The organism is Sphaerospermopsis sp. FACHB-1194 (assembly GCF_014696235.1).
In the GTDB taxonomy this organism is placed as follows: domain Bacteria; phylum Cyanobacteriota; class Cyanobacteriia; order Cyanobacteriales; family Nostocaceae; genus Sphaerospermopsis; species Sphaerospermopsis kisseleviana.
On record NZ_JACJPU010000001.1, the window covers coordinates 1 to 57,671 of the forward strand.

The following is a 57,671-nucleotide window of genomic DNA, read 5'->3' on the forward strand; positions in this document are numbered from 1 at the left end:
AATACCAAGGATGGGTAGATTTAATGGCTGCTACTAACCATTTGTGTAAATCTATGGCTGTGGGAAATTTGATTTTTTCTTCTGGTTGCAGTTTGTTATGTAATAATACCTGTTGACACAGTGCTAAACCTTGATTCCAAGCGTGTCTGGCTACTCTTGCGTGTTGCGCCAGTAGTAGTCGTTGTTGCTTGTTAACTTTGAGTTGGGTTTTGAATCCTAGTAGCATACAGTGATTTTACTGTAATTCTGTCACAAAGCAAAAGATGACAGGAAATTTTCAGTAAATGTGAGTATTTGTTAGTATTGGTTAAGAAAACAGTAACTAGCTACTAACCCTAGTGTAAAGATTTTATGACACTGGTTTTGTGGGCTGGTAATCTTCTAGATCATCCAATGCGGGTAAAATCTGGGAGTCAGCAAAAGACAACAAATAACCGTAAACTTTCTCATCTCCGAGTGTCATCGCCGGATATCCCATTGGTAAAGCATATATTTTACCGAACGCGATCGCTTTTTTTGATGTTAATACTTTATGTTCACACAGGTGATAATTAGCTTGAACTGGTTTTAGAGTACCGTATACAAAAACATTCATTACTGTGTTTGCTTAGTTAGGGCTTGCCGAAAAAGTGATCGTTAGAGGCTAGGGAACAGGAAACAGGGAACAGTTTCCAGAATTGAATTTTTAATCACATTTTTACCCCCTTGTCCACCGTCCTTCCTTGTCTTGCCCTCACGATAAAGTAAAATACCTACCTCTGTTACCCATCCCGCACCCCGCTTCTATTTTTTCAAGTTCCCGTAGTTGCGGAAACATCAATTAACCAGCGAACAGTTTGGGGGAAATTAATCACAATTAACAAAACAATAAACTGTAAAATCATAAAAGGAATTGCACTTTTATGAATATCAAATGTACTCACCTCTTTAGGGGCAACACTTTGTAAATAAAACAAAGAAAATCCTACTGGTGGCGAAATAAAAGCAGTTTGTAAATTAATTGCCATTACCACACCAAACCAGACCATATCAATATCTAAAGCTTGGGCAGCAGGTACAAATAAAGGCATAGCAATAAAGCATATTTCCATAAACTCTAGAAAAACACCCAGAGCGAAAATTGCTAAATTACTAACAATTATAAACCCCCAATATCCTCCTGGTAAACCAGTTAATAATTCAGTAATCAGAGTTTTTCCGCCCAAAGCATCAAACACCAAACTAAACATTGAAGAAGAAAATAAAATCATTACCACTAAAGCAGTAATTACCGCTGTAGAATGAGCCGCATCACGAATTAATTGGGGAGTCAAACGTTTATTAAAAGCTGCGAGGATAGTAGCTCCAACTGCACCTACTGCCCCTGCTTCCGTGGGAGTAGCAACACCAAAGAAAATACTTCCTAATACTGCAAGAATTAAGAAAATAGGGGGAATAACTGCTTTAAAAACTTTTTTAATTAATTGACTACCTTGAGGAATTTCCACATCCGCAGGAATCAAGGGAACTTTTTCTGGATTAAAAACAGCTAATCCTAATATATAAAGAATATAAGAACCAGATAACATTAAACCAGGAATTAATGCCCCTAAAAATAAATCTCCTACAGAAACACCAATTTGATCACTGAGAATTACTAATACCAAACTTGGAGGAATTAACTGGGCTAAAGTACCAGAAGCAACTATCACCCCAGCAGCTAATTTTTTATCATAGCCATAGCGAATCATTACAGGTAAAGATAACATTCCCATAACAATTACCGTAGCTGCTACAACTCCAGTTGTGGCGGCTAAAACAGTTCCTACTAAAACGACTGCTAAGGCTAAACCACCCCTGACACGACTAAAAAGAATGCCAATAGTTTCTAATAATTCTTCCGCTAATCCTGATTTTTCTAATACTGCACCCAGAAACACAAAAAACGGAATAGCTAGTAGAGTAAAATTGGACATTGTTCCAAACCAACTATTGGGTAATAGTAGGAGACGGGCAGGATTAAAAGCCCCTAATGCTGTACCAATGATTCCAAAAACAATGGCTGTACCGGCAAAGGAAAAAGCTACAGGATAGCCACTCATTAAGATAACGAAAAAGCCAACAAACATGAAAATGGATAACCATTGAAAACCCATAATTTTACCTACTCAATATTGATATTTTCTGAAGTTTCTAAACGAATTTTTTCTGCTACTTCTTCATAGCCTAATAGTACGGCTACATATTTAATTGTTTGAGAAATACTTTGTAAAAGCAGAAATAATAAACCTATGGGAACCATTGTTTTAATGGGAGCGCGGGGTAAACCATTAGCATCAGAAGATACTTCCCAATTTCCCCAAGTACCATCACTTAGTCTTCCCCAAGACTGTAAAACTGGGTTAAATGTCACCCAAATACCAATTAAACAAAAGGGAATTAAAAATAAAATTGTTCCTAAAAAATCAACTAAGGCGCGTCTTTTTTCACTCATATTAGTATAGAGAAAATCAACCCGCACATTTTCGCCATGACGTAAAATGTACGCAAAGCCTAGTAAGAAAGTGAGAGAAAATAGATACCATTGTAGCTCTAATAAGGCATTAGAAGATAATTGCACTCCGATGAAGCGCCCTAGATAACGGGCGACAACATTAAAGAAACCAACGCCAATGGTGAGTAAAACTAGCCAATTGGATAACCATCCCAATTTATCAGCACATTTGTCAATAAACTGGGATACTTTTAACAGCTTGCTGATGAAGGTGAATCTTCTTGAGTTACGCATAGAACATAATAAATTCAGGGTAAGAATTGAGAATGCAGGATTAAGTCTCAATAATAACCCAAGTTGCTAGTTATAACTATAAGCATAAGCCTTCTAGATCCCCCTAAATCCCCTTAAAAAGGGGGACTTTGATTAATTTCCCCCTTTCTAAGGGGGGTGAGGGGTGATCTAATCGAGAAATAAACCTGAATATTTGTAACTAGCAACTTACGTTAATACTTTAACTGCCCTATGGCTAACGCCACGCTGCGCTATCGGGCGAGGCAGAAGGCAGAGGGCAGGAGGCAGAAGGAAAATTTTTGAATTAAGAATAAAGCCTTTTTGACTCGCCCATTTGGGTTTAAGTCCACCGCCATAATCTGGTGATTTGGTGAGCCAGCTCTGCAAGAAGGTTTTCTTCTGTAGGTGACTAGCGAACCCGCAAGGGCGGTCTACGATTAGAGGTGGGTTTAAATCCCCCACTAAGACAGCCTCCTGCCTCCTGCCTTTCAACTCCTGCCTCCTTTAAATATTGTTCAAAATTCAGTTATAAAAAATTTTTTACAAGATGATATTTCACAATATTTAATCTATTTATCAGTCCTGTAGGGGTCTAGCACTGCTAAACCCCTACTATTTAATTAATCAATCTTTCCACATCGAAAATATCCAAATTTGTTAACTGTGCTACTTGTTCTACAGACATTCCATTCTGTAATAAATTCATCGCAACTTTTCTTAATTGCAGTTCAGCTTGTTCTGCACGTTGTTTTTCTTGTTCTGCACGTTGTTTTTCTTGTTCTGCACGTTGTTTTTCTTGTTCTGCACGTTGTTTTTCTTGTTCTGCAATTTGTTCTACTTCATCTGCTTTTTGTTTTGCAATTTCTGCGATTTCCTGAGAAGTAGGAAATAACTCACCATCCAAAGTTGCCCAGCGTAACCATGTTGTTTCAACACCTCTATACTTACCTTGCCAACGCACTAAAGCCAAATTTAAGACTTTACTTACCAGTTGCTTTTGATCATTTAATGGTATTTGTTGATATACACCACTATTTAGATCAAAACCTGCAAAATCATCTGGTTTAAAAGGGTCATACCAAAAATATTCAGATACCCGCATTTGATTTTGATAAATCAATTTTTTCGCATTTTTATCATTATTAGCTGTACTTTCTGACAGTAATTCAATTACAACATCTGGCGGTTTTCCCTCTTCCCAAACCACCCAAGATAATCTTTCTGTTTTCGGCACACCTAAAACAGCAAAGAAATCTGGACCGCGAAAATCTTGATTTTTTAATTGTGCTAAACTGTAGTAGACAAACATATTGCCTCCTACATATCCATCAGCCCTTTGATCTAACCAAGGCTGAATCGTATCAATTAAAATATCCATTTGTAATTTATGTCTTTGTGTCTCCATCGGGATACCATCATCACAAGGAAGTTCTGCCTGGGTGGGTGGCAGTTTAATGCTAGGCTTGGCCAAAACAGTTTCTAACATAGCTGTTAAATATTAGTTAGAAATTACTTAATATTTTTATACTAATATGAAATGATGGGAAATTGACAAAATTATCAGAAATAATAAATCTCATCGGAATTTCTGAATTGTTGCATCATTATGATATTGTGGGAATATCTTAATTTTAGGTCAATAGTATTAACTGTTATGAAACGTCGAGCTATTGTTAACAGATTATCTCAAAGTGCGATCGCTGCTACAGGAGTGGCAATAGTTGGTGGTTGTCAAAAAGCCACAAACCCAGCTACAAAAGGACAAGCAGACACTAGCAACCTACCCACCATTAGATGGCAAATGGCCACCAGTTGGCCAGTATCCTTAGAAACAATTTTTGGCGGAGCGCAGGTTTTGGCAGAACGGGTCAAAGCCCTAACCAATGGTAAATTTATCATCGAACCCCGTGCAGCAGGAGAAATAGCCCCTGGTTTAGAAGTTCTGAATGTGGTTTCTCAAGGTGCAGTCCAAGCAGGACACACAGCAGCTTATTACTACATTGGGAAAAGTCAGGCTTTAGCTTTTGGAACATCCGTACCATTTGGATTGAATGCCCAACAGCAAAACGCTTGGTTATATGAAGGAGGCGGTTTAGCCAAACTTCAGGAAATTTACGCCCGTAAATTTAATGTGATTCAATTTCCTGCGGGAAATACGGGTACACAGATGGGGGGATGGTTTCGCAAGGAAGTGAAAACACTGAATGACCTCAAGGGACTAAAAATGCGTATTCCCGGTTTAGGCGGACAAGTCATGTCCAAACTAGGGGTAACAGTACAGACACTTCCAGGGGGAGAGATATTCCAAGCTTTACAAACCGGCGCTATTGATGCTGCTGAGTGGGTAGGACCCTACGACGATGAGAAATTAGGCTTAAATAAAGTTGCTAAATATTACTATTATCCTGGTTGGTGGGAACCGGGTCCAACCTTAGAAGTACAAATTAATTTAGATGAGTGGAAAAAGCTACCTCCTCAATATCAAGCAGCTTTAGAAACAGCCGCCTATCAATCAAATACAACAATGTTAGCCCGTTATGATGCACGTAATAGTGAAGCTTTAGATAAACTATTAAAAGCAGGGGTACAAGTGCGTGCTTACAGTCAGGAAATATTAGAAGCAGCGGAAAAAGAATCTTTTGCTTTGTATGATGAGTTTGCGGCGAAGGATGCAGATTTTAAAGCGGTTTATGAAATTTGGAAACCCTTTAGAGATGGTATCTATGCGTGGAATAATCTGAATGAGGGTAGTTTAACTCGTTATGCCTATGGGAAATTGAAGTAGGTGACAGGTGACAGTTTCAGCTATCAAATCATTTACAAGCACAGGTAGATGAGGGACTAAGAAAATTTTTATACATTTAGCACTTCAGCCAAAAAGTCACTATGCTGTAGTATAAAAATAATTGCTGTAGTGTAAAGTTCATTTTGTCTGTAAAGAAAGACATTCACAGCCGAGAGATCAGACCAGAGATGTATGATCGTGTTTTGGAGAAGGAAGACTTAATCAAAAGTCTAGAACAACTATAACTACTGCATAAATTAGCCGGACTTGATATCTAGGATTATGCCACAATAGCGAAACTAGGAAAAATATTAGGAGTTTTTAATTGTGGAGTCCACCCCAAAAGCATCATACACCCCGGCCGCAATTGAAGAAAAATGGCAGCAAACATGGTTAGAATTGGGATTAGATAAAACCAATCAAGACCCAAACAAACCTAAATTTTACGCGCTTTCCATGTTTCCCTACCCATCTGGTAGCTTACACATGGGTCACGTCCGTAACTACACCATTACAGATGTAATCGCCCGCCTCAAAAAAATGCAAGGGTATAGAGTATTACATCCTATGGGTTGGGATGCCTTTGGATTACCCGCAGAAAACGCCGCCATTGATAGAGGTGTACCTCCTGCCCAATGGACATATAAAAATATAGACCAGATGAAACAGCAATTAAAGCGTCTGGGTTTATCCTTAGATTGGGATGCAGAATTGGCTACCTGTTCCCCCGATTATTATAAGTGGACACAGTGGATTTTTCTGCAATTTTTAGAAGCAGGTTTAGCTTATCAAAAAGAAGCGGCTGTAAATTGGGACCCCATTGATCAAACGGTATTAGCAAACGAGCAAGTAGACAGTGAAGGACGTTCTTGGCGTAGCGGAGCAATTGTAGAACGTAAATTATTGCGGCAGTGGTTTTTAAAGATTACCGATTATGCCGAAGAATTATTAAATGATTTGGATAAATTACCTGGTTGGCCAGAACGAGTTAAAGTAATGCAAGCTAACTGGATCGGAAAATCCACTGGTGCATATTTAGAATTTCCCATAGTCGGTTTAGATGAAAAAATCGCTGTTTATACTACCCGTCCCGACACCGTTTATGGCGTTAGCTACGTCGTATTAGCTCCAGAACACCCTTTAACTCAACTTGTCACCACTTCAGACCAAAAAACAGCGGTAGAAGCTTTTATCAAAGAAGTAAGCAACCAAAGCGAATTAGAAAGAACCGCAGAAGACAAACCAAAACGGGGTATTCCTACCGGGGGGAAAGCTATCAACCCCTTCACTGGGGAAGAAGTACCGATTTGGATTGCAGATTATGTACTCTATGAATATGGTACAGGTGCGGTGATGGGAGTACCCGCCCATGATGTGCGAGATTTCAAATTTGCCAAAGAGCAGAATTTAGCAATTAAAGTGGTAATTGTTCCCGAAATTAGAGCAGATGAAAATATAAAATCAGCTTACACAGAACCGGGAATTTTAGTTAATTCTGGTGACTTTAATGGCATTAATTCTGTAGATGGAAAAAAAGCCATTACTGAATATGCAGAAAAACAAGGTTTTGGTAAAGAAAGAGTACAATATCGCTTGCGAGATTGGTTAATTTCTCGTCAACGTTATTGGGGCGCACCTATCCCTGTTATTCATTGTCCTAATTGTGGAATTGTACCCGTACCAGAAAAAGATTTACCTGTACAATTGCCAGAAGAAATTGAATTAAGTGGCCGTGGTGGTTCACCTTTAGCACATTTAGAAAGTTGGGTAAATGTTCCTTGTCCAAGTTGCGGTACTCCAGCAAAAAGAGAAACCGACACAATGGATACTTTTATTGATTCTTCTTGGTATTTCTTGCGGTTTACTGATGCCACAAATGCAGAAAAAATTTTTGATGGTGGTAGAGTAAATGATTGGATGCCAGTTGATCAATATGTGGGCGGTATTGAACACGCGATTTTACATTTGTTGTATTCTCGTTTCTTTACCAAAGTATTAAGAGATAGAGGTTTGTTGAATTTTGATGAACCATTTCAAAAGTTATTAACTCAGGGAATGGTACAGGGTTTAACATACATGAACCCGAAAAAAAGCGGTAAGGATAAATGGATTCCTTCAAATTTAGTTGATGCTAATAATCCTGTAGATCCGCAAACTGGAGAACCTTTAGAAAAGGTTTATGCTACCATGTCTAAATCTAAGGGAAATGGTGTAGCACCGGAGGATGTGATTAATAAATATGGCATTGATACAGCGCGGATGTTCATTTTATTTAAAGCACCTCCAGAGAAAGATTTAGAATGGGATGAAGCTGATGTTGAGGGACAATTTAGATTTTTAAACCGTGTTTGGCGGTTGGTTACAGATTACGCTGCGGCGGGATTTTGTAAGAAACAAGCTGATTTGGAGAAGTTAAGTAAAGAGGAAAAAGATTTAAGGAGAGCGATTCATTTAGCAATTCAAGCAATTACGGAAGATGTGGAGGAAGAATATCAATTTAATACCGCAATTTCTGAGTTGATGAAGTTAAGTAATGCGTTAACTGATGCTAAGTGTAATAATTCGCCAATTTATGCGGAAGGTATTCTAACTTTGGTGATTATGTTAGCGCCTTTTGCGCCCCATATTGCTGATGAATTATGGCATTTGTTGGGGAATAAGGGGACGGTACATATTGAAAATTGGCCGAGTTTTGATCCTGCTGCTTTGATAGCTGATGAAATTACTTTGGTAATTCAAATTATGGGTAAAACTCGCGGTGCTATTCAAGTTCCTTCGCAGTTAGATAAGGTTGAGTTGGAGAAGTATGCGCGGGAGTCTGAGGTGGCGAAGCGTTATATTGAAGGGAAGGAAGTTAAGAAGGCGATCGTTGTTCCTGGTAAGTTGGTGAATTTCGTTTTGGGTTAGGTTTTCTCACGCAGAGACGCAGAGGCGCGGAGAGTTTTTTGAGGTGGGTTGGCGAAAGTTTAACCCACCTTTTATTTTTTGAATCAAGAGTTATGGAATAACGAACCACAGAGGCACAGAGGACACAGAGGAAGGAAGCAAGAAATAGTAAAATAAGACTATTAATCTTACACCGGGAAGAGAGTATAATAGGTATAATAAATTTGTGACGTTAAAGCAATATATTAATTTATTTATGCACATACAAAGAATCCAAGTACCTGATTTTCGGGCTTTGAAAAATGTAGATATTACTTTTGAAAAGGAATTTACTCCGCGTATTTTTCCCCTTGGTAGTCAAAATGGAGGGGGTAAAAGTACGCTATTACAGCTAATTTTTGTTTTGTTGCACTGTGCTGGTAATCCTGATAGAGTCGAGTTTATTCAAAATTTACTACATAATTTTCATATTAATAATAATGAATCTAACAAAAGGACATTAGCTATTATTGAGATTTGGGATGGTAGTAAGACGGTAAAAATAGAATTTTTTATAGGTAATGGAAAATATGTTTTGGAAGATGTTATGGATTATGTAAATACAAAATTTACTACTCTAGAAGATTTAGAATCTGGGATTATTAATGACAGGGAAAATTTTATAGTTTGCAATTTTCATAAAGAAAATTTTATACATGAAAATATATTACCTTTAGAGCAAGAAATAAGAACTAAAAAAATGGGCTTATTAAATTTAAAACGTAAAGTTACAAAGAATGGGGCTGAAAAATCATTAGCTCCAGAAGAATTATTATTAGAAAAGACAATCAATGCAGAAATACAAGAAATACAAATAGAAATTAACAACGTAAAAGCATTATTGCAAGAATATCATAATTTACTAAACGAAATTTTAAGAAACAATAATGTTGTATATATATGTGATATTTATAATGAGATTAATCATGTGGAAGAAAAATTAATGTGTGTTTTTGATGGCATTAATGATATAAATGAAGCAGATGAGTTTTTTAAAAACATTTCAGACAAAATATTTCTAACTGCTCATATTTCACAAATATTCCTATTTCTACAACCAGACAACAGAAAATCTCTATTTAAAAAACAGGAAAATAATCAAACAAACTATTACCAACAAATTAAAACAGCTAATTCTAAATTACCTGGCTTTTTTACTTATGACTTTCTAGCAATAGATATTTTGATTGAAGCATTCAAAAAAGCACGGGATGAAGATTTTAAACAAGCTGTAGAACAAGGAGGCAATTATGGTAATAATTATGTAAAACTATTAGCTGAACTTAACAATCTTTTAACTAATAAAAAAATTAATGTACAACCGGATTTATCTGGAATTAATTTTAAAATTGATGGTGATGAAACAGAACTTTATCCAGAAGATTTAAGTCATGGAGAATTAAAAAGATTATGTATTTATATGTGGTTAAAGTATAATAATATAAAAGATGCCATTGTACTAATGGATGAATTAGAAATATCATTTCATCCAGATTGGCAATATCAAATAGTTAGAGATTTAGAAGAATGGGGTGCGACTAATCAATATATTTTAGCTACCCATTCCTATGAAATTTGTCAAGCGGTTACACCTGCTCATGTTAAAGAATTAGAACCAAAATTACCATCAAAAACAATTCAATAATTAATGTAAAACAAAATATGAGTTTAAATGAAACTGAACTAAAAGAACATTGTTTAAATATTATTAAATCTGCAAGAATTAGAAATAGAATAGTAATTCTTTGTGAAGGTGTTATTTCCCAAGTACAAGGGAGACGTTCACCGCAATTATACAAGCAAATGGAACAGATGCCAGATGCTAATTTTTATAATGCTTGTATACCTCTATGGTGGAAAGAATATAGACCGCAATTTTTTAATTGTGGTGATAGAAATGATGTATTAAATACATATTTTAAAATTTTAGATTTGCATAATGCTGATAGCAGTCAATCATTTTTAAATCCTGACCTACTTTTTGCCATTGTAGATTTAGATGTGCAATTTGCTGAAATTCAGGAAGATTACAGTTTTAAAAATACAGAAGATATTTTTTATCATCTTTATCATCAAGGAAATATTAATGAATCTAACACAGACCATCATCGTATTTGGGTAACTGGTTTAATTCATAAAGAGGCTTATTTTTTATCACCTGGTATTCAGGAAGTTTTTGATAATCATTATGTTAGTTATCCTTTATATAAACAAAATTCTGTAAATTTAGAAAATATTTATTTAGATATGGTTAATGATATGACTGATGATAAAGATTTACAAATTCATTGGTCAAGGGTAATTCAAAGAATTAGTTATCTTCCTAATTTGGATGGTGTGGAAATAGATAAATTTCAATATTCATGGAATCAAGAGTATTGTAATTATCAAAGTTCAGATGATAAAAATAAATTAATCAATGCTTTATTAATGTTGGTGAAATCTAAGGAATATTGGAAGCAAATTTTACCTGATAATAATTGGACTCATTCAGAACATAAGTTTAGAGAACAGTTATCTTTAGAAATTGGTAAATTTTATTCAAAGCTAGATGGAAGTGTGGAAAATCATATTCCTTGTTTCTTTAAGACGTTATATAAACTAATTGAGAAATAAGCTTTTTTTGTAGGTTGGGTTAAATGAAATGCAACCCAACAGATTTATTATTATTGGTTGATGTTGGGTTTCCTTACGTCAACCCAAACTACAGATTGATATAATCAAATAATAACAATTACCCATCGCTAACGGTAAATAACATGGATACTGAAAAACTAACAATACAAATCGAAGAACAGAGAAATTTATTACACACCGATAGACTTGATGTATCCTTCGGTGAAATAATGGGTATGTATGAACGCCAGGAAATAGTTATTAAACCTGCATTTCAAAGATATTTTCGTTGGGATATAGAACAGAGAACACGCTTTATTGAATCTATACTTTTAGGTATTCCCATTCCTCCCATATTTGTAGCTGAAGACAGTGAAGGAGTATGGGAATTAGTGGACGGTTTGCAAAGAATTTCTACTGTACTTTCCTTTTTTGGAGTTTTGAAAAGCGAAGATGAAGGTATTAGGAAAAATAACAATTGGATGTTAACAGCAGGTGAAAAAGTTGAATCTTTGGAAGGATTCACTTATGAAAGTATACCAAATAAATTTCGATTAAATTTAAAAAGAGCTAATTGTAGAGTAGAAATTCTCAGAACCAATAGTAATTATGATATGCGTTTTGAACTTTTTAATAGATTGAATACTGGTGGTTCTCCGTTGACTACTCAGGAGATTAGAAATTGTATTTACAGGGATATTTCACCTAATTTTAATGATTTTCTTAAAGAACTTGCAGCTAATCAAGATTTTCGGACATTAATTGATTTGAGTAATGAGCAATATGAGCAATTATATGATGAAGAATTGGCTTTGAGATTTATTTCTCTATACAAAAATCTCAGAAATGTCCGCACCAGTATTTCACAACACATGACTAAATTCATGAAAGATGCTTTAGAAAATGAGAATTTTGATTATGAAGGTTACAGAAAGATATTTACTCAAGTATTTGCATTGCTGAAACCGTTAGGAAGAGAAATTTTTCGTCAGAAAGATGGAAATTTTGCTACTGCTCTTTATGATGTGATTACGATTGGTGTAGGTGAAAATTATGATTATTACAAATCTCAAGATTTAGAAGTAATACGGAATAAACTTAAAGAAGTTGATAAAGACTCTGTTTTAATCAAGTTTTCCAGAAGAGGTGGAAATAATCAAAAAGAGAGAATTATCAATCGTCTGACAGAAGCAAAGAGAATATTTGGAAACATTAATAAATAATGACTAATAAGATCACTCTTTTAGAACAAGAAATAATGTCAGACATTGAGGAAAGAAGAGAGTTAATGTCATGGTTAAAATTGCTGTGGTAGGTGCTTTACCTGACATGATCACCTTCACTCCTGATGGTAGTAAATTACTGGTTGCTAACGAAGGAGAACCCAGCGAAGATTATACCATTGATCCTGAAGGTTCAATTAGTATCATTGATGTTTCTGGAGATATTGCCAGTTTAGACAATTCTAAAGTTACCACTGCAACCTTTACTGCATTTAATGGACAGATAACTACATTAAAAGCAGCAGGAGTGAGAATTTTTGGACCTAACGCTACAGTAGCTCAAGATTTAGAACCAGAATATATTGCAGTTTCTCCTGATGGTAAAACGGCTTTTATCACATTACAAGACAATAACGCTATTGCAATTCTTAATATTGATAGCGGAACTATTACCGATATTGTACCTCTGGGTTATAAAGACCATAGTTTACCAGGAAATGCTCTAGACGCTAGTGATAGAGATGTTAATGGAACTTCCGCAGGTGGGGGTAAAATTAACATTAAAAACTGGCCTATTTTTGGAATGTACCAACCTGACGGTATTAGCTCTTTTCAAATTAATGGTACAACCTATTATATTACTGCTAATGAAGGAGATGCTCGCGTCCGTCCCACAGCAAATAATAGTTTTGGTAATGAAGGATCAATATTTAATGAAGAAGCTAGAGTTTCTACCTTAAATCTTGATCCCATAGCTTTTCCTAATGCTACCGAGTTGAAAAGACCGGAAAACTTGGGACGTTTAATTGTTACTAATAAACTAGGAGATACCGACGGAGATGGAGATTTTGATCAGCTTTATGCTTATGGTGGTCGTTCTTTCTCTATTTGGGATGCTCAAGGTAAATTAGTCTTTGATAGTGGCGATCAATTAGAGCAAATTACAGCCCAAAAAACTCCTACACTTTTTAATGCTAATAATGGTTCTACCAGTGATCGTGATACTCGTTCTGATAATAAAGGACCAGAACCAGAAAGTGTAGTTGTGGGTGTAATTGATGGTGTACCCTATGGGTTTATTGGTTTAGAACGTGCTGGTGGTGGGGTGATGGTTTATAACCTCAGTAACCCAAATGCACCGGAGTTTGTACAATATATTAGAACTCCTGGTGATATCAGTCCAGAAGGTTTAAAATTCATTGCTGCTGAAGATAGTCCCAGTAATAAACCAATGTTGGCAGTTGCTCATGAAGTGAGTAATACTGTGACTTTATATGAAATTCTGCCACCACCAACTTTAACTAATTATGAATTTCAAAACCTTCCACTATTAGGAACAACTTCCGCAGGTCAAAATATCTTGTTAGGTGGTTTTTCTGGGTTGTATTTCCAAGGGATAGCAGATAACGGTAATCTGCAATTTGTCACCCATACAGATAGAGGTCCAAATGGTGAACCTACAGGACAAAATAGACCATTTTTGTTACCTGCTTTTCAACCAGAAATAGTTAGTTTTGAATTGAATAAAACTACTGGTGAAATCACAATTACCAAAAGAACTGGGTTATTTAGAGAAGATGGTACAACCCCATTAACTGGACGACCAAATTTACAAGCTGGTGCAGGTGGTACAGCTTATACTGATGAAATTGGTGTTAATTTAGATGATCAAATTTTAGAAAATGATCCCTTTGGTGCAGATTTAGAAGGTATCGTTATTGCACCTAATGGTGATTTTTGGATGGTGGATGAATACCGTCCAGCAATTTATCATTTTGATGCTGATGGTAAGTTAATTGCTCGTTTTATTCCCCAAGGAACAGCAGCAGCAGCAAGTCAACCTGAAGGAACTTTTGGCACGGAAGTATTACCAGCAGTTTACGCTCAACGTCGCAATAACCGGGGTTTTGAAGCTGTAGCTTTGGAAGGTAATAAGCTTTATGCTTTTATTCAAAGTGCAATTGATAATCCTGATGTTACTAATGATGCAAATTCTAGAAATTCCCGCAATTTAAGAATTTTAGAATTTGATGTAGCTACTCAACAGGTAACTGGTGAATATCTCTATTTACTTGATGATATTACCGGAACTGGTAACGCCAGAACTGATAAAATTGGTGATGCTGTTTCTTTGGGTAATGGTAAATTTGCAGTTGTTGAAAGAGATGATTTAAGTAGTGAAGATTCTAACAAACTCATCTATCAAATTGATTTAGCAGGGGCGACAAATATTAATAATCTGACAGTTACATTCCCTGCTGGTAAGACGACAGTTGAACAATTAACTGAGGCAGAATTAACTGCGGCTGGCATTGCTGTAGTTAGTAAAAAGCTGATTGTTAATGCTGCTGAGGTAGGTTATACAGGAGTTGAAAAGTTAGAGGGTTTAGCGTTAGTTTATCACAATACTTTAGCTTTACTTAATGATAATGATTTCAGTGTCGGTGGTACAACAATTCCTATAAAATTAGGGATTTTGGAATTATCAAAAAACATTGTCCCTCAATACGGGAATGATGGTAATGATGAACTTTTTGCAGAGAATGATGATACCTTAATTGGTGGTTTGGGTAATGATAGTTTATATGCTGAAGGAAGTTCAGGAAATAACTATCTAGAAGGTGGTGAAGATGATGATTTCTTGGTTGTTGTTGAAGGTGAAAATAACAAATTAAATGGTGGTACTGCAAATGATCTACTGTTTGTTGTTGAAGGAAATCAAAACCAATTAAATGGTGATGATGGAGATGATAAGCTATATGTGATTGAAGGTAGCTTCAATACTCTCAAAGGTGGAATGGGAAATGATTTCCTAAACACATCAAGTACAGCAGGAAACAACATCTTAGAGGGTGGTGATGGTGATGATACTCTGATTGGGTATTTAGCCAGCGACAAGTTATTTGGTGATGGGGGAAATGATTTCCTATACGCTGGTAAACAAGGTACAGAAATGACTGGCGGTGCTGGTTTAGACCGCTTTTATTTTGGTAATGGCTCTATCCCTGATGTAGCCGCAGAAGTATTAGACTTTACCAAAGGCGATGATAAGGTTATTATTACTGGTATTCCCCAGGCTCAAAGTTTTGAAAATATCATCCTCGTAAAAGATGGCAATGATACCCTTGTCAAAGTTGTGATAGAGGGTATGGAAAAAACCTTTGGCATTTTAAGAAATGTCCAAGCCGATACTCTAACAGCAGATGACTTTGGGTTTATAGTTCCCGTTTTCTCCATTGCTGATGCTTCCGCAGTTGAAGGTAATGCTATCACTTTCACCATCACTCGCACTGGTGACATTTTAGCGGATCAAACAGTAAACGTAGCCACATCCATAGCTAGTGGTGACACAGCAAGTGCAAATGACTTTACTGCAAAAACAGAAACTCTGACATTTGCACAAGGTGAAACAAGCAAGACTTTCACAGTTCAAACAACTCCAGACACCTTACTTGAAGGTAATGAAACCTTTACAGTCAGTTTAAGTAATCCTACGAGTGGTGCAATTATTAGTTCTACCAATGGTACAGCCAAAGGTACTATTAATAACGATGATTCTACTCCTCAATTTAGTATTGCAGCAGCGTCAGCAACAGAAGGTAATAGTATCACTTTCACAGTTACTCGTACAGGTGATGCTCAAGCTAACCAAACAGTAAATGTAGAAACATCCATAGCTAGTGGTGACACAGCAAGTGCAAATGACTTTACTGCAAAAACAGAAACTCTGACATTTGCACAAGGTGAAACAAGCAAGACTTTCACAGTTCAAACAACTCCAGACACCTTACTTGAAGGTAATGAAACCTTTACAGTCAGTTTAAGTAATCCTACGAGTGGTGCAATTATTAGTTCTACCAATGGTACAGCCAAAGGTACTATTAATAACGATGATTCTACTCCTCAATTTAGTATTGCAGCAGCGTCAGCAACAGAAGGTAATAGTATCACTTTCACAGTTACTCGTTCCACAGATAACTTAACTGAACAAAATGTAACCGTAACCACATCTATTGCAGAAGAAGATACAGCAGAAGAAGATGACTTCACACCCAAAACCGAAACTTTGACTTTTGCACAGGGAGAAACCGAGAAAACCTTTACTGTTGAAACAACAGAAGATTCTCAATTAGAAAAAAATGAGACTTTTACTGTCAATTTGAGCAATGCTACAAATGGTGCAACTATCAGTGCTACAAATGGTACAGCTAAAGGAACTATCAATGATAATGAAATCGCACTAGCTCCTAATATCAACAACAACATTTTTACTATTAGAGGAGTTGGCGAACCCGTCAGACTCAAAGTAATTCTTGTTTCCAACACCTTCAATGTTGTTAATGAACTGGGTATTTTTTCTACAGATGATAACGAAGGTACTATTAGGAGAGATGATGGGATTAGTATTAAACCAGGACAAGAAGGTTATCGAGAAGCAGCTTTAGAAAGAGCTAAAAACCAAGGAAAAAGTGTTTTCTCTGCGATCGCCAATCTTCCTGATGAATTTGCGACGGAAATTCAAACCAATAATTTGAGACGCATACTAGAATTTGATTCTGATATTAACTTCCAATTCTTTTTAGTCAGAAATGGTACAATAGATGGCTTGAGAACTGGCGCAATATCAAATTCAAACGTCGTTTTTGCTGATTTCTCAACCCAAAGCATTACCCAAGACAATAATAGTTATATCCTTTCTTGGAAGGATAGTAGCACTATTGCCGAATTAAATTCTCTGGTAGTCAGAATTGAATCTACTGACGATCCACTAGAAACAGGTACAACACAACAAGGGGGAATACAAGCAGAAATACTAGATTTAACAGATCTACGTTTCCCTACAGTAAAAGCTAATTTCTCTGTTTTCCGGGAAGCTGCATTTAACAACGAAGTCTACTTTTATAGAGTAGATAATGCTCAAGGTACAATTGATACATTAACAGCAACCGCAGCCAATAGAGCGAATTATTTACAAGCTGCAATTAACAATATCATCACCAACTCAGAAAATGGTGAACGCATCAAATTTGCTGTTGATAACCAAGGTAAATTTACAGATAGCGCCATCATTGCCACTGGTTCAATCTTAGCTCCCATGATAGTTGTCAATGGTACTTTATCCCAATTACTTGATAATAATACTGACAATGATCCGCAAGTTTATTTCCCTTATTTGGGATTAAATAACGGAGTAGATCACATTCGTTTGTTAGGAAATAACATCTTTGGTTTTGAAGATTTACCTGATGGTGGAGATTTCGATTACAATGATGTGATTATTAGAATCAGTTTCTCTACATGATGCGATCGCATGATTGATATAACCGTTTGAAAATGAATAACCGTCTGGGAATGAATTCCCAGTCTCATAACAAAAGTCGGCTGAAGCCGACTATTTTTTTGGTAATTTTGGCAATAATGAATATGAAAACGTTGAATCAAGAATCTGCGCTCCTTTAGAACGCAGAGTGTCAATTCGTATTGCAAATCACAAAAACAAAAAAGGTAGGATTTTCACCCCACCTTCAAACTATTTAGAGAAATATTCTGTTGTTAATTAACCTAACAATGCCTTAGCTTTAGCTAAAACATTATCAACGGTAAAGCCAAATTTCTCCATACAAGTACCACCAGGAGCAGAAGCACCAAAGCTATCAATACTGACGGTATCGCCTTCAGTACCAACATATTTATGCCAGCCAAAACTGCAACCAGCTTCTACCGCTAAACGCTTGGTAACAGATTTTGGTAGTACAGATTCTTTGTAAGCTGCATCTTGAGCATCAAATAAGTCTGTAGAAGGCATAGAAACAACGCGGACTTTCTTACCTTCGGCGGTTAGTTTCTCAGCAGCAGTTACACAGAGGCTCACTTCTGAACCAGTACCAATTAAAATGATTTCTGGTGTACCAGCACAATCTACAATGGTGTATGCACCTTTAGCCACACCATCAACAGATGTACCACCTAAGTTGGGGACGTTCTGACGGGTGAAAGCTAAGAGAGTGGAAGCATTTTCTTTAGACTTTTGGATCGCTACTTTGTAAGCACCAGAAGTTTCGTTTCCATCTGCGGGACGAATTACTGTTAAATCAGGAATAGCACGCAGAGAAGCTAAAGTTTCAATGGGTTGGTGAGTAGGACCGTCTTCACCTTGGCCGATGGAGTCGTGAGTCATTACCCAAATTGAACCAGCTTCAGAGAGCGCAGCTAAACGAATAGCAGCTCGCATATAGTCTGTGAAAATTAAGAAGGTTGCACCGTAGGGCATTAAACCGGAGCGATGTAAGGCTATACCGTTACAGATCGCGCCCATTGCGTGTTCCCGTACACCAAAGTGAATGTTACGGTTTTGGAATTGTCCTTTTTGGAAGTCTCCAGCACCTTTGAGTTCGGTGAGGTTGGAGTGGGTTAAGTCAGCAGAACCACCAATTAATTCAGGTAAAACAACCCCTAGTTTGTTGAGGCAGATTTCTGAGTGTTTGCGGGTGGGTTGTGCTTTGTCTTCGGCGGTATAGGTGGGAAGAACTTGATCCCAACCTTCTGGTAATTCACCACTGAGGAAACGTTCAAATTCTGCCGCTTCTTGGGGATATTTAGCTTTGTATTCAGTTAAGGTTTTTTTCCAGTCTGCTTCGTAAGCAGCACCGCGTTCTACTGCTTTGCGGGTGTGATCAAGAACGTCTTGAGGAATTTCAAAGGGTGCATAATCCCAACCTAAGTTTTTCCGGGTTAATGCTGTTTCATCTGCACCTAAAGCAGCACCGTGAATACCTGCAGTATTTGCTTTGTTGGGAGAACCATAACCAATGGTGGTTGTCACCTTGATCATGGTGGGTTTGTCGGTGACAGCTTTTGCTGCTTCGATCGCTTTGGCAATTCCTTCTAAATCGGTGTTACCATCTTTAACGTGAAGTACGTGCCAACCGTAGGCTTCAAATCTCTTAGAAACATCCTCTGTAAAAGCTACATCGGTAGAACCATCAATAGAGATGTGGTTATCATCGTACAGGGCGATTAATTTACCTAATCCCCAGTGTCCAGCGATAGAAGCAGCTTCACCAGAAATACCTTCCATGTTGCAACCATCACCCAGAATTACATAGGTGTAATGGTCTACAATTGTCGCACCGGGTTTGTTAAACTTAGCTGCTAGATGTGCTTCTGCTAAAGCTAAACCAACTGCGTTAGCAATACCTTGACCCAAGGGACCAGTAGTTACTTCCACACCATCTGTCACAAAGTTTTCTGGGTGGCCTGGGGTCTTAGACCCCCATTGACGAAATTGCTTGATGTCATCTATGGTAACGCTATCGTAGCCCATCAGATACAGCAAGGCATACTGCAACATTGAGCCATGACCAGCAGAGAGAACAAAGCGATCGCGGTTAAACCATTTAGGATTTTTGGGGTTATACCGCATGAAGGAGTTCCACAGGACAAACGCCATAGGAGCAGCGCCCATAGGTAGTCCAGGGTGTCCCGACTTGGATTTTTCTATGGCATCAACAGCCAAAAAACGGATTGAGTTAATACAAAGTTCTTCGATGGATTTGGTTGCAACAGCCATAATTTTTTATTGTTAACGACGGGTTAGGACTCTTTGTAGCTTTCTGTTTTTGGGTTCATTATCAAGTGATCCCACAATTTACATCATCCCATTCCTACTAGCATAAGGACAAGCGGGATCTTCTGAGTTTTAGGTGATGAATAGAGCTAATAATTTGGTCATGCCAAACCCTTGGTTTAGCTGGGAATGATATATATAATATGTTCCACAGGGTCACTTCAGGAGGCAGGAGGCAGAGGAGCAGGGAGCAGGGAGCAGGGGAACAGGGGGAAATTATTTGTATTTTCCCAATCACCAATCCCCAATCACCAGTCACCATTAGCGATATTTCTTAAACGCCAAAGTGACATTATGACCACCGAACCCAAAGGAGTTGGATAAAGCCACCTCTACGATTTGAGCGCGGCTGGTGTGGGGTACATAATCTAAATCACAACCCTCATCAGGATTATCCAAGTGGATGGTGGGGGGGATGTGGTCATTAGCGATCGCCAAAACTGTAGCTACTGCTTCTATTCCTCCTGAACCACCTAACAAATGACCTGTCATGGATTTGGTGGAACTAATTGCTATCTTATAGGCATAATCGCCTAAAGCCTTTTTGATAGCTGCCGTTTCTGTGACATCATTGGCTGGGGTGCTGGTTCCATGAGCATTAATATAGGTAATCATTTCTGGTGTCAGCTGACCATCTTTGAGTGCCAGTTCCATTGCTCTAGCTGCACCTAAACCACCAGGTACGGGGGAAGTAATATGATAAGCATCACAGGTCATCCCATAGCCGACCATTTCTGCATAAATTCTCGCACCACGACTGATTGCGTGTTCCAATTCTTCCAGAATTAAAATTCCTGAACCTTCACCCATGACAAAGCCATCCCGATCTTTGTCAAAGGGACGACAAGCTTTTTCTGGATCATTTTTTGTGGATAGCGCCCTGGCTGCGGCAAATCCAGCTACAGACAATGGTGTAACGGCTGCTTCTGATCCGCCACAAATCATTGCTTGGGCATATCCATTTTGAATTAAGCGAAAGGCATCACCGATAGCATTAGAACCAGCGGCACAAGCTGTCACAGAACAGGAGTTTGGACCTTTTGCACCAGTATGAATTGCTGTTAATCCTGCTGCCATGTTGGCAATCATCATCGGGATCATGAATGGACTACAGCGGTCTGGTCCTTTGTTTAGATAGACTGTTTGCTGGTCTTCTAATACTTTAATGCCACCAATGCCTGAACCGATCATGACACCTATTTGCTCGGCGTTGAGGTCATTGATAACTAATTGTGCGTCTGATATAGCCTGTTTAGCACCTGCGATCGCAAATTGGGCAAACCGATCAGTGCGCTTGGCTTCTTTGCGCTCCATGTATTCATGCGGATCGAAGTTCTTCACTTCCCCCGCAATGCGGCAATCATGCTTAGACGCATCAAAAGCTGTGATGTAGTCTATGCCATTACGTCCGCTTAACAGTCCTTCCCAATATTCAGATGGATTGTTACCAATAGGTGTAATCGCGCCTACACCTGTTACAACAACGCGTTTACGTTTATAGTCTGTCATGATTCAGTTAAAGGTGACGAAAAAGCAGCAGGTAGAAAAATATTAAGACTGGGGCTGAGGGATGAAGGATAATTGGTATCAAAATTAGGGACAGTTCAAAATCAAATATTTCTCACTCCCCAGTCCCTGATACCCCTTCCCTCACAACTTAAAAGGTAGATGTAGCAAAGTTATTGATTTTCGATGTAGTCTACTACCTCTTGAACCTTTAAAATCTTTTCGGCGGCTTCATCAGGAATTTCAATATCAAATTCTTCTTCAAAAGCCATTACCAGTTCCACGATATCTAGAGAGTCAGCCCCTAAATCATCTGTAAATGAGGCGTTTGGTACAACTTTCTCCTCATCAACCTCTAGTTGATCGACGATAACTTTTTTAACCCGGTCAAAAGTAGTTTTTGTTTCACTCATATATAAAAGTCCTTAACCAGTTGCTATGATCTGCTCTCTATGGGCAATCTTGCTTTGAGCATATACATCTTATCGGAAAGGGTGTTCCTGAGTACAGTTATCAGAAAAAGGTGATTGGTGATTGGTGATTGGGAAAATACAAATATTTCCCCCTGCTCCCTGCTTCCCCTGCTCCCCTGCTCCCCTGCCTTATGTTGGGAGATAATGAAACTGCTAAATTTGTCTTACCAGGGCGATCGCTACGCCTGTAAACAAAACTTAATTTTATGCTATCTCAAACCTTAAAATACGCTTACTACCCCGGTTGTGTTGCTCAAGGAGCTTGTCGGGAGCTTTATCTCTCTACTCAATCACTTACCCAAGCTTTGGGTATTGAACTCATTGAACTTAAAAAAGCTGCTTGTTGCGGTTCTGGTACATTTAAAGAAGATTCTCAATTGTTAGAAGATACAGTTAACGCTCGGAATATAGCTTTAGCAGAAGAATTAAATCTACCTCTTCTTACTCATTGCAGCACCTGTCAAGGTGTGATTGGTCATGTTGATGAACGTCTCAAGCAATGCCAAGGAACTAACCCAGCTTATCTCCATCAAGTCAATGGCTTACTAGAAAAAGAAGGTTGTTCTCCTTATCGGGGTAGTACAGAGGTCAAACATTTACTTTACGCTTTGGTTACAGATTATGGTTTAGACAAAATCAGCCAGCGTGTCACCCGCAAGTTAAGCGGACTCAAGTGTGCAGCTTTTTATGGCTGTTATCTCCTCCGCGCTCAAAAATCCATGCCCTATGATGATCCATTCCAACCAGAAGCAATGGAAAATGTGTTTCGGGCTATAGGAGCAACACCCATATATTATCGTGGACGCACCCAATGTTGCGGTTGGCCTCTCTCTAGCTATGCTACTACCGAATCTTTCCAAATGGCAGGTATGCACATTCAAGAAGCTTTATCAAGTGGTGCTGATTGTATTGTTACACCTTGTCCCCTGTGTCATCTTAATTTAGATTCTCGTCAACCAGAGGTAGAAAAGGTGATTGGTAAAAAATTAGGTTTACCTATTTTACATTTACCACAATTAATTGCTTTGGCTTTAGGAGTTAGTCCTGAATTACTGGGTTTAGAACGTCACATTGTTTCCACAAAACCAATGTTAGAAAAATTGGGAATCTAATCTAAGTAGACTCTTTGAACCCACAATCTGCGTCCCTTGAGGGCGCAGATTGTCAAAAAATCTGCTGTAAATCAGGTAAATCATTAGCTTTCTGGAGAATAAATAAACTTTCATCACCTCCTCTACCAATCCTTAATGTTTCATCTAAGTAAGTAATATCCAGAGTTGCAACTCTACCTTTGGGACCTTTAGCATCTACAACTTTAAAAGGATTTAGTTGAGGAGTGTTAACACCTATAATTTTATCAATCGCTAAATAACGTTTATCAAAATAAACATTAATTCGCTTATCTGGTAAGTTAGATTGAGCTAAATCAGGTTCAAATCTAGCTGTTACTTTTACATATCCTGAAATAAATTTTAGGGGATGTTTGACATAAGCAAGGTTAAAAAATTGTGCATCAGCAACATTAATTACTTGATAAACCTTACCTATACTTAATCCTAATGGGAGAGAATCCAAAGCGCGAATTTCTCTAGCTGTAGAGTATTGTAATTGCCAGACTCCATTTAATAAATTAATAGCATTCTGGAGTGGTTGAGGATGGGGATTGAGATTTTCTAATTCAACTGTTAAACTTTCTATTTCTGCGGCTTTCTTTGGGTCAATTTTTAAATTAGTAATAGGAGAACCATCATCCTGTTTTTTAAGTTCCTTAATTAATACTTGTAATTTTTCTTTCAATGCTTGACGTTCCATAAACTGATACTTTGCTACACTTAACAAATCAAATTGTAACCCAAAATGGAACTAAAAACCGTAACTTTAGAAATTCCTGTAGGTTGTAACCTGATTTTAGGACAAACTCACTTTATCAAAACCGTAGAGGATTTATATGAAATCATGGTAGGAATATCCTCACAGGTTAAATTTGGTATTGCTTTCTGTGAAGCATCCGCCGCTTGTTTAATTAGAATGGCTGGCAATGATCATACTTTGCAAGCAGTAGCTACTAAAAATGCCAAATCTATAAGTGCTGGACACTGTTTTTTAATTGTGTTAAAAGATGCTTATCCGATAAACTTTCTTAATGCTATTAAACAATGTCCAGAAGTTTGCAATATTTATTGTGCTACTGCTAATCCTGTACAAGTAATTTTGGCAGAAACCGAACAAGGAAGGGGTATTATTGGTGTGATTGATGGATTTTTACCCAAGGGTGTAGAAGGAAATGAGGATATAAAATCACGTCATGATTTACTGCGTAAATTTGGTTATAAAATGTAGTAATTGTGCAAGAAAAATGGCAATTAATTATAGACAAAAAATTATTAATCTATGGATAGTTTTTTTATTAGGTACGTTGTTTCATACACAGTTGGGTTTAATGCCATTATTTCACGGGTTAGATGTAGTAGAATCCCAACCAGCAACATCACTTAATGAAGTATCGGGTATTTTTTGGTTAATGTTAGGCTTCTTTATATTGCCGATGTTAGCAATTATTGGGAATACATTTACAGAAAATAAACGTTATCGAGTTATTCATTTTGGCTTAACTATTTTTTATGGTGTAATGAATTTAATCCACCTAGTTTTAGATTTACTTTTACCACAAGTTATTTGGTATCAAATTGCTTTGATGGTGTTTTTATTTTTGATTGGGTTATTGTTGATTTTTGTGGCTTATCAGTGGATGAAATATCCAGTAAATAGACAAAATTAGCCAGAAGGCAATATTTCTATACCTTTCAGTTAAGGGATAACAAATGATGATATTTTTAAATCTCTAACTTCTTGAATAAGTTGGGTATTTTCGTGTTTATAAATAAGCTGTTTGTTGTGCCTTTAACTTGAATAATTAATACAAGCAAGATGCTTGTGCTACTGTAACTTCAGGTTTTTTAATTATACAGTTTAGCTGCACATCAGCTTAAACCTTTAATTTGCACCAAGGCGGGCAGGATGCCCACCCCACAAGAGTTTCAATTTTAGATAATATGCAAGTTAAATGTCCAACAGCTTAATTCAAGATTGCTATATTGCTTTTATTTTAAAAATAGGCTAAGATATTAGGCTTGTAAAATTATATTGATATGATAAAATCAATAAAAATATCTATGAATCAGCTTAATTTTCAACGTGCTAATACTCTCAAAGCTGCTTATAATGCTTGTAGTTTAGAACCGCTAGAAGGTCCAGATATAGAAAAATACTATGTTGATTTATCAGCAGTGCGAAAATCTTCAGCCGTTAAGGGTGTAAGTACAATTTTGGATTTTCAGGAAGCTGGAAATTACACTACTATTTTATTTACCGGTCATCGTGGTTCAGGAAAAAGTACAGAGTTAAAAAGGATTCAAAATATCTGGGAGGAAAATTATCATGTGATTTATTTAGAAGTGAATGAAGAAACAGATATTAATGATGCTAATTTCACAGATTTATATTTAATAGTCATTAAACAAGTTGAATTTACTTTGCGGAAATTAGGTTTAAAATTTGATGAAAGACTATTAAAAAGTTTTGAGAATTGGTTTAAAGAAATTACTCAAGAAAATGAAGAGAGTGTAGAAAAATCTGTCAGTGTAGAATCAGAAGCCAGCTTGGGCGCAGACGCGCCATTTATTGCTAAATTAATGGTGAAGTTATTGGCACAGATTAAAGGATCTGATAAACAAAAAACGTCTATTCGTCAAACTTTAGAAAAAGATATTTCTCGACTTAAAGCAGATATTAACCTTTTACTAGATGACGCTTATGCTAAATTGCGGAAAAAGTATCCAGACTACAAGGGTTTACTAATTATTTTTGATAATTTAGATCGTGTTCCTCCTGGAGTTGCAGATCATTTATTTTTTGAATATGCGGCACAATTACAAGAACTGCATTGTACAATTATTTATACAGTTCCTATTTCGGTTTTGTGTTCGCCAAAAAATCCCCTATCTTTGTTTGATGGTAATCCTCATATTGTACCAATGGTGAATATTTACCAATTTGATCGGCAAAGTTCCCATTTACAAGATAATCAAACAGGACTGGAGGCATTAGCTAGTTTAATTGAAAAAAGGGTAGATATTGATGCTGTGTTTAATTCCCGTGATGAATTGCTAGAATTAGCAAAGGCTAGTGGTGGCCATGTACGTCAACTTATGCAAATCATGAGGGCTGCTTGTTTACGTGCCAGCACTAATGATCATGATAAAATTCAAGCTGAAGATATTGTTTATGCTGTCAAACAACAACAATTTAGTTTTGAAAGATTTATTCCCAATGACCATTATCCATTGTTAGTGCAAGTTTGTATTAATAAAGATGTGAGTAAAGATGATATTGGACAGTTAATGCTGTTTAATACTTCGGTTTTAGAATATAACGGTGATAACCGATGGAATTATCCTAACCCAGTGGTAATGCAAAATGAATTTTTCAGACAAGCACTGGCAGAAATTACAGCCTGATTTTAATTTTGAATTGGGGCAATTTATCGCTTTGAATGAGGATATTTTTGCGGAATTGTTGACTTTCGTTGACTTTTCTGAAAAGTTAACTTTGGGATTTATTGAAATTAACTTTCCTACCGATGCAGAGTTATTAATTAATGCTTTAAAAACCGATTATAAATGTCAGGAAGTTCAGTTTGTAACTCTCAATTTTCCCGATCCGAATTTGCGATTTTTACGAGATGCAATTATTCAGGAATTGCCAAAAGTTGAAAAAGAAGCAAATAAAAAGTTAGTATTAATTATTCAAGGTTTAGAAAAATCTATTGGTCTTTCTGGGGAATATCCGCCAGTTTTACAAGATTTAAATTTTGTCCGGGATGCTTATAAAAAAACCGTACCTCATCCTATTTTATTTATTTTACCAGATTACGCTATTAATAGATTAGCTAAATTTGCTCCTGACTTTTGGGCTTGGCGTTCTGGTGTGTTTAGATTTAAAACTTTAGAAAAAACCAGAGAAAATGCCATTGCTCAAACTTTGCAAGCTGAAATCAAAATTGACAGAGTAGAACCACCGGAAAAGCAAGAAAGGATTGGGATTTTACAACGTTTATTAATGGAATATAAGCCTACCTGTGAGCAAGTAAATGATGGTAATTTACGCAGGTATGGGAATATTTTATTGGAGTTGGGAACAGCTTATATTAGTCAGCATCAACCGGAAATAGCGAGGGAATGTTTAGAGGAAGCTTTACAAATTGCGGAAAAATTAGCAGATGTAAATTTTAAAAGTCAGGTTTTAAATAAAATTGGTGATGCTTATAGTGAGGAAAGGAAGTTTGAAACAGCGATTGATTTTTATCAACAAGGGTTAGATATTGCCCAAGAATTAGAAAACCGTAATGGTGAAGGTTATGTTTTATTTAAATTAGGTAATGCTTATTTGAATTTACGGCATTTTTCAGCAGCTAGAAACTATTATCAACTCTGTCTAACAATTGATCAAGAATTAGATGATCATGATAACGAAGCTAGTACCTACCACCAGTTGGGAATTGTCGCCCAAGAAATGCGAGAATATGCCCAAGCACGGGAATTTTATCAACAAGCTTTAGCTATCCTTATCGAATATGGCGATCGCTATTCTCAAGCTAGTACCTACCACCAGTTGGGAAGAGTAGCCCAAGAAATGCGAGAATATGCCCAAGCACGGGAATTTTATCAACAAGCTTTAGCTATCTATATCGAATATGAGGATAGATATGAAACAGCTGGAACTTACCACCAGTTGGGAAGAGTAGCCCAAGAAATGCGAGAATATGCCCAAGCATGGGAATTTTATCAACAAGCTTTAGCTATCAAAATCGAATATGGCGATCGCTATTCTCAAGCTAGTACCTACCACCAGTTGGGATATATAGCCCAAGAAATGCGAGAATATGCCCAAGCACGGGAATTTTATCAACAAGCTTTAGCTATCTATATCGAATATGGCGATAGATATTCTCAAGCTAGAACCTACCATAATTTGGGATGTATAGCCCAAGAAATGCGAGAATATGCCCAAGCACGGGAATTTTATCAACAAGCTTTAGCTATCTTTATCGAATATGGGGATAGATATTCTCAAGCCTTAACTTATCAAAATTTAGGTATATTGGCACACTTACAGGAAAATGATCAAGAAGCGAGGGTAAATTTACAAACAGCATTAGATATATTTATTGAATATAACGACGAATATAGGGCGAATATTACGAGGGAGATTTTAGAGAAATTACCCCAATAAGCTCTTAAAAACTCACATTCCGCATAAGCGGAGAATAAAAAAATAATTATCTCCAAAAACATTGTTTGGTAAGGGTTTTCAGGATTTTAGTTCAAAGGAACTATAAAATGTTTATTAGGAATTTATCTCATTTATTGAGAATATTTTTGGAGTAAAGTTTGTACAACCCTGAATCTTTCGTGATAATTATTCAGAATTGGATTTTATCTGCGGAATGTGGGTTAAAAAAACATCTAAAATCAAAATTATTATACATTCGGATCTTCTAGCAGCAAATTAAGATTTTTGGCTGCATTAGCCAGCCGATTATCGCTAGTTGCTAGTAATAATTTCTCTCTCATTGCCAACTCTAAATAAGCTGCATCATAGGCAGCAAGATTATACTGTCTAGCTAAATCTAGAGTAGCGATAATAGTTTCATTTACAGGTATTAAATCAATAATAATAGGCAATTTCTGAAGCAGTTTTAAAGCTGTATCACTTTGTTCCCTTGTATTACGATTTCTTTTTTCGGCAACATACAAAACATTACTAATTTCTAACCAGAAAAAAGTAGGAACTATAGCCTGATTTCCAGTTACAAGTATATTGTAAACTGAATTAGCGTAACTATTATCTTCATCTGACAAACACCAACTTATGGCAACAGAGCAATCTAAAACAAATAACATTAATATCTTCTTCCTTCTTCTCTTGCTTCTCTAATGGATAATTCCCCCAGAGACATTTCTTGTTTTAATTCTTTTAATTGATTTTTAATTTCTAGTAATTCAGGTTCATTTATGATGGTGGCAACATTGCTAAATGAATTAATTTCTTTACCATTTAGACGAGCATGATTTTCAATTTGTTGCAGCATTAAAACAGATTTTTGCTGAATTATCTCATCTTCGGAACTTTTTATTTTTTCCGCTTCTGCTTGAATTACCTGTTGTAAAATTGTCTTAATTTCTGCCTGTAAAGAGTTACCATGTTTTTCGGCGCGAGTTTTTAAAGTCTCGATAATAATGGGATCTAAATCTTCTAAAATAATCTTAGTCATAGTTGAGTATTTACATTTCCATAAATTTGGCTCTTTGATAATATTTTAACATCTAAACTTTCCCAAATGCTTAAAAACAACTTAAAAAAATTCCGCTTCCTCAATACTTGCTTGAAAAAAACCATTATACTGTTCGCTTCCTAACCACCATCCTGCATTTATTTGGGAAGGAATAGTATAACCTTGAAAACTAGTTTCTTGAGAAAATGTACCACCAAAGGGTATATATTGCCAACTTTTATATGTGGTTTGATTTCCCCAACGTGGTAATTTTACTTCTAAAACTCTACCATTTTCATCAATGATAAAAGTGAGATTAACTGTTTCACCCTCAATATTGAAAGTTGCTTGAATTGTATTGTGATCAATAGCTTGCAAACTTACCTGATTTTGTGGTAATAAAGCAGATGGCAACCAGAATAATTCACCTGCAAATCTACCAATACTAGAACGGTTAATATCAGGATTTTCTTCTTTGACTAATGGGATTAACCCCCAAATTTTAAACTCTACTTTTGCTGAATTATTATAATAATAATCTGCTCCTTTAATATTAAAAAATTTATTACCCATTACTGCTTGCCAAACAAATCCTTTAGCAGTTAAAATTTCTGTAGCTTGCATGGGTAATTTTTTATCTTTACTAGGTTGAAAATAACCTTGCATTTTTAACTTCACACCAGTTGCTAAGGGTGTTCCCAAAGTAATAGCGTGTAAGAAATAACGTTGTACTGGTTCTGGTAAGTTATTAATTACATCTTGGGTAAATGGCTGTTTTTCTGTTTTGGTATTTTCCAGATTTTGCCAAATTTGATTAATATTGTTTTGCAGCATATTTTTTTAATAACGAACTACAGAGACACAGAGGATACAGAAAAAAATATTAGTAAGCTTTGAGTGTTAAGGAAGTAAAAATAGTAAGGGTTTAGCAATGCTAAACCCCTACAGTATACTGACTGATTACAAATCAATTTCAGCTTTTAACACCGTTGCATCATTGCTATGTGACACCTTAAAACCGAGTCTTTCACATACTTTTTGCATTCCTAAATTATCAGCTAAGATATCAGCAGAAATAGAGGATATTTTCTCGTTTTTACCTACTTCTATTAATCTCTTGACTAACTCTGTACCTAAACCATTACATTGATAGCGATCGCTCACCAGCATAGCAAATTCTGCCCCATCATTACCATGTAATTTACTCAATCTTCCTACGGCTAAAATTTCCGTTGCTTGAGTTTCTGGGTTGTGATGTTCTGCGACTAATGCCATTTCTCGATCATAGTCAATAAAACAAATTCTTGTCAGTCTTTCATGAGCTATTCTTTGACTTAATTTAACCATGTGAAAATACCGCAAATAAACACTTTCCTCTGATAGTGTTTTATGGAATTTTACCATTAATGGTTCATCTTCTGGACGGATCGGACGGATAGTAATTGGTGTACCATTTTTTAATGTCCAATCACTAACATATTGGTGAGGATAGGGACGAATTGCTAATTTTGGTAATTCCGTTTCTCCTACATCAGCAGAATGTAAAACTATTCTACCATCTAATGCTATTAAACCACCAGGATGATCAGGAGAGGGAGGAATAGCTAATAAAGGATTAATATCTATTTCTTTAATCGCTGGTTGTTCAACTACCAAATGACTAAATACTACTAACAATTCCTCCAAAGCTGCCATATCTATACTTTGTCTACCCCGCACTCCTTTTAAAGCTTTGTAGATTTTAGTTTGTTCCATCATTCGCCGTGCTAGGGTACTATTTAAAGGTGGTAAAGCAATGGCGCTATCTTGGAAAACCTCGACTAATTCTCCCCCAGCACCAAATAATAATACTGGTCCAAACTGCGGATCTAAACTACTACCAATTATCAATTCATAACCGCTAGTTTTGACCATTTGCTGCACGGTTACGCCTAAAAAATCTTCTAGTTTGGCTTTTTGTAATACCGAAGTTTCTATTAAATGATAAGCTCTTTTTACAGCTTCGGCATTTCGCAAATTTAACTGTACTCCCCCCACATCTGTTTTATGGGTAATGGTTTGAGAATACAATTTTAAAACCACGGGATAACCGATTTTCTCCGCACATTCTACTGCTTCTTCTGCACTCTTAGCAATACTTCCAGCGACAACTGGAATACCATAAGCAGCTAATATTTCTTTAGATTCAAACTCTGTTAAAATCGTTCTTCCTGCTTTTCTGGCATCGTTAATAATGGTTTCCACCAATGCACAATCACGGGTATTTGTATCACATTCTAAACTTGGTAATACCGGAGTTTCATAAATACCCTTGAGGTTATAGCTATACTGCCACATATAGCTAAATATCCGCGCTGCTGTATCGGGATAAGCATAAGTAGGAATACCTTGACGGTTAAGAATTTGTTTTCCTTCTGCCACATCTTCCCCACCCATCCAACTAGCTAAAATTGGTTTATTCGCCATTTGGGAATAGGGTTTTAATTCCTCAGCAATTTTTGTCGGATCGGTCATAGCTTGGGGTGTTAAAATTACTAATAACCCATCACTATTAGGATCTTTAGCTGCAATTTCTAAAGCTTTTGTATAACGTTGAGGATCGGCATCTCCTAAAATATCAATCGGGTTATTATGACTCCATTGTGGTGGTAAAATTTCATTCAAAGAATTAATGACTTCTTGGGAAATTGGTGCGAGTTTGCCTTTACTTTCTATTAATGTATCGGTGGCTAAGACTCCAGGACCACCAGCATTAGTTAAAATTGTTAAATGTGGACCTTTGGGGCGCGGTTGTTTTGCTAATACTTCTGACATATCAAATAAATCAGAAATACTATCAACTCTTAATACTCCACATCTTCTAAATGCAGCATCTAAAACAGCATCACTTCCTGCTAATGAACCTGTATGAGAAGCGGCCGCTTTTGCTGCTGCTGCGGTACGACCGGCTTTAATAACAATTATCGGTTTTGTTAATGCTACTTCTCTCGCTGCGGATAGAAAAGAACGCGCATCACCGATGGATTCCATATAAATTACAATACTTTTTGTATTGGGGTCATCTCCCAAATAATAAATTAAGTCTCCCCAACCTATATCTAACATTGAACCGATAGAAACGAAGGCACTAAAACCAACGTTTTCCTGTAAACTCCAATCTAGAATTGATGTACATAAAGCACCGCTTTGACTGAGGAAACCTACGTTTCCTGGTTGTGCCATTTTACTAGCAAATGTGGCATTTAAACCGGAAATTGGACTCATAACTCCTAAACAGTTTGGTCCAATAATTCTAATTTTTCCTTTGTGTGCTATGTCGAGAATTTCTTTTTCTAAAGCTATTCCTTTTTCTCCTGCTTCTTTAAAACCAGCCGAGATAATTATTGCCCCTTTAATTCCAGCTTGCACACAATCAGTAATAATTTGTGGTACTGTAGGCGCAGGGGTAGCAATTACCGCTAAATCTATTTTTTCAGGAACATCAAAAATAGTAGGATAGGCTTTAATTCCTAATACACTATTGTGCTTAGGATTGATAGGAAAAACTGTTCCATTAAACGGATTTGTAATTAAATTCCAAAGTAAAGTTCTACCCACACTTCCAGGTTTTTCACTAGCACCAATAACAGCAACGGTTTGAGGTGCAAAAATCGCGTCTAAGGGGTTTAGTCTCTCAGTTTGTAGGATGTCGTAAGCTTTGTCTGGGTTTCGTGTGATAGATGCTTGCATAATTACTCCTTAATTAGTTATTAGTCATTAGTTATTAGTCATTAGTTGTTTTTTACAATTACCAATTACCAATTACCCATTACCTATTTTCATTGTTATTGCATGAATATATTGTGATCTTGATCAAGAATTTGCATGATTTTTGAAAGTGCAGTGGTAATGCCTTTTTGTGCTGTTGGTGAAATGCGATCGCACAATTCAAAATTCTCTCCTGGGACTGTAATTAACCAGGCTTCTGGACAATAATTATACAGGTATTGAGACAAATAAAGCAATGATTCTGGATTCAATATATGTCCATTTATTTCTTTACCCATCGCTGGTAATAAAGATTCTACCTGTACATCCTCAGTTTGGCAATTAACACCAGCATCAACAAAAATTACTATATTTGTCTGGGCTAAATTTGCAGCTAATTCTGGTGTTAATTGATGAACACCATAGGATTTGACATTGGATAAATGCCATGATTGAATAGTATTTGCTATTCGTTGTCCAATGGCATCATCACCACGTAAATCATTACCATAACCAATTACTGTTGTTGTGATCATTATTCGTTAGGAAGATTGAAAAAGTCTTGATCTAATATTTGTTCTAGGGAAAAAGGGCAAATATTTGGATATTCATTTTCTGGAGGAATACGCACACCAAAAGAGGCTTTTTTCCCTTCTTGAATGGCTAAATTACGCCCGTCAGGATAGGCTCTTTCTAATGCTGTTTCTAAATAGGATTTCAAAGAAGGAGTATTTTTCAGAGCAATTAAAATCCGTTGACGATTTTCAATGATGGAACGATACCAACTTTGTGTCATGGAATCAGGAGCATCATGTTGTACCATCAGTTTTAGTAGATGTGCCAATAAAACCATTAAGTTACTTTCTAATGCTCTTTTTTCTGATTTCCCCAACTCTTTAAGCTCCTCAATTAAATGTTCAATATCTAATGAGTTAAATTGTTTGGTTTCTAAGGAGTTAATCGTTTGTTCAATCCACAGTTGAAAATCTTGTTCATAAAGATTTAACGAGTTATTAGACTGTTGTTGTTCTAATTGTTGTTTCACTAACTTCTCCTTTTTAATCTTGAAGTTCTATTAGTCATTTTATCATATATGTTATGAAATTAAGGACGTTTTTTGGCAACCACGGGGGTTTGCCCCTACATTAACAAGCGTCACAAGTTCTGCAAGAGTTACGAATCCAACCAAAACCAACGCGATCGCCTATTTTTAATGAAGTCACATCTTCTTTAATTTTTGTTACTTTTCCCACCACTTCATAGCCAGCAACTAAGGGAAATGTACTCACATTCCAGTCATTATCTCTCATGTGAATATCGGTATGACACAAACCATTATGAGTCACTTCAATTTCAATATCTTGACGACCTAATTCTGCGGTTTTATACTCCCATTTCTCTAGGTTCTCTCCTTGTTTCAAAGCTGCATAACTTGAGAATTTTTCATTTAGTGTCATAAAAGCTGATCCTATATTATGATTATGTTTTTAATTTTCTTTAATGTTCCCACACCTATCTAATATCTCAACCTGACAACATAATAAATTATACGAAAATTAAAAGTTCTTAATACAAATGGTTATTCATACCAAGGAAAATTTTGTTCTCGTTAGCAACAGATTAATTTTTTTTAAAATAGCATCAAAACTTGAGGAATTTGTGAAGAAACTCCACAAAAACAAACACAAACTTATGTTAATAATAAATGTGATTTATAGATTATTGGTTGTATAATCAATTGCGGTAACTGAATAAAGACAGTTAAAAAAATTTAGATAAGTTGTGAGGCTGTTTTATGCCTGAAGTCAATTTTCAACAGCCAATTAATAGTGCTGCTACTATTGTAAAAGAATACGCAGTGGGGAAACGAGACTTTGAAAGAGCAGAATTAAGTGATGCTAATCTACAAGATGTTGACTTAAAAGGATCTAATCTTAGTTATGCTGATTTAAGTACAGCTAACCTTAGCGGTGCTAATTTACGCGGTTGTGATCTTAGCTACGCTGATTTGAGTCAAGCTAATTTACAGAATGCAGATTTGCGGGGTGCAATGTTGTTTTCTGCGAATCTACGTCAAGCTGACTTGCAGGGAACCCATTTAGAGAATGCTGACTGTAACCATAACACCCATTTTCCCCACAACTTTGACCCAATGCAAGCGGGGATCAAGATGAGCGAATAACAGTATACATACTAAGGCGGCTATATCAGCCGCTTTTTTTTATACAACTAAAAGATCCCCGAATTCTCAAAGAATTTGGGGATCTATAAGATAATGTAATTAATCTCGACAAATTTGATTTACCACATTTCCATCTTTATTCACCAATTCTATCAATAAAGGCATTTGTCCCACCGCATGAGTAGAACAACTCAAACAAGGATCAAAAGCCCGAATACCAGCCTCTACCCGGTTTAACATTCCCTGTTGAATATCACTACCATTGACAAAATGACGGGCAATTTGGGCAACTGTACGATTCATTGCTAAATTATTTTGACCAGTAGCAATAATCAAATTTACCTTTGCCATCAAACCATTTTCATCAACTTTATAATGATGGAATAAAGTCCCCCTTGGTGCTTCACTGACACCCACAGCTTCTAATTGATTAATACCAGCTTCCGCCCGCAAACGAGTTGATAAAATATCTGGGTCATCCAGTAAAATTTCAATGTGTTCAATACAAGCCAAAATTTCAATTAACCGTGCATAGTGATAAAAGAAAGAAGATTTAACAGTACCAGTTCCATGACTGCGAAATTCTTTTAATTCTTTATCTGCTAACGGTGTACCAATGTGGCTACAAACATTCAACCTTGCCAATGGTCCAACGCGATACATTCCACTATCTAAACGGCAATGATCGCTTGTATCAGGATAACCTAAAGGACGATAGTAAGGAGATTTTAAATAAGAATCAGCTTGCACAGCTTCACCGATAAATTCAGGATAATTAGCAGCATCTAATTTATCAGCAACAATATTTCCTGCACTATCAACAAAGCGGATATGTCCATCGTATGTTTCCCATAGACCATCAGGAGTCACTAAACCCATAAATAAACTAGGAAAATTACCAAAAGTTTGCGCTTCTTTTTCGTAATCTTTTAGTAAACCTTTAAATAAATCTATGGCATTTAAAACCGTGGTTTTTGCTTCAGGAATGCGGTTTTGAATATGAGTGCGATTTTCTTGGGTTAAAGGATCACTGACACCACCAGGAACTGCCCAAGAAGGATGGACTTTTTTACCTCCTAATAGTTCAATAATTTCCTGTCCAAATTGCCGTAAACGAATACCACCTCTAGCTAATTCTGGGTCGGCTGCTATCAAACCAAACACATTTCTGTTTGCTGGTTCGCTGTCCATTCCTAATAATAAATCTGGGGCGCTAAGGTGAAAGAAACTCAAAGCATGAGATTGGACAATTTGCCCTAAATTCATTAACCTGCGTAATTTTGTCGCGGCTTTGGGGATAGTGACAGCCAGTATTTGATCACCTGTTTTTGCTGATGCCAATAAATGACTTACTGGACAAATACCGCAAATTCTTGCAGTAATTCCAGGCATTTCTGGGAAAGGACGACCCACACAAAACTTTTCAAAACCGCGAAATTCTGTCACATGAAACCGCGCATCATTTACTTGACCGTCATCGTCTAAATAAATACTAATTTTGGCGTGGCCTTCTATTCTCGTAACCGGATCAATAACGATTTTTTTCATATTATTTGGGAATTGGGAATTGGGAATTGGGAATTGGGAATTGGGAATTGGGAATTGGGAATTGGGAATTGGGAATTGGGAATAAATAATTATCTATTCACTGTCACCAGTCACCAGTCACCAGTCACCAGTCCCCAGTCCCCAGTCCCCAGTCCCCAGTCCCCAGTCACCAATCACCTAGAGATCATAAACCCTAGCTTCTTCGGTTTCTGGAAACTCTTCACAGTATTCTTCAAAAGCTGTTTTTAAAGGTTTCATTGCCCGTTGGTGGGCTATTTCCGCTTGTATTTCTTCTACCACATCCCAAGCGGCTGCACATTCGGGGGAATTAATTCCTTTTTCTGAACAAACAAGACGAGCTTTTCTAATTTCATCTTGTAATTCTTGTTCTAACAAAATTGCATGGGGTTTTTCTAAAGCACTGCTGCCAGCTAAGATGTCAGTTAATGAGATTATTCCTATTAATTCGCCACTAATTACCGGCGCACGATGTAAACGATAATTAGCAAATAATCTGGCTACATATTCTAAACCTAGTTCGGGATTGACGACAATACAAGGTTTAGTCATAATCTCATAAACACGGATTTTATTTGTATCTTTCCCGTAGGCTATGACTTTATAAACAATGTCGCTTTCAGTTACAATTCCATAAGCATCTTGATCATGACGACGATCTACAATTAACGCCCTCCAGTCTCTAGCTTTCATTAAATCAATTGCTTCTTTAGCTGTAGCAGAACCGCGAATCATTGCTACATCTTTTGTCATTACATCTGCTGCTTTTAACATAATTCACCTCGGACTAAATTGAAAATTGAAAATTGAACATTGAAAATTGAACATTGGATTACCCAAATTTAATCATTTCCCGTCCTTCCATTACTGGTATTTCTCCTTTTAATAATGGTTCAAGTGCCGCACGAATGCGAGGGGCTGAAGGAGGACAACCGGGTAAATAAATATCAACTGGTACTATGTAATGAACGGGTACAACTTTATCAATTAAGGGTGGAACAATACCAGGTGAATGGGGTATTTGTTGATTAACATCTGCACCTTCAATATAAGCTAATTGCAGACTCACATCTGCATTTCCTGTTGGGTTACGCATAGCGGTTACATTTCCAGTAACAGCGCAATCTCCAAAGGAAATAATTGTTTTGGTGCGTTTCCTAATTTTGTGGACCAATTCTAAATGTTCTTCGTTAGCGATCGCCCCTTCAACTAATACCACATCCACGCCTTCGGGATATTCTTTAATATCAGCAATGGGACTATAAACTACATCAACTTGGGCAGCTAAATCTATCAACCATTCATCCAAATCTAAAAAGGACATATGACATCCAGAACATCCACCTAACCATACTGTTGCTAATTTTATTTTATCCATCTTTGTACCTTTTTATTTTTTATTTGTTACTTGTAAGTAATATTTTCCATTCTTTCACAACATTAATTGGAACTGAAATATCAATAGACTTCGCACCAGGTAAAGGTATTGCCAAATTTAAAGGTTCGGTCGGTAATTGGGGCAATATTTCAGTGAAATTATATTGACCAATTGTGGGCGCTGGTGCTTCATCTAAAAATATATCAGGAGCGTTCCAAATTTGACCAGTTTTTGAGGTAATTCTTAACGGTTGGGGGTGAATTAATTCCGCAGAACCAGGAAAACCAACTAAGCGCAAATTAATATTAGATGTTTGCCCAGAGTAAACTTGTTTAAACAAAACAACTTGCCAAACTTTACCTAAGTGATCATCTAATTTTGTTTGTGAGCGATAAAGAACTTCTCCTGGAGTTTCTTCTATTTGCGTAACAACAGCAATTGCAGTCTGGAAGGTGAAACTTCCTAAACCCAGGAATATCAATGTTGTCAATATCCCCAGGAATAGCAACCGTAAAAAGATGTTGCCAATACGGTTTAACATTGGTTTTACCTCCTGGTAATTGGTAGGAAATATTCCCCGATACCCAACCTTCTAAACATTCCATTGTTTTTTCTCTCTGGCAGTGACTAAAAATTCAATTTTGCCTCGATCATGTACCATTTCTCCCACACTAGAACCTTGATAGAACAGCGCACCTGTAGGACAGGCATTTACACACTTACCACAAGAAGTACAAGTTTGAGAAGTTCCCCAAGGCTGATTTAAATCAGTAATTACGTGAGATTTTGATCCTCTACCTGCCATGTCCCAAGTATGTGCGCCTTCAATTTCATCACACACACGAACACAGCGAGTACAAAGCACACAACGATTATGATCTATGCCAAATCTATCATGAGAAGTATCAACAGAACGTTTAGGATTTTGATATTCTAAACGTACATGATCCATGCCCATTTCTATGGCTAAATCTTGTAATTCACAATTGCCATTAGCAACACAAACAGAACAAATATGATTACCTTCGGCAAATAACATTTCGATAATTGTCCGGCGGTATTTTTGGAGGCGATCGCTATTTGTATTCACCTCCATTCCTTCAGAAACTTTGGTAACACAAGCTGGTAAAAGTCTATTCATACCAGCAATTTCTACCAAACACAAACGACAAGCACCCACATCTCCCACACCTTCTAAATGGCAAAGTGTAGGAATATGTATACCCGCTTCCTGTGCTGCTTCTAGTAAGGTTTCATCCTCACGGGCGCTAATCATTTGCCCGTTAATTGTTAATGTTTTTACTGTCATACGAATTTTAGATTTTGCAATTAGTAACTATCAATTGTCAATTGTCAATTATCAATTATCAAAGCTAAATACTCATCTCGAAAATATCGCAAAGTGCTAAAAACTGGATTTGGTGCAGACTGTCCTAAACCACATAAACTGGTATATTTCACCATGTCACACAATTCTTCTAATAATTGCAAATCAGCTTGTGCAGCTTTACCATCACCAATCTTCACTAATAAATCATGGAGTTGCACAGTTCCCACCCTACAAGGAATACATTTTCCACAGGATTCATCCATACAAAATTCCATGAAAAATCTCGCCACATCTACCATATTTGTGGTTTGATCCATGACAATCATCCCACCAGATCCCATCATTGATCCCAAAGCAGTCAATGATTCATAATCTACAGGTGTAGCAAATTTTGACGCAGGTATACATCCCCCGGAAGGTCCTCCAGTTTGTACTGCTTTAGCAATACCACTATCAGGAACACCACCACCCATTTCTTGAACAATTTCCTCTAAAGTTGTCCCCATAGGTACTTCTATTAACCCTGTATTGCGGATTTTTCCAGCTAGTGCAAAAACCTTTGTCCCTTTACTTTTTTCTGTGCCAATACTCGCAAACCATTCCGCACCATTTCTCATAATTGGTGCAATATTCGCAAAGGTTTCTACATTATTAATTAAGGTGGGATAACCCCATAAACCAGATTCCGCCGGATAAGGTGGCCGGGGGTGAGGAACACCACGTTTACCTTCAATAGAAGCCATTAATGCTGTTTCTTCACCACAAACATACGCACCTGCACCAATACGAATTTCTATTTTAAAATCAAAGGGTGATTCAAATATTTGTGACCCTAAAAGTCCTAATCTTTGGGCTTGGCGAATAGCAGTTTCTAATCTTTTAATAGCGGTGGGATATTCTGCCCTCACATAAATATAACCTTGACTTGCCCCCACAGCATAAGCAGCGATCGCCATTCCTTCTAATACTCGATGAGGATCACTTTCTAATACACTCCTGTCCATAAATGCACCGGGATCACCTTCATCCGCGTTGCAAATAACAAACTTTTTCTCACCTTGAGATTTTGCCACTGTCGCCCATTTTAAACCTGTGGGATAACCAGCACCTCCCCTTCCTCTTAACCCACTTTTAGTAATAGTTTCTACTACTTCAGTAGGTTTCATTTCTCTTAGCACTTGGTAAAGGGCTTGATAACCATTTTCCACAATGTAAGATTGAATCCTATCCGGGTCAACTTTACCACTATTTTCTAACACAATGGGTAATTGTTTAGTAAAAAATGGTTGGCTCAAATCTTGCTGTTTTAAATCTGTTTCCTTACCCTGTACAGCCTCAATCACTTTTGCTGCATCCTCTGGGGTAACTTGTTCATAAAGTTTCGTTTCTTTGTTGTTTTCTTGATCCACCTGAACTAAAGGACCTTGACAACAAAGCCGCATACAACCCACACCAGAAACATGAATTTCATCCTCTAAACACGCAGCTTTTACAGATTTTTCTAAGTTATCTTTCACCATTTGAGAACCAGAAGACAAACAACCCGCAGCAGTACAACAACGAATCTGTACAGGTTTCGCCTGAGAACGTTCTATTCTGGCAATTTCTAATAATTCATTTAGTTCCATTCTGCCATTCTCCCACTTTTTCACAAACTGTTTCTGAAGTTTGATTTCCTAAAACAGCACCATCAAAAACTACCGCCGGTGCAATACCACAAGCACCTAAACATCTTGCAGTTAACAGGGAAATTTCCCCATCAGGTGTTGTATCTCCAGCTTTAATTTTGGTGGTATTTTCTAAACTTGTTAAAATCTCCTGTGCGCCTTTTACATAACAAGCAGTACCTGTACAAACTACACAATTATGTTTACCTTTGGGCGCAAGGGAAAATAAATGATAGAAAGTTGCTACCCCATAAACCCGACTGGGTGGTAATTTTAATTGGTGGGCAATGTACAACAATAAATCTAGTTCTAAATAACCGAATAATTCTGAAGCCCGATGGAGAATTTCAATCAGTGCATCTTGTTGATATTGATGCCGTTTGATAGTTGCGTCCAACATTTTCAAACGTTTATCTCCACTCGGATGATTCTTAGGAGGTGAATCTGTAGTTTTCATAAGTATTGATAATTGTTGATTGATTGGTAATTGGTAATTGGTAATTGGTAATATTTAAAAATCTTCCCTATTCCCTATTCCCTATTCCCTATTCCCTATTCCCTATTCCCTCAAAATGTATAATATACACAGAACAAGGTGCATGATGTAAAACATAATTACTAACACTACCGATTAAAAATTCGGTGATTCCAGACAGTCCACGTCGTCCAATCACAATCAAATCCGCATTCCATTCTTTGGCAAAGTTACAAATTACTTTACCCGGACTACCAACATTTTGCGAAAATTCAGTATTAATGTTCTCAGAATTTGCTTGGGCGCAGAATTTTTGTAACATTTCCAAACCCTCGTCTTTACGCACTTCCAGCTTTTGCAAGTACCTTTTCATGCTGTCATCACCCCAGCCTGGATAGTAATCCATCTGAGAAATAACCATTACATCATGAATGCCGTCTTCATCAGGTGATAAAACGTGCAATAGCATTAATTTGGCTGATGTTAACCTTGCTAAAGACAGGGCTTGTTCAAAAACTTGCTTTCCCATGTCCGAGCGATCCAATGCAACTAAAATTTTGTTAAACATCGCTACCCCCATCTTAGCTCGCCAATTATTGAAAATAGCTCTTTCTGCTTTCTAGATTCTTGGTTAGTCAAAATATGTTTATTTCATTTGGATTTCTTGACACTAATCTTCACAATTCGTTAATTTTTCACACCTGCCCTGTGACTTGGTTTTACACTTATGCTTATAGGCAAACAATTTGAGGAACTTGTGAGGATAGATTATAGGACTTACGCAAGATATGACTAAAAACCTTATTCTTGCGTAGGGGTAATTCATGAATTACCCCTACTTTCGTTCCCTTTTGCGTAAGTCCTGGATTATTGGTAATTCAGTCAGTATTCATCTGAGAAATTGGTTAATTACAGCAGGAGTCAGGAGTAAAACTGGCTTTGTGTATAGGTTTTAATTTAGATTCTGTACCGTATGGCTAACGCCACGCTACTCTATCGGCTGACTCTCACGGCGAAGCCTCATTGATCTGCAATCTGCTGTATCCAATAGGTATGTTTGGCGTAAGCCTGAAAAAGCTGACTACTGAGGGCTGTTAGCTGAATGCTTACTGATAATCAAAGCAATTTACAGGCTAGTATTTATATTTAATTTATATTTAATTTATATTTAATTTATATTTAATTTATATTTAATTTATATTTAATTTATATTTCATCATCTACTGATTTATCAATTATTCTGACTTGTTGCCACCGAATTATTACAGAATATATATTTTCAGCTTGATATAAATTTATATTTCTACATCAATGTTACTATGTTACTATTTAATGTATAGAGTTAAACTTGTTTAAATTATATCTAGGAAAACATAATTTAATATTAAGTTGTTTTCCACTATTACCAGCTTTTAAAGCTACTAGATTAGGGAAGCTTTTAATATGAAGATTTTAGTGATCGAGGATGACCAGTTAAATGCCTATGCACTTACCACCTTTCTCACTGAGCAAAATTATGCAGTAGAAGTGGCCAATGATGGTGATGCAGGCTGGGATTTAGTCGAAACTTACGACTATGATTTAATTCTTTTAGATGTTATACTACCCAAAATGGATGGTATTAGTTTATGTAAGAAAATCCGCTCTAGTGGTCGGCAAGTACCGATTTTATTATTAACAGGATGTGATAGCTCTCACGATAAAGCCATTGGCTTAGATGCAGGTGCTGATGATTATGTAGTTAAACCTTTCAATCAAGAAGAACTTATAGCTCGTGTTAGGGCATTATTAAGACGGGGAAGCATCGCTTCACAACCTGTATTAGAATGGGGTAACTTAAGATTAGATCCCAGTAGTTGTGAAGTAATATATCAGCAGAATCTCCTCTCACTCACACCAAAAGAGTATGCTTTGTTAGAACTCTTGATGCGAAATAATCGCCGAGTCTTTAGCTGTGGCATGATTTTAGAGCATCTTTGGTCCTATGAAGACACACCGGGAGAAGAAGCCGTTCGCACCCACATTAAAGGTTTACGTATGAAGCTAAAATCAGTGGGAGCGCCTCACGATTTAGTAGAAACAGTATATGGTATTGGTTATCGTCTTAAACCCCAGGAAGATGAAGGAAAGCAATTAGGAAACAGGGGAAATAAAAAGACCAAAGAAACAGGAGAAACAGGGGTATTAAAGGATCAGAAAAGCAATTTAAAATCTCAGCAAACTCTGACAGCTATTGGGGCAATTTGGCAGCGATTTCGTGGACGGGTAGAGGAACAAGTTACTATCATAGAACAGGCAGTACAACAAATTGTAAATTCAAGCTTAAACTCAAGCTTAAACTCAAGCTTAAACTCAGAAGTGCAAACTGAAAATTCATCACTTGCGCTATCACAGGCTATTAAAGAAGCCCACACTTTAGCGGGATCTTTAGGCACTTTTGGTTTACCTAATGGTTCAGAATTAGCGAGAAAAATTGAGAAATTACTCAAATCTGGTAAAACCCTAACTACAAGTGATACAACCAATCTCAAAAATTGGGTTAAATTACTCCGTCAAGAAATTGATAGCAAAAATCAGGAAAATCTACCCTGCCATAATAATAAGCATAAACATTCTTTAAATTTACCACAACCATTAGACCAAACAACCACTAAAGCCAAAATATTAGTCGTAGATGATGACCCACAAATTTTAGCATTATTACAAACATTACTTACACCTTGGGGAATGGAAATTATTCCACTTAATTATACCCTGCATTTTTGGCAAACTTGGCAAAGCGTCCAGCCAGATATGCTAATTTTAGATATAGAAATGCCTGGTACAAATGGGATTGAATTATGTCAAATGATTCGCAATGATCCCCAAGGTAGTGAACTACCAATTTTATTTCTTACTGTCCATAACGATGTCGAAATAGTGAATCAAGTTTTTAGCGCAGGTGCTGATGATTTTGTCAGCAAACCCATCATAGAATCGGAGCTAGTTAACCGCATTATTAACAGATTAGAACGGGTGAAACTGTTAAGAAGAATGGCGCAAAATCGAAATAAGCAAGTTAATAACCTAGAAAATCAAAGTAGATTTATTCAGGAAAGTTATCACAATTTAGTAGAAGTTTATCCAGAAGCAATTTTGATTGTCAGTCAAGATAAATTTGTCTTTGTCAACAGTGCCACAGTGAAACTTTTTGGTGTTACATCAACAGCAGAATTATTAGGTAAGAAATTTATTGACTTTGTACATCCCGATTTTCAAAGGGAAATGAACAAAGAACTGCAAAATATCCAAATCAATAAACAATCAATTTCCTTGCATGAAGTTAAGTTTATCAGATTAGACGGTAGGAAAATTCATGTAGAAATAGTGGTTGCTTCTCTCACCTACCAAGGTCAATCAGCAGCCCAAATATTTGCTCGTGATATTACTCAACGCAAGCAAACAGAATTAGCACTGCACAAAGCTAAAGACGAACTAGAATTAAGAGTAGCAGAACGTACAGCCGAGTTAATTACTGTTAATCACCAATTACAATCACAACTCGATGAAAGACGACGGACACAGGAAGCCCTGCGAATTTCTCAAACTCGATTTGAAGGCATTTTAAGTATAGCTGATGATGCCATTATTTCTATTGATAGTAATCAAAAAATTACTTTATTTAATCAAGGTGCAGAAAAGATTTTTGGCTACTCTGCTCAAGAAGTGCTAGGAGAAAAACTAGATTTACTCTTACCTATGCGCTTTGCTGAACAACATCGCCATCATGTATCTGATTTTGGTAAATCTTCAGGTTCTGCTCGCAGAATGGGAGAAAGAAGAGAAATATTTGGTTGCCGCAAAGATGGTACTGAATTTCCCGCAGAAGCTTCTATTTCTAAATTAGAAGTGGGTGAAGAATGTGTTTACACAGTAATATTGCGAGATATAACTGAACGTAGACAAGTGGAAAAAATGAAAGATGAATTTGTCTCTGTTGTTAGTCATGAATTGCGTACTCCCCTAACATCAATTCACGGATCTTTAGGAATGTTAGCTAGTGGTTTATTACCAACAGATTCAGAACAGGGTAAACGCTTGTTGCAAATAGCCACTGATAGCACCGAGCGTTTAGTAAGATTAATTAATGACATTCTCGACATTGAGCGCATCGAGTCGGGTAAAGTCAAAATGGAACGGGAAACTTGTAATTCAGAAGATTTAATTAACTCGGCTGTGAATATTATGCAGCCTCTAGCCAATAAAGCTGGGGTAAAATTATCTATTTCTAGTGTATCTGTAAAACTCTGGGCTGATCCGGATCGGATCATTCAAACTTTAACAAATTTGTTGAGTAATGCGATTAAATTTTCCACATCTGGGGCTACAGTTTCCTTGCTGACAGAATTAAAAGAAAATGAGGTGCTGGTGACAGTTACAGATACTGGACGGGGAATACCATCTGATAAGTTAGATAGTATTTTTGAACGATTTCAACAAGTTGATTCTTCAGATTCACGCAACCACGATGGTACTGGTTTAGGGTTAGCGATTTGTAAGAGTATTGTACAGCAGCACGGCGGACAAATCTGGGTAAAAAGTTTGTTAAACAAAGGTAGTAGTTTTTATTTTACATTGCCAATTGGCCAGATTGATCAAACACTTGAATTAGAAAATTTAGCCACTGAAGAAACTGAAGAAATTATCATTAATAATCAGCATTCTCCTTTGGTTTTAGTTTGTGATGATGATGCGGTAATTCGTAGTGAATTAAAAAACTTATTGGAACAAGGGGGATATCGGGTAATTACAGTAGATAGTGGTGAAGAGGCGATCGCTCAAGCCGTTGCTCAACATCCCGATGTCATTGTATTAGACTTAGTCATGCCCGGTATGAATGGCTGGGAAACAATGGCACTATTAAAGAAACGTCCAGATACTCAGGATATACCAATTGTGATTTGTAGTGTCTACAAACCCAATAAAAATAATCAACCCAGTGCTAATTTTGTTGATTGGTTAAGCAAGCCAGTAGAGGAAAATTCCCTGTTAAATTCCTTGAGAAAAGTTGTATCTGAACCTTCTCGCAAAGTTAAGATTTTAATTGTTGAAGATGATCATGATTTGGCAGATTTATTAGCAACTTTGTTTGCTAGACATGATATTGAAACTTTCCTGGCTAAAACTGGTAGAGAAGCTATTCATCTCAGTCAAAAGGTAAATCCTGATTTACTAATTCTTGATTTAATCTTGCCAGAGAGTGATGGTTTTACAGTTGTAGATTGGTTAAAACAACATAATCAACTTTTTAGTATTCCCGTAGTTGTTTATTCTGCTAAGGATTTGGATGATTCGGAACGCCATCGACTAAAATTAGGACATACAGAATTTTTGACTAAAGGAAGAGTTACTACCCAAGAATTTGAACAACGGGTGATGGATCTGCTACAAAGAATTACCCATAATCATTAGTCAAGAGTCAGATCGGGAAAATGATGTTACAATCAACATCAGTATCTCACATTCCCAATCTAAAATCTAAAATCTAAAATCTAAAATCTAAAATCCAAAATTTATCAGGGGATAGAAATTATGAACAAAAAGCGAATTTTAGTAGTTGATAATGAGCAGTATATTCAAGAAGTAGCCAAAATTTGTTTAGAAACTGTTGCAGGTTGGGAAGTGCTGACAGCTAGTTCTGGGAAAGAGGGAATAGTACAAGCAGAAAATCATCAACCAGATGCTATTTTACTAGATGTCATGATGCCAGATATGGATGGAATTGCTGCTTTTGCAAATTTACAAGCAAATCCAAATACAAAAGAAATTCCTGTGATTTTGTTAACTGCCAAAATTCAAGCCGCTGATCGTCGTCGCTATGCTCAGTTAGGTATGAAAAGTGCGATCGCCAAACCATTTAATCCTCTAGAATTAGCCGGTCAAGTAGCATCTGCCTTGGGTTGGAATTTGGAAAATTAAAACAATTAATTATATCAACTATTGATTTACTCTTATTTCCTTAGCTGAATCTTAACTATAAGTGTTTTCAATCAGAGACTAAGTGAAATAATTGAATTTAATTGAGGAATGAACTTAGGGGAGGTTTTTAACATTGAATGAAACAATTATCAATTATCAATTGTCAATTATCAATTAATAACGACATTGCGTGTAAATGCAATTCCTTTTCCTCAACAGGTGAAAGATAATATTTAAACCATTGACTCGCTAATCTTCCTACTTCCTCCATAGCACCAGGTTCGCTAAACTTGTGACTAGCTTCAGGAATAATTTCTAATTGTTTATGCTGAGTGGGAATTTCTACTATTGCATCCTCATTCATAGCAATTATCGCACAATCATGACCACCAACAATCAACAAAGTTGGAGTTTGTACATAACCAAGACTTTCAATTACCAAATCAGTATAACCACTACGGCAAACAATCGCCCCCACATTCATCGGACGAGCTAATGCAGCTAAAAATGCTGCCCCACTACCTCTATTTACACCAAAGTAACCAACTTTTAAATCACGAGTCAGGGTATTTTCAAACAACCAGTCTGTGACGGTAATTAACCGCGAAGCCAGAAAACTAATATCATAACGTAAATGTTGAGTACGCTGATCAATTGCATCTTCTTCTTCCGTCAATAAATCTATTAATATAGTTGCCAATCCTTCTTGCTGACGCAACAAATGAGCTAAATAATGATTGCGGCTACTATAGCGACTACTGCCACTACAATGAGCAAATACAACAATTCCCTGAGCTTCTGGCGGTACAACTAATTCTCCTTTGAGTCTTAGTAGTCCTACCTCAATAGTAACTATTTGCTCTAAAACATTCCCAGATTCTTGAGCTTTCATTGGTTTAACCTTTTAAGTGATTGGTGATTGGTAATTGGTAATTGGTGATTGGTGATTGGTGATTGGTGATTGGTAAAATCTAAAATCGTAAGTATTCAGCTATCAGTAATCAATAATCAGCTGATAATGGCAGAAACAAAGATTTAGCAGCATTAATTGAGGAAGTTTACACTGTGTAAATCTAAAATTTCTCTCACTTCCTCATCAGTAGTTTGGGAAAAGTCTTCATACCATAATCCAATCGCAGAGAGGATTTCTGGAATTTGCAAACACACTATTTCATCTACTTCTGACTGCAATTCTTTATAAGTGCTTGTCGGTGCAACTGGTATAGCAACAACTATTTTTTGAGGTTGTTGTTGTTGAAGAATCGCAATAGCAGCACGCATAGTTGAACCAGTAGCAATACCGTCATCTATCAAAATCACAGTTTTATTTTCGACGTTTAGAGGTGGAGCATCCCCGCGATAAGTGCGATCGCGCCGCTGTAATTCTTGCAACTCCTCAGCCGCAACTGCCTGAATCGCTTCTTTATCTATTCCCAACGTATTTATCACATCAGAATTTAGTACCCCTATTCCCCCAGAAGCGATCGCCCCCATTGCCAATTCTTTATGACCAGGTACACCCAATTTTCTCACTATACAAACATCTAAAGGTGCATTTAAAGCTTTCGCTACTTCAAACGCCACTGGCACACCCCCACGCGGTAAAGCTAACACCAACAAGTTTTCTTCGTTAGCATAAGCGGTCAAATTTTGCGCTAACATTTTTCCTGCTTCTTTACGGTTGCGAAATCTTAACACCATCACCATCACCTCCTGATACTGATTTTGGATTTCGGATTTTAGCTGCAAGGATTTTGCATGGGTAACTGATAATTGGTGATTGGTAATCAATCTTTTCCCCTAACTATTACCTATGATTTTTGTAAATCTTCGTAACAGACAGAAAACTTTTAAATTTGTGATCCTTGTTGCACTGTTAAAGATACAGCCTATTTTCTTATAAAATCTCGAATCAGTTCATTCCTAATTCCTGATTTAAAAATTCTGATCCTGACTCCTGACTCCTGACTCCTGACTCCTGACTCCTGACTCCTGACTCCTGAATTCTTACAACAAGTTTACAATATTGATACTCAGCGAGTTGATGATTTATTATTCCTGCATATTTCCCAAAAATTGATTAACATGGCCAATATAGCCGAAGTTATATCAGATAAAAACCACAATAGGTATAGATTTAAAATACTCCCCAAGGAAGACTAACTATGTTTCACAAAATTTTAGTTGCTCTCGACAACTCAGAAAGAAGTCAGTATATTTTTGATCAAGCTCTATTTTTGGCTCAGGCAAGTGAGGCAGAAATGATGTTGCTTCACGTTCTATCCCCCTTAGAAGATCCTTACATCAATCCCATATTTTTGCAACCAGAAACAATTTATCCTACCTTGCATACTGAAACTATTAATCAATATATGCAAGCTTGGGATAAACTAAAACAAGATAGACTAGATTGGATGCGATCGCTAACTCAAACGGCAATTAAGGCAGGTGTCAAAACTGAATTTACCCAAACAGTAGGTGATGCAGGCCGAGTGATCTGTGAATTAGCTTTAAGTTGGCCAGCTGACTTAATTATAGTCGGTCGCAGGGGACGTACTGGCATCAGTGAAGTTTTATTAGGCAGCGTCAGCAACTACGTTTTACATCATGCTTATTGCTCTGTTCTCACCATACAAGGCCTCACGCCTCTTACCATAGAAAACACCGAAAATACAAAAGTAACTTCCACCTGAAATGATCACAATTTTTTAATATTTTTTTAATATTTGTCCCTGTGCCAACAGGGATCTTGAAATACTCCCAAATTCTGGGTTATCACTTCAATATCAGCCATAAGTCCAAATACACCAGTGCAGGTAAATGAACTACAGAATTTTAGAAAATTTCCCTTCAAAATCCAGTATCAAGCCTGGTTTACTCCTGACTACTTACTGCACAGACATTCCGCCCAAACTTCTCTACTGACTCATGAATTCTGCTGTAAGTTAAGTTTATTTGCAAATCTTCTCTTGAGAGAGTTTCTTGCTAAGTTTACTACAAAGGTTATGAACTTAGCAGCGACTATACTAGATAATAGCAATTTATCAAAGACATCCCAATTTAAAATCTTGAGGCATCAATGAATTTTACTAATCTTCACAAAAAAACAAACGAATATAAAGAACTTAAAGAAAAACCACATTGGCAAGGACCAACTGCAATCAAAACAACTGTCAAAGGTCGAGATATCAAGCCACAAGAGGCTATTAACGATATGAGCATTGGTGATGATCTTAATCGCGGTAGAGTAGCCATTTTTATTGATGGTTTAAGCTTATTTCACTGTGCCTTGCAACTAGGCATTGAAATTGACTATGTTAAATTACTTTGTCGTTTAACTCAAACCTCTAGGCTTTTACGGGCTTTCTTTTATACTGGTGTTGATGCCAGCAAAGAAAAGCAACAGGGGTTTCTGTTGTGGATGCGTCGCAATGGCTATCGTGTAGTCACCAAAGATATACTTGCAGTTTCCGAGAATGGTAAAAAACCCAATCTCAATGTGGAAATTGCTGTGGATATGATTACTCTAGCTCCCTACTACGATACTGCTGTGTTAGTCAGTGGAGATGGAGATTTAGCCTATGCTGTCAATGCAGTTACCAGCTTGGGATCTAGAGTAGAAGTAATTGGCCTACAAAGCATGACCAGTGATAGCCTGATTGATGTGGCTGATTATTTCATTGATTTCGACAGTATTAAACAGTACATTCAAAAAGATTCTCAAGTCGGTTATACTTATCGGTCTTCGTCTACTTCCCAACTTTAAATTCCCATTTAATTACTTTAACTACTGACTCTTCACTCCTGAATTTTGAGGTCAGCATTTTCCCAGCTATTTTGTCTGTTCCAAATTAACTGGTTCTAGTACATCTAATGAGGATGTAGCTGATGCTGCATTTTATTTGCCACTTTTTTAGACCTGTGCTATACCAAAAAAGGAATAGCTGATTAACATTTATATGTATAATTGCTATCCTAACTACCTTATCAATTGATAATTGTCCATTGTGAAAGACTTGGCGCAAAATGTATGAGAGGAAGTAATCAGAACCAAAAAATTATTTAGGAGTGCAAATAGTGACCCAGATCCAATTAACATTAGTGATTAGTTACCTACTAATGACTTGCTATTTTTTTACCAATTGGTTAAAGTTTTCCCTTCTTCACCCTACATATACACCAGAGGATAAATTTTTATCCTTTGTTATGTTTGTAATCACTACCATTTTCTGGCCTGTAATTATTCCCATATCTTGCTTCAAAATCCTCAAAAATCGCCAATTGGAATCTAATACTATAATTCCTGTGCTTTTAGCTATTTTTGCTCTTAGCTTTTCCTACTATATCACCTCTCTTTGAATAGTTATCATATCTGTTTGGAAAGGTAACAGGTAACAGGTAACAGGTAACAGGTAACAGAAGGCAAAAGACAAGAGGCAAAATAATTTTAGATTTTAGATTTTAGAGGTTGTTTGAAAACTTTTTCGTGTGGGATTTGACACCCGCAGATTCCCCATTATCCCCCTGAAAAAGCAGGGCATTTTCCAAGTCGGGGGTAAATTGCAAAATCATTTCCCCAAAACCCTTTTCCACAGGTCAATAGAGGCTTTTTTTTCTAATTTTTGATTAATTAATATGAAAAACAAGCCCAAATATTGATGGTCAAAAGGTTCTAGCGATCGCAAATTTAGAGAATGAAAACGCCCTGCTTTGTAAGGGTGGTTGGGTGTATCTCCATGAATTCTAATACTTTTCCAACATCCTCTGAGATTGGAGATAACAAAAACAATCCAAAATCCAAAATCCAAAATAAATAACTCCTGCTTCCTGCCCACTCTAATTATTGGAGATTTGTGGGAAAAGTTCCAGGTCTAACAGCGATATTAATACTTTGTCCATTGCGACGTAAATCTAAGCGTAAATTCCCTCCCACTTGTGCTTTTTCTACCGCTTTCTGTACAGCAGATGCTTCTGTTACTGCTTCACCGTTTAGCCTTTGAATCACATCCCCAGCACGTATTCCAGCTTTCGCTGCGGGTGAGTCGGGCATGACTCTAACTATTAATACTCCTTGATTTTCATTCACAGTTAAACCACTGTTGGGATCTGAATTAATCCGTTGCCTTAACTCAGGTGTGATCCCTACCATCTGAATGCCTAAATATGGATGTTGCGCTTTACCTGTAGTGATTAATTGATCAGAAATTCGTTTTGCTGTATTAATAGGAATTGAAAATCCTAAACCTTGCGCTCCCTGAATGATTGCTGTATTCATACCAATCACTTCTCCACGAGCATTTAGCAATGGACCGCCAGAGTTACCAGGGTTAATTGCTGCGTCGGTTTGAATAAATTCTACTCGTTTATCAGGAACACCTACTTGGTTGCTAGAACGTCCTGTGGCGCTAATAATACCTGTAGTTACAGTATTATCTAAACCCAAGGGATTACCAATAGCGATCGCCCATTGTCCCGGTTGTAACTGATCAGAATTACCCAAAGTCACCGTCGGTAAATTATTCGCTTCAATCTTTACCACTGCCACATCAGTTAATTCATCTTTTCCTACTACTTTACCTTGAAAAGTGCGTCCATCCTTTAAAGTGACTGTCACCCTATCCGCACCTTCAACCACATGAGCATTGGTAAGAATACGACCATCCGCACTTATGATGAAACCTGAACCCGCACCTCTTTCTACCCGGTTTCCTCCTTGCGGTAATCTTGACCCAAAAAACTGCCGGAAAAACGGATCATTAAATTCTTCCGGTATCCTGCTTTGCACAGTGCGGGAAGAATTAATTCGCACCACCGCAGGTCCTACTCTCTGTACAACCTGAGTCACAAAATTCGGATCTGTGTTTCCTGGTAATGGCGGCGCTGCGTTTACACTTTGTACAGCTAGTTTAGATGCAGTTTCAGCCACTTGCTGTTGGTTATTTGCTAAATAGCCTCCTGCAAAAGTCATCCCTGATCCCAGCAACACCAAGGATAAAGAAGCCGCTGCTTTTTTCCAAGGCGCATGATCATGGCTTTTGGTTAACAGATTATCTTTGTCTTGAGGTTGGTTTTGCATTTCTTTATCTGAAAGGATATTTAGAGTTGTTACTAATGTAGATATTTTTTTGGCAGATTTTGTTGCCCAATTCCAGCAGGGTCAACTTTTTAGCTGCTATTAATCAGCACCAGTATTTAGGGCTTGCTGAATAAACCCAAAATACTCGTAAATCAAAGGTTTGAGGCTGATCAGGAGGAAAGAAAGTGCAAGATTTTTGAAGGGTATACCTTAAAAACTGTGCATTTTGGGTCTGATAAATTAGAAAATCTGGGGATAACAGATAGCTAAAACTATTCCCTATTCCCTATTCCCTGCCTCAACGAAGGGACTTTTTCAGCAAACCCTATTTAGTGAGATACACCTACAAATGTAAATTTTTCCAAAAAATTTATAAAATCTGTTAAGATTATAGCAACTCACCTGATTTCACTATACAAGACCTACCCAACTTGAAAATTCGGGAAACCGGATAGCGGTTTTTTAAAAGCTGACACCTTGACAAAATTCTATCTCTAATATTACCTTAAAATAACGACCGTTCGATATAAAAAACAACAAAACATCAAATATGCCGAAAATTGTGGATCATGAACAATACCGCAAAGAATTACTCGGCAAGTGTTTTGACTTATTTGCCGATAAAGGATATGGCGCTATCACCATGCGGCAAATTGCTAACGGTTTAGGGGTTTCCACGGGTACTCTTTATCATTACTTCCCCAGTAAACAAGCTTTATTTGAGCAACTGGTAGAAGAAATTAGTCAGCAAGATGTGATTGCAGCTTTAGCAGAATTAGGAGGGAAAAACAACATTTCAGAAATGATGACAGCTTTGGGTAATTATCTTGTCAACAATGAAGATTACCTAATTAAATGGACCTATGTTTGGGTTGATTTTTGTCAAAATCAAGACTCAAAAACCATGCTGAATAATAGCAAAGTTTTTAAACGTGCTAACAAAAGATATCAACAAGCAGCTTGTGAATTTTTGGGTATTGAAGATCAAGTTTTAGCATCATTTGTATTGAGTTTTGTCAACGGTGTAATTCTGGAAAAATTATGGGGTGATGAAACAATTGATTTCCTGGAACAATGCCAACTTTTAGGGGAAATGTTAACAGCTTATTTACAGACAAAGAAAAAGTAAATATCATTAATTGAACGCAGATAGACGCAGATAAACGCAGATTTTTTTATTGTGGGGAGTCAAGAAAATGAGTTATAAATTATTATTGAAACCAGGAAATCAAGGGTTAATTGTTTTGGTTTTAGCCGCCACAGCTATAACTGCGGGAATTGTAATTTACGGTATTTCTAATTTTAGTAAAATTGGCAATGCCACCACTGGAGAATTAACAGAAACTGGTGCTATTCCTAGTAAGGTGACAACTTTAGGAAGATTAGAACCAGAAACAGAAGTAATTAAGCTATCTGCACCTTTAGCATTAGATGGAGATAGAGTAGAAAAAATCCTCTTTAAAGAAGGTAATATAGTGAAAGCAGGAGAGGTAATAGCGATTTTAACATCCCGTTATGCCTTAGAAAATGCTGTCCAACAAGCTGAGAAACAAGTGAGAGTTGCCCAAGCCAAACTTGAGCAAATAAAAGCTGGAGCTAAAACTGGAGAAATTCAAGCACAAACAGCTAATGTTGAGAGAATAAAAGCCCAGTATGAAGGTGATAAAAACGCCCAACAACAAAATATTGCCAGAATAGAAGCTCAATGGCAAGGTGATAGAATTGCCCAACAAGCAACTATTAATAAATTAACCGCAGAATTAAATAATGCAGAATCAGAATATCAACGTTATCAACAGTTATATTCAGAGGGTGCAATTTCTAATTCTTTAATTGATAGTAAACGGTTAAATGTGGAAACTGCCAAACAAAAATTAAGTGAAGCAAAAGCAGTTATTGAACGTATAAATTCTACAGCAACCAAACAATTAGCAGAAGCAAAAGTAGCATTAAATAGAATTAACACTACTAGCAATAAACAAATTAGCGAAGCCAAAGCTACACTTAACAGTATTGCCGAAGTTCGTCCTGTAGATGTGAACTTAGCACAAACAGAAGTTGAAAGTGCGATCGCTGATCTTAAACGCGCCCAAACCGAACTCCAAGCAGCATTTATTCGCGCTCCCATGACAGGAAAAATTCTCAAAATTCATACCCGTGTCGGTGAGAAAATAAGTGAATCTGGTATTGCTGACTTTGCACAAACAGAACAAATGTTAGCAGTAGCAGAAGTTTATCAAACTGATATTAGTAAGATAAAGATTGGACAAAAAGCTGTAATTATCAGTCCTACATTTACAGGTGAACTGCTCGGAGAAGTTGCCCAAATTGGTTTACAAGTCAATCGTCAAAATGTGTTTAGTAACCAACCAGGGGAAAATTTAGACAGTCGAGTTATTGAAGTTAAAATTAAACTCACTCCTGAAGATAGTAAAAAAGTTGCAGGTTTAACCAACTTACAAGTACAAACAGCAATTGAATTGTAATGGGTAATGGGTAATTGGTAATTGGTAATTGGTAATTGCTAATTGGTTAAAATGTTTTCCTCTTCTAAATTCTAACTCCTGACTCCTGACTCCTGACTAACAACTAATGACTAAAAAACTATTTCTGAAAACACCTCTTGCTTTGCGTCAGTTAATGAAAGAAAAAACGCGGTTAGCTGTTGCAGTCGCGGGAATTACTTTTGCTGATATGTTGATTTTTATTCAGATGGGTTTTGAAAGTGCATTGTTTGATGCAGCTATTCAACCACATCGCAATTTATCCGCAGATTTAGTATTGATTAATCCTCAGTTTAATACCTTGTTTTCTGTAAAAAGTTTTTCCAGAGATAAACTATATCAAGCATTAAGTTATAATGGAGTAAAATCAGTTAATTCTGTTTATATTGGTACAGGACAATGGCGCAATCCTGAAACACGAATTGATCGAGCTATTTTAGTTTGGGGAGTCGATCCAAATCAACCAGGATTGAAATTTCCAGAAGTGCAAAAAAATAATGATGCTCTCAAACCACTAAATCAAGTGATGTTTGATCAAGCTGGCCGTCCAGAATATGGTGCTGTAGGTGAAATATTCCAAAAAACAGGCAATTTTCAAACAGAATTAAATAGCAAATCTGTGAGTGTTAAAGGTGTATTTAGTAATGGTGCTTCCTTTGCTGCTGATGGTAATGTGATTACGAGTGATTCCACTTTTTTGCAATTATTTCCTGAACGTAAACCCGATCAAATTGAAGTAGGTTTAATTAATCTCCAACCGGGTGCAGATGTGGAGAAAATCAAAACACAACTGAGAATAGGATTAAATCCAGATCCTAAAAATCCCTTTGTAGAAATAGGAACACCAGAAGATTTTGCCCAAAAAGAAAAGAATTATTGGGCTAATGGTACAGGTATTGGTTTTATTTTTGGTTTGGGTGTAGGAGTTGGATTTATTGTTGGTATTGTGATTGTTTATCAGATTCTTTATTCTGACGTTTCCGATCATCTTCCAGAATATGCAACTCTTAAAGCAATGGGTTATACAGATAGTTATCTTTTAGGAGTTTTAATACAAGAGGCTTTATTATTAGCTATTTTAGGTTATTTACCGGCATTTTTTCTTTCTTTTGGATTATATCAACTCACCTTTGCAGCCACTATGTTACCCATTTCCATGAAAGTAGATCGGGCAATTACAGTGTTTATTATGACGGTAATTATGTGTAGTGTTTCAGGAGCGATCGCCCTGAAAAAACTTCGTTCTGCTGACCCTGCGGACATTTTTTAAAGTTGCTAAAAAGTTCGTAGTCAGGACTTTAGTCCTGATGTGTTCAGCAAGAATAGGCAATAAATTACTGACTACAAACCATCACAAAATACTCACAACAAACCATGTTAAAAATTAATACTCAATCAAAAATTGCTTCAGATACAGTAATTCATGTTACTCAACTCAATCATTATTTTGGTGAAAGAAATTTAAAAAAACAAGTATTATTTGATATAAACTTAGAAATTAAAGCCGGGGAAATTGTGATTATGACCGGTCCT

At 36.8% G+C, this 57,671-nt stretch carries 51 protein-coding genes (1 of these 51 running past the window's edge); 23 read left to right on the forward strand and 28 right to left on the reverse strand.

The genetic code is table 11. The annotated features are described in order from the left end of the window. The 5 genes from H6F45_RS00005 to H6F45_RS00025 form a co-directional block, all read right to left on the reverse strand. Positions 1–226 (reverse strand): helix-turn-helix domain-containing protein (locus tag H6F45_RS00005; RefSeq protein ID WP_190346125.1); only part of this gene is annotated, 226 nt, incomplete at its 3' end. A gap of 123 nt (positions 227–349) precedes the next feature. Further along, positions 350–595, reverse strand: a complete 246-nt coding sequence (locus H6F45_RS00010) for a gamma-glutamylcyclotransferase (RefSeq protein WP_190346126.1) — start codon at positions 593–595, stop codon at positions 350–352. 196 nt (positions 596–791) lie between these two features. Next, complete coding sequence (locus H6F45_RS00015) at positions 792–2,135, reverse strand: TRAP transporter large permease subunit (RefSeq protein WP_137668339.1); 1,344 nt, start codon at positions 2,133–2,135, stop codon at positions 792–794. A gap of 8 nt (positions 2,136–2,143) precedes the next feature. After that, a complete protein-coding gene (locus tag H6F45_RS00020) occupies positions 2,144–2,767 on the reverse strand; it encodes a TRAP transporter small permease subunit (protein WP_096571684.1) in 624 nt (207 codons plus the stop codon). A gap of 616 nt (positions 2,768–3,383) precedes the next feature. Next, complete coding sequence (locus tag H6F45_RS00025) at positions 3,384–4,253, reverse strand: Uma2 family endonuclease (RefSeq protein ID WP_190346127.1); 870 nt, start codon at positions 4,251–4,253, stop codon at positions 3,384–3,386. Positions 4,254–4,421: 168 nt separating this feature from the next. Between H6F45_RS00025 and H6F45_RS00030 the strand changes: the two genes are divergently transcribed. The 6 genes from H6F45_RS00030 (at position 4,422) to H6F45_RS00055 (ending at position 17,618) form a co-directional block, all read left to right on the forward strand. Next, positions 4,422–5,552, forward strand: coding sequence for a TRAP transporter substrate-binding protein (locus H6F45_RS00030; protein WP_096571682.1), 1,131 nt, complete (start codon positions 4,422–4,424; stop codon positions 5,550–5,552). Between the two features lie 327 nt (positions 5,553–5,879). Continuing rightward, on the forward strand, positions 5,880–8,459 hold the full coding sequence (gene leuS / locus H6F45_RS00035; RefSeq protein ID WP_190346128.1) for a leucine--tRNA ligase: 2,580 nt from the start codon (positions 5,880–5,882) through the stop codon (positions 8,457–8,459). A gap of 205 nt (positions 8,460–8,664) precedes the next feature. Then, positions 8,665–10,122 carry an AAA family ATPase gene (locus H6F45_RS00040; RefSeq protein WP_347237692.1) on the forward strand — a complete coding sequence of 486 codons (1,458 nt, stop codon included), beginning with the start codon at positions 8,665–8,667 and terminating at the stop codon, positions 10,120–10,122. A gap of 17 nt (positions 10,123–10,139) precedes the next feature. Continuing rightward, complete coding sequence (locus H6F45_RS00045) at positions 10,140–11,093, forward strand: hypothetical protein (RefSeq protein WP_190346129.1); 954 nt, start codon at positions 10,140–10,142, stop codon at positions 11,091–11,093. A gap of 143 nt (positions 11,094–11,236) precedes the next feature. Next, positions 11,237–12,316 (forward strand): DUF262 domain-containing protein, encoded by a 1,080-nt coding sequence (locus H6F45_RS00050; RefSeq protein ID WP_190346130.1) that lies wholly within the window; start codon positions 11,237–11,239, stop codon positions 12,314–12,316. A gap of 70 nt (positions 12,317–12,386) precedes the next feature. Further along, entirely contained in the window at positions 12,387–17,618 is a 5,232-nt protein-coding gene (locus H6F45_RS00055) for a choice-of-anchor I family protein (protein ID WP_190346131.1), read from the forward strand. 255 nt (positions 17,619–17,873) lie between these two features. Here the strand turns inward: H6F45_RS00055 and tkt are convergent, their stop codons facing one another. Next, the gene (gene tkt, locus H6F45_RS00060) at positions 17,874–19,886 is read right to left on the reverse strand and encodes a transketolase (RefSeq protein ID WP_190346132.1); all 2,013 of its coding nucleotides are present in this window, start codon (positions 19,884–19,886) and stop codon (positions 17,874–17,876) included. A 200-nt stretch (positions 19,887–20,086) separates the two neighbouring features. On the opposite strand from tkt, the gene H6F45_RS26825 reads away from it, so the two are divergent. Next, entirely contained in the window at positions 20,087–20,221 is a 135-nt protein-coding gene (locus H6F45_RS26825; RefSeq protein ID WP_277876942.1) for a hypothetical protein, read from the forward strand. Here H6F45_RS26825 and fabF read toward each other — a convergent pair. Both fabF and H6F45_RS00070 read right to left on the reverse strand, forming a co-directional pair. Continuing rightward, positions 20,205–21,452, reverse strand: a complete 1,248-nt coding sequence (gene fabF, locus H6F45_RS00065) for a beta-ketoacyl-ACP synthase II (RefSeq protein ID WP_190346133.1) — start codon at positions 21,450–21,452, stop codon at positions 20,205–20,207. The two genes, H6F45_RS26825 and fabF, sit on opposite strands and share 17 nt — an antisense overlap. A gap of 170 nt (positions 21,453–21,622) precedes the next feature. Continuing rightward, complete coding sequence (locus H6F45_RS00070; protein WP_137666177.1) at positions 21,623–21,862, reverse strand: acyl carrier protein; 240 nt, start codon at positions 21,860–21,862, stop codon at positions 21,623–21,625. A 266-nt stretch (positions 21,863–22,128) separates the two neighbouring features. On the opposite strand from H6F45_RS00070, the gene H6F45_RS00075 reads away from it, so the two are divergent. After that, positions 22,129–23,034 carry a CoB--CoM heterodisulfide reductase iron-sulfur subunit B family protein gene (locus tag H6F45_RS00075; protein ID WP_096571668.1) on the forward strand — a complete coding sequence of 302 codons (906 nt, stop codon included), beginning with the start codon at positions 22,129–22,131 and terminating at the stop codon, positions 23,032–23,034. Between the two features lie 52 nt (positions 23,035–23,086). Here H6F45_RS00075 and H6F45_RS00080 read toward each other — a convergent pair whose 3' ends face one another. Next, positions 23,087–23,734, reverse strand: a complete 648-nt coding sequence (locus H6F45_RS00080) for a PAP/fibrillin family protein (protein ID WP_096571667.1) — start codon at positions 23,732–23,734, stop codon at positions 23,087–23,089. Between the two features lie 45 nt (positions 23,735–23,779). On the opposite strand from H6F45_RS00080, the gene H6F45_RS00085 reads away from it, so the two are divergent. The 4 genes from H6F45_RS00085 (at position 23,780) to H6F45_RS00100 (ending at position 28,213) form a co-directional block, all read left to right on the forward strand. Continuing rightward, on the forward strand, positions 23,780–24,262 hold the full coding sequence (locus H6F45_RS00085) for an adenosine-specific kinase (RefSeq protein ID WP_137666176.1): 483 nt from the start codon (positions 23,780–23,782) through the stop codon (positions 24,260–24,262). Between the two features lie 16 nt (positions 24,263–24,278). Then, positions 24,279–24,701 carry a hypothetical protein gene (locus H6F45_RS00090; RefSeq protein ID WP_190346134.1) on the forward strand — a complete coding sequence of 141 codons (423 nt, stop codon included), beginning with the start codon at positions 24,279–24,281 and terminating at the stop codon, positions 24,699–24,701. Positions 24,702–25,095: 394 nt separating this feature from the next. Further along, positions 25,096–26,439, forward strand: coding sequence for a P-loop NTPase fold protein (locus H6F45_RS00095; RefSeq protein ID WP_096571664.1), 1,344 nt, complete (start codon positions 25,096–25,098; stop codon positions 26,437–26,439). Further along, a complete protein-coding gene (locus H6F45_RS00100; protein ID WP_190346135.1) occupies positions 26,399–28,213 on the forward strand; it encodes a tetratricopeptide repeat protein in 1,815 nt (604 codons plus the stop codon). The genes H6F45_RS00095 and H6F45_RS00100 overlap by 41 nt, the downstream gene beginning before the upstream one ends. Positions 28,214–28,461: 248 nt before the next feature. On the opposite strand, the gene H6F45_RS00105 is transcribed toward H6F45_RS00100, so the two are convergent. The 7 genes from H6F45_RS00105 to H6F45_RS00135 form a co-directional block, all read right to left on the reverse strand. Then, positions 28,462–28,884 carry a type II toxin-antitoxin system VapC family toxin gene (locus tag H6F45_RS00105; RefSeq protein ID WP_190346136.1) on the reverse strand — a complete coding sequence of 141 codons (423 nt, stop codon included), beginning with the start codon at positions 28,882–28,884 and terminating at the stop codon, positions 28,462–28,464. Continuing rightward, positions 28,884–29,255: a hypothetical protein gene (locus H6F45_RS26305; protein WP_228051886.1), complete on the reverse strand. Its 372-nt coding sequence runs from the start codon at positions 29,253–29,255 to the stop codon at positions 28,884–28,886. The genes H6F45_RS00105 and H6F45_RS26305 overlap by 1 nt, the downstream gene beginning before the upstream one ends. 81 nt (positions 29,256–29,336) lie before the next feature. After that, positions 29,337–30,089, reverse strand: coding sequence for a DUF6544 family protein (locus tag H6F45_RS00115; protein WP_199301728.1), 753 nt, complete (start codon positions 30,087–30,089; stop codon positions 29,337–29,339). A gap of 126 nt (positions 30,090–30,215) precedes the next feature. Beyond that, a complete protein-coding gene (acs, locus tag H6F45_RS00120; RefSeq protein WP_096571662.1) occupies positions 30,216–32,984 on the reverse strand; it encodes an acetate--CoA ligase alpha subunit in 2,769 nt (922 codons plus the stop codon). A gap of 95 nt (positions 32,985–33,079) precedes the next feature. Further along, complete coding sequence (locus tag H6F45_RS00125; RefSeq protein WP_096571661.1) at positions 33,080–33,538, reverse strand: hydrogenase maturation protease; 459 nt, start codon at positions 33,536–33,538, stop codon at positions 33,080–33,082. Next, positions 33,538–34,047, reverse strand: a complete 510-nt coding sequence (locus tag H6F45_RS00130) for a DUF29 domain-containing protein (RefSeq protein WP_096571660.1) — start codon at positions 34,045–34,047, stop codon at positions 33,538–33,540. Before H6F45_RS00130 ends, H6F45_RS00125 begins: the two co-directional genes overlap by 1 nt. A gap of 100 nt (positions 34,048–34,147) precedes the next feature. Next, positions 34,148–34,459, reverse strand: coding sequence for an alcohol dehydrogenase catalytic domain-containing protein (locus tag H6F45_RS00135; protein ID WP_190346137.1), 312 nt, complete (start codon positions 34,457–34,459; stop codon positions 34,148–34,150). Between the two features lie 338 nt (positions 34,460–34,797). Between H6F45_RS00135 and H6F45_RS00140 the strand changes: the two genes are divergently transcribed. Continuing rightward, complete coding sequence (locus H6F45_RS00140; protein ID WP_190346138.1) at positions 34,798–35,184, forward strand: pentapeptide repeat-containing protein; 387 nt, start codon at positions 34,798–34,800, stop codon at positions 35,182–35,184. A 99-nt stretch (positions 35,185–35,283) separates the two neighbouring features. On the opposite strand, the gene H6F45_RS00145 is transcribed toward H6F45_RS00140, so the two are convergent. Beyond that, positions 35,284–36,732: a Ni/Fe hydrogenase subunit alpha gene (locus H6F45_RS00145; protein ID WP_190346139.1), complete on the reverse strand. Its 1,449-nt coding sequence runs from the start codon at positions 36,730–36,732 to the stop codon at positions 35,284–35,286. A gap of 33 nt (positions 36,733–36,765) precedes the next feature. On the opposite strand from H6F45_RS00145, the gene H6F45_RS00150 reads away from it, so the two are divergent. Then, positions 36,766–36,981 carry a hypothetical protein gene (locus H6F45_RS00150; protein ID WP_190346140.1) on the forward strand — a complete coding sequence of 72 codons (216 nt, stop codon included), beginning with the start codon at positions 36,766–36,768 and terminating at the stop codon, positions 36,979–36,981. Here the strand turns inward: H6F45_RS00150 and H6F45_RS00155 are convergent. The 7 genes from H6F45_RS00155 to H6F45_RS00185 form a co-directional block, all read right to left on the reverse strand. Further along, complete coding sequence (locus H6F45_RS00155) at positions 36,910–37,524, reverse strand: CP12 domain-containing protein (RefSeq protein ID WP_137666163.1); 615 nt, start codon at positions 37,522–37,524, stop codon at positions 36,910–36,912. The two genes, H6F45_RS00150 and H6F45_RS00155, sit on opposite strands and share 72 nt — an antisense overlap. Before the next feature lie 58 nt (positions 37,525–37,582). Beyond that, entirely contained in the window at positions 37,583–38,128 is a 546-nt protein-coding gene (locus H6F45_RS00160) for an oxidoreductase (protein ID WP_190346141.1), read from the reverse strand. Positions 38,129–38,147: 19 nt separating this feature from the next. Continuing rightward, positions 38,148–38,669: a DUF3122 domain-containing protein gene (locus tag H6F45_RS00165; RefSeq protein ID WP_096571656.1), complete on the reverse strand. Its 522-nt coding sequence runs from the start codon at positions 38,667–38,669 to the stop codon at positions 38,148–38,150. 51 nt (positions 38,670–38,720) lie between these two features. After that, entirely contained in the window at positions 38,721–39,437 is a 717-nt protein-coding gene (gene hoxU, locus H6F45_RS00170) for a bidirectional hydrogenase complex protein HoxU (protein WP_096571655.1), read from the reverse strand. Positions 39,438–39,481: 44 nt separating this feature from the next. Then, positions 39,482–41,086 carry a NuoF family protein gene (locus tag H6F45_RS00175; RefSeq protein WP_190346142.1) on the reverse strand — a complete coding sequence of 535 codons (1,605 nt, stop codon included), beginning with the start codon at positions 41,084–41,086 and terminating at the stop codon, positions 39,482–39,484. Further along, a complete protein-coding gene (hoxE, locus tag H6F45_RS00180; RefSeq protein WP_137666160.1) occupies positions 41,073–41,582 on the reverse strand; it encodes a bidirectional hydrogenase complex protein HoxE in 510 nt (169 codons plus the stop codon). Before hoxE ends, H6F45_RS00175 begins: the two co-directional genes overlap by 14 nt. Positions 41,583–41,670: 88 nt before the next feature. Next, positions 41,671–42,168: a universal stress protein gene (locus tag H6F45_RS00185; RefSeq protein WP_137666159.1), complete on the reverse strand. Its 498-nt coding sequence runs from the start codon at positions 42,166–42,168 to the stop codon at positions 41,671–41,673. 256 nt (positions 42,169–42,424) lie between these two features. On the opposite strand from H6F45_RS00185, the gene H6F45_RS26830 reads away from it, so the two are divergent. From H6F45_RS26830 to H6F45_RS00195, 3 genes are all read left to right on the forward strand, one after another. Further along, positions 42,425–42,556: a hypothetical protein gene (locus H6F45_RS26830; protein ID WP_277876943.1), complete on the forward strand. Its 132-nt coding sequence runs from the start codon at positions 42,425–42,427 to the stop codon at positions 42,554–42,556. Between the two features lie 487 nt (positions 42,557–43,043). Further along, positions 43,044–47,051 carry a response regulator gene (locus tag H6F45_RS00190; protein ID WP_190346143.1) on the forward strand — a complete coding sequence of 1,336 codons (4,008 nt, stop codon included), beginning with the start codon at positions 43,044–43,046 and terminating at the stop codon, positions 47,049–47,051. Between the two features lie 120 nt (positions 47,052–47,171). After that, positions 47,172–47,558, forward strand: a complete 387-nt coding sequence (locus H6F45_RS00195) for a response regulator (protein WP_096571652.1) — start codon at positions 47,172–47,174, stop codon at positions 47,556–47,558. 163 nt (positions 47,559–47,721) lie between these two features. On the opposite strand, the gene H6F45_RS00200 is transcribed toward H6F45_RS00195, so the two are convergent. Together H6F45_RS00200 and H6F45_RS00205 are read right to left on the reverse strand one after the other, a co-directional pair. Beyond that, the gene (locus H6F45_RS00200; RefSeq protein WP_190346144.1) at positions 47,722–48,450 is read right to left on the reverse strand and encodes a hypothetical protein; all 729 of its coding nucleotides are present in this window, start codon (positions 48,448–48,450) and stop codon (positions 47,722–47,724) included. Positions 48,451–48,602: 152 nt separating this feature from the next. Continuing rightward, the gene (locus H6F45_RS00205; RefSeq protein ID WP_190346245.1) at positions 48,603–49,259 is read right to left on the reverse strand and encodes a phosphoribosyltransferase; all 657 of its coding nucleotides are present in this window, start codon (positions 49,257–49,259) and stop codon (positions 48,603–48,605) included. A gap of 464 nt (positions 49,260–49,723) precedes the next feature. On the opposite strand from H6F45_RS00205, the gene H6F45_RS00210 reads away from it, so the two are divergent. Both H6F45_RS00210 and H6F45_RS00215 read left to right on the forward strand, forming a co-directional pair. Beyond that, a complete protein-coding gene (locus tag H6F45_RS00210; RefSeq protein WP_137666156.1) occupies positions 49,724–50,251 on the forward strand; it encodes a universal stress protein in 528 nt (175 codons plus the stop codon). Between the two features lie 386 nt (positions 50,252–50,637). After that, on the forward strand, positions 50,638–51,324 hold the full coding sequence (locus tag H6F45_RS00215) for an NYN domain-containing protein (RefSeq protein ID WP_096571648.1): 687 nt from the start codon (positions 50,638–50,640) through the stop codon (positions 51,322–51,324). Between the two features lie 802 nt (positions 51,325–52,126). Here the strand turns inward: H6F45_RS00215 and H6F45_RS00220 are convergent. Together H6F45_RS00220 and H6F45_RS00225 are read right to left on the reverse strand one after the other, a co-directional pair. Continuing rightward, entirely contained in the window at positions 52,127–52,366 is a 240-nt protein-coding gene (locus tag H6F45_RS00220; RefSeq protein ID WP_190346145.1) for a hypothetical protein, read from the reverse strand. A gap of 32 nt (positions 52,367–52,398) precedes the next feature. Beyond that, entirely contained in the window at positions 52,399–53,634 is a 1,236-nt protein-coding gene (locus tag H6F45_RS00225) for an HhoA/HhoB/HtrA family serine endopeptidase (RefSeq protein WP_096571646.1), read from the reverse strand. A gap of 550 nt (positions 53,635–54,184) precedes the next feature. Here H6F45_RS00225 and H6F45_RS00230 point away from each other — a divergent pair. From H6F45_RS00230 to H6F45_RS00245, 4 genes are all read left to right on the forward strand, one after another. Beyond that, a complete protein-coding gene (locus H6F45_RS00230; protein WP_096571645.1) occupies positions 54,185–54,763 on the forward strand; it encodes a TetR/AcrR family transcriptional regulator in 579 nt (192 codons plus the stop codon). A gap of 67 nt (positions 54,764–54,830) precedes the next feature. Further along, the gene (locus H6F45_RS00235) at positions 54,831–56,120 is read left to right on the forward strand and encodes an ABC exporter membrane fusion protein (RefSeq protein ID WP_137666153.1); all 1,290 of its coding nucleotides are present in this window, start codon (positions 54,831–54,833) and stop codon (positions 56,118–56,120) included. A 106-nt stretch (positions 56,121–56,226) separates the two neighbouring features. Further along, on the forward strand, positions 56,227–57,408 hold the full coding sequence (devC, locus tag H6F45_RS00240) for an ABC transporter permease DevC (RefSeq protein ID WP_137666152.1): 1,182 nt from the start codon (positions 56,227–56,229) through the stop codon (positions 57,406–57,408). Between the two features lie 104 nt (positions 57,409–57,512). Beyond that, positions 57,513–57,671, forward strand: partial view of a DevA family ABC transporter ATP-binding protein gene (locus H6F45_RS00245; protein ID WP_137666151.1) — the 5' end (the start) only. 546 nt of this gene lie beyond the right edge of the window; only the first 159 of its 705 coding nucleotides appear in the window; its start codon is at positions 57,513–57,515; its stop codon lies beyond the right edge, outside the window.

Coding starts and splice junctions, on each gene's coding strand:
- H6F45_RS00010 (WP_190346126.1), bottom strand. CDS start 595: ATGAATGTTTTTGTATACGGTACTCTAAAACCAGTTCAAGCTAATTAT.
- H6F45_RS00015 (WP_137668339.1), bottom strand. CDS start 2,135: ATGGGTTTTCAATGGTTATCCATTTTCATGTTTGTTGGCTTTTTCGTT.
- H6F45_RS00020 (WP_096571684.1), bottom strand. CDS start 2,767: ATGCGTAACTCAAGAAGATTCACCTTCATCAGCAAGCTGTTAAAAGTA.
- H6F45_RS00025 (WP_190346127.1), bottom strand. CDS start 4,253: ATGTTAGAAACTGTTTTGGCCAAGCCTAGCATTAAACTGCCACCCACC.
- H6F45_RS00030 (WP_096571682.1), top strand. CDS start 4,422: ATGAAACGTCGAGCTATTGTTAACAGATTATCTCAAAGTGCGATCGCT.
- H6F45_RS00045 (WP_190346129.1), top strand. CDS start 10,140: ATGAGTTTAAATGAAACTGAACTAAAAGAACATTGTTTAAATATTATT.
- H6F45_RS00050 (WP_190346130.1), top strand. CDS start 11,237: ATGGATACTGAAAAACTAACAATACAAATCGAAGAACAGAGAAATTTA.
- H6F45_RS00055 (WP_190346131.1), top strand. CDS start 12,387: ATGGTTAAAATTGCTGTGGTAGGTGCTTTACCTGACATGATCACCTTC.
- tkt (WP_190346132.1), bottom strand. CDS start 19,886: ATGGCTGTTGCAACCAAATCCATCGAAGAACTTTGTATTAACTCAATC.
- H6F45_RS26825 (WP_277876942.1), top strand. CDS start 20,087: ATGTTCCACAGGGTCACTTCAGGAGGCAGGAGGCAGAGGAGCAGGGAG.
- fabF (WP_190346133.1), bottom strand. CDS start 21,452: ATGACAGACTATAAACGTAAACGCGTTGTTGTAACAGGTGTAGGCGCG.
- H6F45_RS00070 (WP_137666177.1), bottom strand. CDS start 21,862: ATGAGTGAAACAAAAACTACTTTTGACCGGGTTAAAAAAGTTATCGTC.
- H6F45_RS00075 (WP_096571668.1), top strand. CDS start 22,129: ATGCTATCTCAAACCTTAAAATACGCTTACTACCCCGGTTGTGTTGCT.
- H6F45_RS00080 (WP_096571667.1), bottom strand. CDS start 23,734: ATGGAACGTCAAGCATTGAAAGAAAAATTACAAGTATTAATTAAGGAA.
- H6F45_RS00085 (WP_137666176.1), top strand. CDS start 23,780: ATGGAACTAAAAACCGTAACTTTAGAAATTCCTGTAGGTTGTAACCTG.
- H6F45_RS00090 (WP_190346134.1), top strand. CDS start 24,279: ATGGCAATTAATTATAGACAAAAAATTATTAATCTATGGATAGTTTTT.
- H6F45_RS00095 (WP_096571664.1), top strand. CDS start 25,096: ATGAATCAGCTTAATTTTCAACGTGCTAATACTCTCAAAGCTGCTTAT.
- H6F45_RS00100 (WP_190346135.1), top strand. CDS start 26,399: ATGAATTTTTCAGACAAGCACTGGCAGAAATTACAGCCTGATTTTAAT.
- H6F45_RS00105 (WP_190346136.1), bottom strand. CDS start 28,884: ATGTTATTTGTTTTAGATTGCTCTGTTGCCATAAGTTGGTGTTTGTCA.
- H6F45_RS26305 (WP_228051886.1), bottom strand. CDS start 29,255: ATGACTAAGATTATTTTAGAAGATTTAGATCCCATTATTATCGAGACT.
- H6F45_RS00115 (WP_199301728.1), bottom strand. CDS start 30,089: ATGCTGCAAAACAATATTAATCAAATTTGGCAAAATCTGGAAAATACC.
- acs (WP_096571662.1), bottom strand. CDS start 32,984: ATGCAAGCATCTATCACACGAAACCCAGACAAAGCTTACGACATCCTA.
- H6F45_RS00125 (WP_096571661.1), bottom strand. CDS start 33,538: ATGATCACAACAACAGTAATTGGTTATGGTAATGATTTACGTGGTGAT.
- H6F45_RS00135 (WP_190346137.1), bottom strand. CDS start 34,459: ATGACACTAAATGAAAAATTCTCAAGTTATGCAGCTTTGAAACAAGGA.
- H6F45_RS00140 (WP_190346138.1), top strand. CDS start 34,798: ATGCCTGAAGTCAATTTTCAACAGCCAATTAATAGTGCTGCTACTATT.
- H6F45_RS00145 (WP_190346139.1), bottom strand. CDS start 36,732: ATGAAAAAAATCGTTATTGATCCGGTTACGAGAATAGAAGGCCACGCC.
- H6F45_RS00155 (WP_137666163.1), bottom strand. CDS start 37,524: ATGTTAAAAGCAGCAGATGTAATGACAAAAGATGTAGCAATGATTCGC.
- H6F45_RS00160 (WP_190346141.1), bottom strand. CDS start 38,128: ATGGATAAAATAAAATTAGCAACAGTATGGTTAGGTGGATGTTCTGGA.
- H6F45_RS00165 (WP_096571656.1), bottom strand. CDS start 38,669: ATGTTAAACCGTATTGGCAACATCTTTTTACGGTTGCTATTCCTGGGG.
- hoxU (WP_096571655.1), bottom strand. CDS start 39,437: ATGACAGTAAAAACATTAACAATTAACGGGCAAATGATTAGCGCCCGT.
- H6F45_RS00175 (WP_190346142.1), bottom strand. CDS start 41,086: ATGGAACTAAATGAATTATTAGAAATTGCCAGAATAGAACGTTCTCAG.
- hoxE (WP_137666160.1), bottom strand. CDS start 41,582: ATGAAAACTACAGATTCACCTCCTAAGAATCATCCGAGTGGAGATAAA.
- H6F45_RS00185 (WP_137666159.1), bottom strand. CDS start 42,168: ATGTTTAACAAAATTTTAGTTGCATTGGATCGCTCGGACATGGGAAAG.
- H6F45_RS26830 (WP_277876943.1), top strand. CDS start 42,425: ATGAATTACCCCTACTTTCGTTCCCTTTTGCGTAAGTCCTGGATTATT.
- H6F45_RS00190 (WP_190346143.1), top strand. CDS start 43,044: ATGAAGATTTTAGTGATCGAGGATGACCAGTTAAATGCCTATGCACTT.
- H6F45_RS00195 (WP_096571652.1), top strand. CDS start 47,172: ATGAACAAAAAGCGAATTTTAGTAGTTGATAATGAGCAGTATATTCAA.
- H6F45_RS00200 (WP_190346144.1), bottom strand. CDS start 48,450: ATGAAAGCTCAAGAATCTGGGAATGTTTTAGAGCAAATAGTTACTATT.
- H6F45_RS00205 (WP_190346245.1), bottom strand. CDS start 49,259: ATGGTGTTAAGATTTCGCAACCGTAAAGAAGCAGGAAAAATGTTAGCG.
- H6F45_RS00210 (WP_137666156.1), top strand. CDS start 49,724: ATGTTTCACAAAATTTTAGTTGCTCTCGACAACTCAGAAAGAAGTCAG.
- H6F45_RS00215 (WP_096571648.1), top strand. CDS start 50,638: ATGAATTTTACTAATCTTCACAAAAAAACAAACGAATATAAAGAACTT.
- H6F45_RS00225 (WP_096571646.1), bottom strand. CDS start 53,634: ATGCAAAACCAACCTCAAGACAAAGATAATCTGTTAACCAAAAGCCAT.
- H6F45_RS00230 (WP_096571645.1), top strand. CDS start 54,185: ATGCCGAAAATTGTGGATCATGAACAATACCGCAAAGAATTACTCGGC.
- H6F45_RS00235 (WP_137666153.1), top strand. CDS start 54,831: ATGAGTTATAAATTATTATTGAAACCAGGAAATCAAGGGTTAATTGTT.
- devC (WP_137666152.1), top strand. CDS start 56,227: ATGACTAAAAAACTATTTCTGAAAACACCTCTTGCTTTGCGTCAGTTA.